The sequence below is a fragment of the Enterovibrio norvegicus FF-33 genome, from assembly GCF_000286835.2.
GTDB lineage: Bacteria > Pseudomonadota > Gammaproteobacteria > Enterobacterales > Vibrionaceae > Enterovibrio > Enterovibrio norvegicus_A.
Genome location: NZ_AJYD02000013.1, coordinates 115,344 through 156,100, shown reverse-complemented (window position 1 = coordinate 156,100; position 40,757 = coordinate 115,344). Strand labels below are relative to the sequence as shown.

32 protein-coding genes and 2 tRNA genes (1 of these 34 only partly in view) are annotated in these 40,757 nt (G+C 47.7%); 12 read left to right on the top strand and 22 right to left on the bottom strand.

Annotated elements, in window-relative coordinates:
* The 6 genes from A1OO_RS03025 to A1OO_RS03000 all read left to right on the top strand — a co-directional run.
* Positions 1-4,334, top strand: a 4,334-nt coding sequence (locus A1OO_RS03025) for an Ig-like domain-containing protein (RefSeq protein WP_017004602.1), incomplete at its 5' end; no start/stop codon positions are given.
* Positions 4,335-4,415: 81 nt separating this feature from the next.
* A complete protein-coding gene (locus tag A1OO_RS03020) occupies positions 4,416-6,596 on the top strand; it encodes a type I secretion system permease/ATPase (RefSeq protein ID WP_017004601.1) in 2,181 nt (726 codons plus the stop codon).
* Positions 6,589-7,971, top strand: a complete 1,383-nt coding sequence (locus A1OO_RS03015; RefSeq protein WP_017004600.1) for an HlyD family type I secretion periplasmic adaptor subunit — start codon at positions 6,589-6,591, stop codon at positions 7,969-7,971. The genes A1OO_RS03020 and A1OO_RS03015 overlap by 8 nt, the downstream gene beginning before the upstream one ends.
* A gap of 23 nt (positions 7,972-7,994) precedes the next feature.
* Complete coding sequence (locus tag A1OO_RS03010; protein WP_016961635.1) at positions 7,995-9,398, top strand: TolC family outer membrane protein; 1,404 nt, start codon at positions 7,995-7,997, stop codon at positions 9,396-9,398.
* Positions 9,398-9,991, top strand: coding sequence for an OmpA family protein (locus tag A1OO_RS03005; protein WP_017004599.1), 594 nt, complete (start codon positions 9,398-9,400; stop codon positions 9,989-9,991). Before A1OO_RS03010 ends, A1OO_RS03005 begins: the two co-directional genes overlap by 1 nt.
* A gap of 108 nt (positions 9,992-10,099) precedes the next feature.
* Positions 10,100-12,082: an EAL domain-containing protein gene (locus A1OO_RS03000; RefSeq protein ID WP_017004598.1), complete on the top strand. Its 1,983-nt coding sequence runs from the start codon at positions 10,100-10,102 to the stop codon at positions 12,080-12,082.
* 48 nt (positions 12,083-12,130) lie between these two features.
* Here A1OO_RS03000 and rimI read toward each other — a convergent pair whose 3' ends face one another.
* The 4 genes from rimI to ubiT all read right to left on the bottom strand — a co-directional run bounded on the left by rimI (position 12,131) and on the right by ubiT (position 14,191).
* Entirely contained in the window at positions 12,131-12,577 is a 447-nt protein-coding gene (gene rimI, locus A1OO_RS02995; protein WP_017004597.1) for a ribosomal protein S18-alanine N-acetyltransferase, read from the bottom strand.
* The gene (locus A1OO_RS02990; protein ID WP_017004596.1) at positions 12,567-12,962 is read right to left on the bottom strand and encodes a DNA polymerase III subunit psi; all 396 of its coding nucleotides are present in this window, start codon (positions 12,960-12,962) and stop codon (positions 12,567-12,569) included. The genes rimI and A1OO_RS02990 overlap by 11 nt, the downstream gene beginning before the upstream one ends.
* A 214-nt stretch (positions 12,963-13,176) precedes the next feature.
* Entirely contained in the window at positions 13,177-13,680 is a 504-nt protein-coding gene (locus A1OO_RS02985; protein WP_017004595.1) for a GNAT family N-acetyltransferase, read from the bottom strand.
* Positions 13,664-14,191 (bottom strand): ubiquinone anaerobic biosynthesis accessory factor UbiT, encoded by a 528-nt coding sequence (gene ubiT, locus A1OO_RS02980; protein WP_016961647.1) that lies wholly within the window; start codon positions 14,189-14,191, stop codon positions 13,664-13,666. Before ubiT ends, A1OO_RS02985 begins: the two co-directional genes overlap by 17 nt.
* A gap of 366 nt (positions 14,192-14,557) precedes the next feature.
* Between ubiT and A1OO_RS02975 the strand changes: the two genes are divergently transcribed.
* The 3 genes from A1OO_RS02975 (at position 14,558) to A1OO_RS02965 (ending at position 18,762) form a co-directional block, all read left to right on the top strand.
* Entirely contained in the window at positions 14,558-16,606 is a 2,049-nt protein-coding gene (locus tag A1OO_RS02975; protein WP_017004594.1) for a GGDEF and EAL domain-containing protein, read from the top strand.
* A 282-nt stretch (positions 16,607-16,888) separates the two neighbouring features.
* A complete protein-coding gene (gene ubiU / locus A1OO_RS02970; protein ID WP_016961651.1) occupies positions 16,889-17,884 on the top strand; it encodes a ubiquinone anaerobic biosynthesis protein UbiU in 996 nt (331 codons plus the stop codon).
* A gap of 11 nt (positions 17,885-17,895) precedes the next feature.
* Positions 17,896-18,762: a U32 family peptidase gene (locus tag A1OO_RS02965; RefSeq protein ID WP_017004593.1), complete on the top strand. Its 867-nt coding sequence runs from the start codon at positions 17,896-17,898 to the stop codon at positions 18,760-18,762.
* An 80-nt stretch (positions 18,763-18,842) separates the two neighbouring features.
* Here the strand turns inward: A1OO_RS02965 and nlpI are convergent, their stop codons facing one another.
* From nlpI to rlmE, 15 genes are all read right to left on the bottom strand, one after another.
* Complete coding sequence (gene nlpI / locus A1OO_RS02960) at positions 18,843-19,745, bottom strand: lipoprotein NlpI (RefSeq protein ID WP_016961655.1); 903 nt, start codon at positions 19,743-19,745, stop codon at positions 18,843-18,845.
* Between the two features lie 84 nt (positions 19,746-19,829).
* Positions 19,830-21,962, bottom strand: coding sequence for a polyribonucleotide nucleotidyltransferase (pnp, locus tag A1OO_RS02955; RefSeq protein ID WP_016961656.1), 2,133 nt, complete (start codon positions 21,960-21,962; stop codon positions 19,830-19,832).
* A 422-nt stretch (positions 21,963-22,384) separates the two neighbouring features.
* The gene (gene rpsO / locus A1OO_RS02950) at positions 22,385-22,654 is read right to left on the bottom strand and encodes a 30S ribosomal protein S15 (protein WP_016961657.1); all 270 of its coding nucleotides are present in this window, start codon (positions 22,652-22,654) and stop codon (positions 22,385-22,387) included.
* Positions 22,655-22,798: 144 nt separating this feature from the next.
* Positions 22,799-23,746 (bottom strand): tRNA pseudouridine(55) synthase TruB, encoded by a 948-nt coding sequence (truB, locus tag A1OO_RS02945; RefSeq protein ID WP_016961658.1) that lies wholly within the window; start codon positions 23,744-23,746, stop codon positions 22,799-22,801.
* The gene (rbfA, locus tag A1OO_RS02940; protein WP_016961659.1) at positions 23,746-24,138 is read right to left on the bottom strand and encodes a 30S ribosome-binding factor RbfA; all 393 of its coding nucleotides are present in this window, start codon (positions 24,136-24,138) and stop codon (positions 23,746-23,748) included. Before rbfA ends, truB begins: the two co-directional genes overlap by 1 nt.
* A gap of 84 nt (positions 24,139-24,222) precedes the next feature.
* Complete coding sequence (gene infB / locus A1OO_RS02935; protein ID WP_016961660.1) at positions 24,223-26,919, bottom strand: translation initiation factor IF-2; 2,697 nt, start codon at positions 26,917-26,919, stop codon at positions 24,223-24,225.
* A gap of 21 nt (positions 26,920-26,940) precedes the next feature.
* Positions 26,941-28,428, bottom strand: coding sequence for a transcription termination factor NusA (nusA, locus tag A1OO_RS02930; protein WP_016961661.1), 1,488 nt, complete (start codon positions 28,426-28,428; stop codon positions 26,941-26,943).
* Between the two features lie 21 nt (positions 28,429-28,449).
* Positions 28,450-28,905: a ribosome maturation factor RimP gene (gene rimP, locus A1OO_RS02925; protein WP_016961662.1), complete on the bottom strand. Its 456-nt coding sequence runs from the start codon at positions 28,903-28,905 to the stop codon at positions 28,450-28,452.
* Positions 28,906-29,073: 168 nt separating this feature from the next.
* Positions 29,074-29,150 (bottom strand) — tRNA-Met (locus A1OO_RS02920).
* Positions 29,151-29,222: 72 nt separating this feature from the next.
* A tRNA-Leu gene (locus A1OO_RS02915) sits at positions 29,223-29,309 on the bottom strand.
* A 10-nt stretch (positions 29,310-29,319) separates the two neighbouring features.
* A complete protein-coding gene (gene secG, locus A1OO_RS02910) occupies positions 29,320-29,658 on the bottom strand; it encodes a preprotein translocase subunit SecG (RefSeq protein WP_016961663.1) in 339 nt (112 codons plus the stop codon).
* Positions 29,659-29,871: 213 nt separating this feature from the next.
* Complete coding sequence (gene glmM / locus A1OO_RS02905) at positions 29,872-31,209, bottom strand: phosphoglucosamine mutase (protein WP_017004592.1); 1,338 nt, start codon at positions 31,207-31,209, stop codon at positions 29,872-29,874.
* Positions 31,206-32,057 carry a dihydropteroate synthase gene (gene folP, locus A1OO_RS02900; RefSeq protein ID WP_017004591.1) on the bottom strand — a complete coding sequence of 284 codons (852 nt, stop codon included), beginning with the start codon at positions 32,055-32,057 and terminating at the stop codon, positions 31,206-31,208. Before folP ends, glmM begins: the two co-directional genes overlap by 4 nt.
* Before the next feature lie 86 nt (positions 32,058-32,143).
* Positions 32,144-34,096: an ATP-dependent zinc metalloprotease FtsH gene (ftsH, locus tag A1OO_RS02895; protein WP_017004590.1), complete on the bottom strand. Its 1,953-nt coding sequence runs from the start codon at positions 34,094-34,096 to the stop codon at positions 32,144-32,146.
* Between the two features lie 50 nt (positions 34,097-34,146).
* Positions 34,147-34,776 (bottom strand): 23S rRNA (uridine(2552)-2'-O)-methyltransferase RlmE, encoded by a 630-nt coding sequence (gene rlmE, locus A1OO_RS02890; RefSeq protein ID WP_016961667.1) that lies wholly within the window; start codon positions 34,774-34,776, stop codon positions 34,147-34,149.
* A gap of 130 nt (positions 34,777-34,906) precedes the next feature.
* Between rlmE and yhbY the strand changes: the two genes are divergently transcribed.
* Positions 34,907-35,203 carry a ribosome assembly RNA-binding protein YhbY gene (gene yhbY, locus A1OO_RS02885; protein ID WP_016961668.1) on the top strand — a complete coding sequence of 99 codons (297 nt, stop codon included), beginning with the start codon at positions 34,907-34,909 and terminating at the stop codon, positions 35,201-35,203.
* A gap of 78 nt (positions 35,204-35,281) precedes the next feature.
* Here the strand turns inward: yhbY and greA are convergent, their stop codons facing one another.
* Positions 35,282-35,755, bottom strand: coding sequence for a transcription elongation factor GreA (gene greA / locus A1OO_RS02880; RefSeq protein ID WP_026024021.1), 474 nt, complete (start codon positions 35,753-35,755; stop codon positions 35,282-35,284).
* Between the two features lie 509 nt (positions 35,756-36,264).
* Here greA and A1OO_RS02875 point away from each other — a divergent pair.
* Both A1OO_RS02875 and dacB read left to right on the top strand, forming a co-directional pair.
* Positions 36,265-37,239: a porin gene (locus A1OO_RS02875; RefSeq protein ID WP_016961670.1), complete on the top strand. Its 975-nt coding sequence runs from the start codon at positions 36,265-36,267 to the stop codon at positions 37,237-37,239.
* Positions 37,240-37,340: 101 nt separating this feature from the next.
* On the top strand, positions 37,341-38,756 hold the full coding sequence (gene dacB, locus A1OO_RS02870; protein WP_017004589.1) for a serine-type D-Ala-D-Ala carboxypeptidase: 1,416 nt from the start codon (positions 37,341-37,343) through the stop codon (positions 38,754-38,756).
* Here the strand turns inward: dacB and A1OO_RS02865 are convergent.
* Positions 38,731-39,582, bottom strand: a complete 852-nt coding sequence (locus A1OO_RS02865) for a magnesium transporter (protein ID WP_017004588.1) — start codon at positions 39,580-39,582, stop codon at positions 38,731-38,733. The two genes, dacB and A1OO_RS02865, sit on opposite strands and share 26 nt — an antisense overlap.
* 578 nt (positions 39,583-40,160) lie before the next feature.
* Positions 40,161-40,757, bottom strand: the end of a protein-coding gene (gene carB / locus A1OO_RS02860) for a carbamoyl-phosphate synthase large subunit (RefSeq protein WP_016961673.1). The gene runs 2,640 nt beyond the window's last position; 597 of the gene's 3,237 nt are visible here — the last part of the coding sequence; its start codon lies off the right edge, out of view — the gene reads right to left on this strand; its stop codon occupies positions 40,161-40,163.

Below are 40,757 nucleotides of genomic sequence, written 5' to 3'. Positions count from 1 at the left end.
GTCCACAACTGAATGTTTCCGGTGGCGGCGAAGTCAGCGAAGGCGATAAAGCTTACTTTGTGGTGTCTTTGACCAAAGAGACCGAAAACGGGCCTGTTGACGTGAAAGTCGATGGCGACGTCACGTATACCCTGAGCTTTGGCAACACCGATGGCTTTACCGCCGACGACATTTCTTCGCTGTCCGTCAATGGGGTCAAACTCAACGGCGACCAAATTAAAGCCTTCTTCAATGGCGGCTTCGAGGCCACGCTGGAGGGCGATGTCTCTGACTTTAAGGTCAATGTCAAAACCCACGATGACAATGTCTTCGAGGGGGACGAGGGCCTAACCTTGGTCGTCACAGAAGGCCAATTCACCACCAACGGCACCGCGTCTGCGAACGCTGTTTTCTCTGACGATGGTGTCATTGATGGCAACCCTGGCGGTGATGATGACCGCCCACTGCTTAATGTCACTGGCGGCGGCGAAGTCAGCGAAGGCCAGGACATCACCTTTACTGTGGATCTGTCCAACAAGGTCGCGGGCCAGCTCACCTACAACTTCGGCATTGACCAGGGCGACGTGGAGCGCGGTGACATCACCGGCATGACCATCAATGGCAAAGCGTTGACCGCTGACGACATCGACGCGGTCTTTGCCGGCACCTACACCGTCGCGATCAGCGGCGGCAACACCAACTTTGACGTGGTGTTCAACACCCGTGATGACAAGCGCTTTGAGGGCGACGAAAGCTTCACCCTGAACGTCTCGGCCAATACCGGTATCACCGTTGATGGTGATAACAGATCCCTGGTACTGACCGGTAACCAAGACGCGACCATCTCCGATGACGGCGTGATCGGCGGCAAGCCAGGCGGTGACGATGATCGCCCTACTATATCAATCAGCGGCAAAACAGAAGTCAATGAAGGCGATTTTGCTTGTTATAACATTGCGATCGATGGAAAAACGGACAAGATCGCCAAATTTACGCTGGAGCTGGAGTTCGGACAAACAGACATCAATGACTTTAACAATACTCGCGATTTCAAAGTTGTCTTTTTGAATGACCGCAATATATTCGAAGAAATATCCCCGGATGCCGACGGAAACTACTCCGTCCCACCAGGCGTGACTCAGTTGCTAGCGTATGTCACAACGAGTGCCGACGAGCCAAACGCAGTCTTCGAAGACGATGAAACCTATTCATTGAAAGTAATCCCTGTAGATGGGATCAGCGGCATTACCGCCAACAAGTCTGACACCCAGGAAACCACCATTAAAGACGATGGTACCTATTCAGACGACGATCGTCCGACTCTGCAAGTTAATAGCTTGAACGACGCTGATGAAGGTAATCCTGCTAACTTTACCGTGTTCTTGGGCAATGCGGTGAAAGGAAAAGTGCTCTACACCCTGAACCTGTCTAGCCAAGATGGGTTTGATGCTGATGACATTACGTCGATTACAATTGGTGGCAGAACCATCACAGACGCCGACGTAATCAAAGCATTCTTTGACCCAGAAAAAGGCTATCCGCTTGAGCTTTCCGGTGACCGTCTCGATTTCACAGTCATTATCAACACCAAAGATGATGCCAAGTTCGAAGGCGATGAGAATGTTACCTTGAGTGTGAAAGCGGATATCGTGCTGGCTGAGGAAGGCAATCAACTGTCTGACAGTGCAAAAATCATCGACAACGACAACCCGCCAGTTGCTAAAGATGACTATAAAGACACAGGTTCTATTTTCTTCGAATCATTTGAAAGCCAACCAAGCAGCAATAACGTTGTTCTAGATAACGGCAAATGGGTGGTCGTCGATGGGTACAACGGCTGGGATATCACCAACGGTTTAGAAATCCAAACGGGTAATGTTGGTGGCAGCACGGCATCCGATGGAAACAGTCACGCTGAACTAGATAGCCATGGTTCTGTTGACACGTCAGTCACCATTAGTCGCACTTTGGATGCGGGTGATGGCGTTATTGAAGGTCAACTTTACACCTTGTCATTTGACTTCAAGCCACGTCCGAACCACGAAGATGACAGCGATATGCTCTTCAAATTCGGCGAGTTCACTTACAAAATCAACGTAGACAGCAACAAGAACGTAACGGTTACGCCTGAAGACTCAGAGGTCACCATTGAAGGTCCTGATAATAATGGCTGGCACACCGTTTCAACAGAATACACAGCGAATAGTAGCGCAGAAATCGAGCTTTCTTTTGCGAACAATGCCGACACCACCAGCACGAAAAACTTTGGTGCGTATATCGACAACATTGAAGTAGACGGTCCTCAACCATATTGGGTCAATAATGACAACGGCAACGAAATCATCATTCCGATTGAGCACATTTTAGGAAACGATAGTGACCTAGATGGCGATTTGTTGTCTGTTTGGCTAGAGAGTGGATTAGACAGTCTTAATCTAGTTCCAGAAAATGCGGGGACTATTTCTCTCGTTACCGAGAACGGAGAAGTGACCGGAATCAAGTTCACACCAGACAGTGAATTCAACGGCCCTGTCCAGATCGAATACAAAGCGACTGATGGCACAAACCTGTCCAACACCGCCAATATCCACATTTACGTCAATGAGGTGAATGCAAACGACGATGGCGATGGCATCCTGTTTTCCACATCAAAAGCTGATGGATGGGAAAACCTAGATGGAAATGGCTTCTTCACTGTCAAAGCGTTCAAAAAAGGCGAAGTTCTAAACGCAGATGGCTCATTAAATACTGCAGGAGAACTTATCACCGAGGACTCAGAGCACCTAGACAACAAATATGGTATGGGTGTCGCTGACAGTGCTCGTGGTGATGGTGCTGGAGACGTGCCGTATCAAGTGGAATACGATCATGAAACAGACCAATCCGAAGCATTGCGGATCGACTTAACAAATCCAATTAAGGCGTTAGAGTTTGGCGTTGCACGTCTGTTTGCCGAAGAAAATGGCACTGAAGTTGGTCAATACACGCTTTACGATGCAGATGGCAATTTCATCAAAGTGCAGGAATTTTCGCTTGATTCAGGGAATAGCGGAAAATTCACGATCATTTCAGACGTAGCGTTTGCTTACGTCGTGTTTGAAGCTCTACCTCGAACGAAAGATGGAGACAATCAAACAAGTGGTGACGCTTCAGATTTTGTCATTACTGAAATTACCATTTTGTCAGACAAGTTCATTGTTGAAGAGGGGTCAACTCCTGACAATTCAGACACTGACACAATAAGCGGTTCGTTGTTCGACAACGACAGCGATCCTGAAGGGCATGCTTTCTCCATCACTAAGGTGGATGGGAATGAGCTCATCTTTACCGATGGTATAGCGACTGTTGATTTCGATGAAGGTACGTTGACTATCTGGCAGAACGGTAAGTTCACTTTCGAGGCTGCAGATCAGGGCGATGACCTTAAAGCAGGCGAAAAGCAGGACTTTGACTTCACATACACCATTCAAGACGAAAAAGGCGACACTGATACTGCAACGGTTCATATCGATATTATTGGTAAAGACATCACACCAATTCCAGAACCTGAAACAATGGTGTCAGGCTTTGGTGGTGATGACTCAATCAACGCAAACATCGAGGCCATATTAAAAACAGGTGGATTGAATCGCGATGATGAAGCATATACGAAAGAGCTTTTTGAAGACGCAGGCTACGTCGTCGACTCGCACGACGAGAGACTTCTGAATCATGACTCAGGCAAGTACGGTAACTTTGAACTAGAGCTTGAAAATCCTTACGACCCTTCTACTGGAGCCTATCTATTTGGCGACTTAGGGAATGATAATATTATCGGTGGCGCGGGAGATGACATCATTCGAGGTGGCGCTAACGGTCACGGAACTTCCGGAACAAGTGCAAACGGTGGACAAGGGGACACTCTTGAAGGCGGAGCGGGGGCTGATACCTTCCTCTGGATGAAAGAAGACTTGGTTAATCTCGGCGCCGTAGATGGATATGACCATATCACTGACTTCATTGGTGATTTTAATGTCAATGAAGATAAATTGGATTTGTCCGATCTCGTTTCTGTCTCAAATGGTCAATTAGATAACCTGACTGTGGGTTACGATGACAAAGGGCAACTGAAAATATCTATTTCTGTTAATGACTTAGAGAATGATACAGATGGAAATGTCACCCAACATATTGTGCTGGAAAAAGTTAGCCAAGGTCAGGAAGGAAACGAAGGGCTAGATCCTTCCGCTGTTGGTGGTGTGGTGCTCAATACCATCATCAATGGCAAGGAGGCAACGTTGACTATCACCGATGAGGATGGCGCAGGAACAACGCATAACCCCATTGTTGAAATTAAGCTCGAAGAACATTCCTAATTAAAACCCTCAAGGCATCGGACAATCAGCCGATGCCCTTTTTGTATTTGTACATTTTTGATTTTTTATAGAGAGAACTAGGTGGCAGAAGCAGCTATCGCTGAACGTAAACCGTCGCAGTGGCGCATTTCAGCGTCTACGCAGGCGGTTGACGACCCGTTGTTAGATTGCTTGGTCTTATTGACTGAGCACTATGGTTCACCGTGCTCTGGCGACGCCTTAACGGCAGGATTACCCATGACTGATGCGTTGCTGACGGCGGATTTATTTCCTCAGGCTGCGGCGCGCGCAGGGTTAACTGCCAAGCTCTCGCGGCGCCAACTAAAAGCGCTACCGAAACTTTTGTTACCTTGCATACTTCTTTTGACCGACAAAAAAGCCTGCATTCTGCGTGAAATTGACGAGAAAGAAGGCACAGCGCTGATACAAACCTCAGAGAACGGCGGTGAGGAAGAAATGTCTCTGGCTGAACTTGAGTCCATGTATGTCGGCTATGCATTTTTGGTCAAACGTCAGTATCGCGGTGACAACAGTGTCGACCTGCATTTGCACGACACCAAAATCCATTGGTTCTGGCAAACCGTCAAAGACGCCTCCCCTATCTATCGCGATGCGTTAATCGCGTCGGTATTAGTGAACTTGTTCGCCTTGGTCTCGCCGCTGTTTGTCATGAATGTGTATGACAAAGTGGTACCTAACCTGGCGTTTGAATCTTTGTGGGTACTGGCATCGGGAGCACTGATCGCGTTTTTCTTTGATTTTCTCATGAAGAAAATGCGCTCTTACTTGATAGATATTGCAGGTAAGAAAGTCGACATCATCGTGTCATCTCGCTTGTTTGCGCGATTAATGGGGATCCCGTTAGAAAAACGCGCCAAAAGTGTCGGCGGTATGGCAAAACAACTCGGTGAGTTCGATGGTATTCGCGACATGTTAACGTCGGCGACTATCACTACCTTGGTGGATTTACCCTTTGCGGCCTTCTTCATTTTTGTGATTTACCTTGTCGCGGGCGATCTGGCGGTCGTGCCTGTTGTCGCGGGTATCGCCATTCTCGGTTACGCATTCATGGTGCAGCCGCGCCTGAAGGCCGCCATTGAAGAGTCCAATAAATACGCCAGCCAAAAGCACGGTCATTTGATTGAAAGCCTATCCGCCTTGGAAGGGATCAAAGCCAACGTGGCAGAAGGTATTGTGCAAAAAAGCTGGCAACAAATGACCGCACACACCGCTAACTGGAACATGAAAGTCAAACAAATCACCAACTCGGTGTCTTACTTTGCTTCTTTTATTGTGCAAGTTACCTCTGTTGCTGTGGTCGTGATGGGGGTTTACCGCGTCGCGGATGCTCAAATCAGTATGGGTGGCATTATTGCTGCGGTGATGCTATCTAGTCGCGCGGTGTCACCGATGGCACAGCTTGCAGGCCTGATGAGTCGCTGGAATCAGACCCAATCAGGTATGCGCCAGCTTAATGCCATGATGGATCAAGAAGACGAGTTCGCAGACAAAGGTCACCTGATCAGTCGTAAGCGCCTGAAAGGCGATATCTATGCCGACAACGTGGGCTTTAGCTACCCAGAAACGGAAAAACCGACACTTCACCCCACCAGCATGACTATCAAGGCCGGTGAAAAAATCGCGATTCTGGGTAAAAACGGGACAGGTAAAAGTACCTTAATTCGTATGCTGGCAGGCCTTTATCAACCAAGCGCCGGCAGCCTGCGTTTTGATGGCGTTGACGCCAAACAAATCCACCCTGCCGATCTGCGCCGCAATGTCGGTTATCTGGCACAAGATGTGACACTTTTCCACGGTACGATTCGTGAAAATATCATGTTCGGCACCCGCCAAGTGACAGAGCACCAGTTAATCCGTGCGACCCAGCTGTCGGGGGTCGGAATCTTCACCTTACAAGACAGCGAAGGGCTAGATAAACAAGTGGGTGAGCGCGGTGAAACACTTTCCCGTGGCCAACGTCAGTCTGTCGCATTAGCACGTGCGCTGCTTAACGACCCGCCGCTACTGATCATGGACGAACCAACAGCCAGCCTTGATGCTCATGCGGAAAACCAGTTTATCCATTCCATGAAGTTCGCCGCAAAAGATCGCACCTTAGTGATGATCACCCACAAAATGGCGCTACTCAACTTGGTAGATCGCGTCATTGTGATGGACAAAGGCCGCATTGTGATGGATGGGCCACGAGACAAAGTTCTTGAGCGTTTAAACAGCAATAACGCAGGAGGACAACATGACTAATCCATTGAAGCGCGATGACATCGAAATGACTGACGATGTCTATGGTGCCATGCTGACCGACGCGCCACTTCGCTACCGCATGGTAATTTGGGGGGTATTCATATTCTTCGCAGTGATGTTGGTTTGGTCTAACTTTGCCTCGTTAGATCGCATGACACGCGGCGAAGGTAAAGTGATCCCCTCTTCACAAGTGCAGCTGATCCAAAGTCTTGATGGCGGTATTTTGCAAGCAATGTATGTGCAAGAAGGCCAACTGGTTCAACAAGGTGAACCGCTTGCGCGTATTGATGACACGCGTTTTCGTTCCGACCTCGCTCAGCAAGAAGAGGAGGAGTTCAGCCTTCGTGCCAATATTTTGCGTATGCAAACCGAGCTAAAAAGCATCCAGTTAACCCCGACGGCCCCAAACTGGCGCGAGCAAATCCAGATAACCATGTTGCCATTGGAATTTCCCACACAACTTGAAAGTGCCGAGCCGGCACTTATTGCGCGTCAGCGCCAGGAATATGCAGGCCGATTGGTCGACTTGAAAAACAAAGTCGAAATTCTTGCTCGCCAGATCCAGCAAAAACAGCAAGAACGTCAAGAGATTGATTCAAAGCTACGCACCCTATCTAACAGCTATGGCCTGATCAATCGAGAACTAAAAATCACCATTCCGCTGGCCAAAAAAGGCATTGTTTCTGAAATTGACTTGCTCAAGCTTGAGCGCCAAGTCAACGACCTCAAAGGTGAACTGGAATCGCTTCGCTTAATGCAGCCAAAGATCAAATCCACTGTCGACGAAGCGATTTTAAAACGCCGTGAAGCGGTGCATTCGTTCAACAATGAAACCCGCTCAAAAATGAGTGAGTTGGAATCGCGCTTGTCTCGCTTAACGCAGGCACAAGTTGGCTCTCAAGACAAAGTGAACAAAGCGGTGATCACTGCCCCTGTCACTGGCACCATCAAAACCATTCATATCAATACATTAGGTGGCGTTGTTCAACCTGGCATTGATTTGATTGAGATCGTACCCGCTGAAGACAAATTGCTGATAGAGGCAAAAATCGCGCCCAAAGATATCGCCTTCTTGCATTCAGGATTGCCATCGGTCGTGAAAGTCACAGCTTATGATTTCACACGCTACGGCGGTCTAAATGGCACCTTAGAACATATCAGTGCTGATACCACCCAAGATGAAGAAGGAAACAGCTTCTACTTGGTGAGAGTCCGCACCGATAGATCCAGCTTAGAAAAAAAGGATGGCAGTGAATTGCCCATTATTCCGGGAATGCTGACGTCAGTGGACATCATTACCGGAAAACGGACGGTTCTAGAATATTTGCTTAATCCCATTTTAAGGGCAAAAGAATCTGCGCTAAGAGAGCGCTAATAATAAGAATCAAGGAGAGAGACATGACAAACAGTGTTAGCCAGTCGCTGAAAAAAAGCGTGGCAGCATTGGCAGTGGCTGCGGTATTGCTACCTACGTCAGTTGCCGCTCAATCACTCGAACAGGCAGTGGCAACCGCATTAGATACTCACCCGCAAATCCGCCAAGCATTCAACCGTTTTAAGGCGCGTGAAGAGCAAGTGAACCAAGCCTCTGCTGGCTACTACCCAACGATTGATTTCGATGCAGGTATTGGCCGCGAGTGGACAGAAAGCCCGTCAACCCGTCGAGACGGACTCAACGATAACTATGACGATAACAAAGAACTGACGCGCCGAGAAATTGGTGTCTCCCTTCGCCAAATGCTGTTTGATGGTTTCCAAACCTCCAGCGAAGTTGAGCGCACGGAATATGAAACCAGCGCTGAACAATGGATGTTGTTCGCCTCTGCGGAAAATGTGGCATTGGAAGTCTCTCGTGCCTATCTAGAATACCTGCGCGCAGGTCAAATTGTGGTTCTTGCCGAGCGAAATCTAGAAAGTCACCAGACTATTTTTGATGCAGTAAAACAAAAAACTGATTCAGGCTTAGGCTCAACGGCAGATTTGTCTCAAGTCACAGGTCGTCTTGCCCGTGCGCATTCGAACCTAATTTCATCGAAAAACAACCTTTCTGATGCCACCATCACCTACAAAAAACTGGTAAATGTTGCACCAGCAGACCTACGCATTCCAGCACCTGATGCCGTTTTGCTGCCAATTAGCTTAGATCAAGCCATTGATATGTCGACAGCCGATCACCCTACCCTTAAATCAGCTGGCAATGATATCAATGCAGCAACAGCACAACGTGAATCTGCCAAAGGCAATTACTACCCTCAGGTCACCTTTGATCTGTCTGCGGGTTGGGATGACAACTTAGACGGTTCCGATGGCCTAAGTCCTTTTGGTGCTGACGTAGGCGGTAACAGCGACGAAGTGCTCGCCATGGTGCGCGTCAGCTACAACCTGTTCTCCGGCGGCGCAGACAGTTCAAGAGAGCGCGAAGCGGCTTACAGCATTAATGAATCAAAAGCGGTTCAACAAGAAGCTTATCGTGACGTTGTTGAAGGTACGACCTTGGCTTGGAACGCGCGTGATTTTCTGAGCCAACAAATGACCTACCTTCGTCAACATGTTGAATCAGCTATCGAAACTCGCAATGCCTATGAAGATCAGTTCAAATTGGGTCAACGTACATTGATTGATGTATTGGACTCAGAAAATGAACTTTTCCAAGCACGCCGTGAGTATTTAACGGCTGAATATGATGATTTGATCGCTCAGTACCGCTTGCTTAACGCCACCGGGCAACTGCTGCAATCATTACGCATCACTACCCCAGAAGTCTGGTTGGGCGACGATAGCTACAAAGGAGGCGTTCAATAATGAACAAGCTCGTTCTCTTACTTCCTATTCTGCTTTTGGCTGGCTGTGCCAATCAAGAGATTGCCACCATGCAAGATGTCTCACCACAAGCCAATGACCTGCGTGATCTTGACTACGACGGCGTGATCAAAGCCCGTGAACTTTGTGGCGAAACGTTAAGTGGTGCGGCAGTCAACAACGACGGCTGTGCAAAAGACAAAACCGTTAAGCAAAGCTTTCGCCTAGACGTGAAATTCCCCAATGATTCCGCAAAACTCATACCGAGCAACTACGCAAAGCTCGAACAGCTCGCGGCATTTTTGGAAGAGCAAGATGGCGCAGTCGCGACGATTGAAGGCCACGCCAGTAAGGTGGGCAACCCCGCTTACAACTTGTCACTGTCTCAACGTCGCGCTGACGCAGTCGCAACGGCACTGATCGAGGATTTCGACATCCCGGCTTCACGTGTTGAAGCGATCGGTTATGGCGATACTGAGCCGTTGATTGATGAAGACTCCGAACTCGCCCACGAAACTAACCGTCGCGTGATGGCGTCGCTTTCAGGTGAATTCAGCGTCACAGACATGAGATGGACCATTTTTACGTCTGAATAACTTTATGTCGTATGACCTTATGCCTGCATAACTTACATATGCATAAGAGAGTGGGCCAGCGCATGCGCGTACTGGCCTATTCTATTCTACGCTACCTCGAGCTTTACTATGATAACGAAACGCCTTTCTCTGCTTCTGGTCTACGTGTCAGCTGCGTTGTTACTCGCGATATTTATAACCGGACAGTTGTTCATGAATACGCATGAACAACAAGCCAAGTTAGCGCAGCGCGCCGATAACGCGACACATCAACTCATGCAAACGCTACCGAAGTTCATCGCTTACTACGATACGGATTCGATCAAGCTTATCGTTAATGCCATGCTGTCCCCTGAACTGACATCTATAACGTTGACCGATCAAATTACGTCGGAAGCGGCCTCTTGGTCTTATGACAAGATGTCTGCTGATGACGTGTCTTCTGAGCGGATATTGACTGACAAAATGCCGACTTCTTCATATTGGTTTTCGTCACTCACGCAAGTTGCCCCCGTCGAGCGAGTTATTGAGCTAAAAAATGACGATGCCGTCGTCGCTTCACTGGCGTTAACGTTGTCGGCGGCTAAAGCGAACCAAAATGTCGCTACACGCATCGCCTCGCTGTTAGCGAGTGCTAGCCTGCTAACACTGGGTTTGTTATGCGTGTTCACACTGATCAGTGAAAAACACCGTCGCGCGCTCCGAAAAGCGACATCAACAATCCGTCAGTTGGCGGTTCAAGATTTCTCCTCTCAGGAATCTTCATCGCAACGCTCGGGTTTGGCACTCCTCGACAGCGCCATTGATAGCTTGGCTCTGCAAGTACAACGCCTGATTCAATCACTCAATAACGAGCTCAAAACACTGCACAACAGCATGATGTACGATGCGGTCTCGGGTCTTCCGAATCGTCAATACTTCTCACACCAGCTCAACAGTTGGATGGGGGAAGGTCATGACGCTCAAAGTGCTGTGTTCATCGCTAACATGGCATGGATGGATACGATATATCGTCGCTATGGTTACGCAGCGCGCGATGAAACATGGCGCTTGTTGTCGAACTCACTGCAGTCCGCCCTTGGTAATCAAACCAATATTTGTATTGCACGAATTAGCGAAACCGAAGTGGCACTACTGTTGCCAGAATACAGCGAAGAGCAAAGCCGACATTGCCTTCATACGTTGATTAGCACACTAAACAATGAAGTGACCATGGCAGGCTTTGATGCCAATGAAGGCTTCCATATTGGTGTGGTTCATGGTCATGCAGTGCCTAGCTCTCAGCTGATGTCTTTAGCCGACAACGCTATGCAGCGCGCGATTCAAATCAACGATGTGTTTGTGTTCAACCGTGGATCCGAAGAGCAAGTGATTGACCGAGAAACCTGGCGATCATTGCTTACTGATACCCTTCGCGAGAAAGCGATTCGCCTGCAATGGCAACCAGTGAATAGGTTGGATAGCGCCAATAGCAAACCCTTTCATTACGAAGTGTTCACGCAGGCATTGATTGAACATCAGTGGCAATCAGCAGGTCGGATCATGCCTTATATCCAGCTGTTTTCGAAAGGTATTGAGTTTGACAAAATCGTCATTGAGTCCTTAGTTGGCATGCACAAGTTACAGTCACTTGAAACGCCTATTGCGCTTAACCTCACCGACGAAAGCCTCTCCAGTGAGGCGTTTACCAATTGGTTGGTACAGACACTCAATACCGCGCTCCCTAGCGAAAAGATATTTTTTGAAATCAGTGAAGCAAGCGCGCGCAACAACCTGAAAGCCTGCATTTCATTTAGTGACAAAGTTCGCGATGCGGGGGCGTTTGTGGGCGTCGATCACTTTGGCCGCTACCTACAGGAAGTAGAGTACTTGGCGAAGCTTAAACCTAGCTATGTCAAACTGGATCAAGCATTTAGCCAAGAACAAAACAACCAAAATCGCCTATTTACTGAAACGCTAGCCAATATTGCTGACTCATTGGATATCACCGTGATTGCGACAGGGGTGAAAGATGAAGAAAATAAAACACGGCTAAACAGAGAATTTATCGATGCATACCAAGGCTTTATTCATCCTCCAGTGATGATTGTCTTAAAAGAGCAAGCCGTCTAAGTAGTATAAAAAAACCCGCTAAGTGCGGGTTTTTTTTATTCGAAATCATTATTCGAACCAGTAACTCATGATCAGCGCATCTTCCTTACCCGCTTTTGTCGGGTAATAACCGTAACGACGATCAAACTCGTTAAACTCTAACGCTTCATAGAGCTTAATGGCAGCTTGGTTGCTCTCCCTCACTTCAAGCCATGCTTCCTGCGCATCCATTTTACGCATACAGGCAAGAAAGCCGCTCAGTAGTTCCTTTCCAAACCCTTTGCCTTGATACATCGGCGCGATGGCAATGTTAAGCAGCGACGCTTCCCCCGCCACACATTGCGCGAAAAAATACCCAACCACATCATCATTCATCACCAACACGCGATTGCAGCCAAACTTTGTCGGTGGCTTGCGCAGTAGGCTTTCTGCCCATGGGTGACTATGCGCCGCGCGCTCAATGGAAACCACCGCATCGAGCCAGCAATCATCCATTGGAAGTAATTCAGTTTTCATAATTTTTTATTTGTTTCCACAGTGCTTTTTTCGCGTTTTGGTCGTCGTTCAACGCAGAGAGTGACGGTGAAGAGAGCGCTTTAACATTCGGCAAGGCGTGCGCAGACACTCCGGAAAACCAGCTCCATTCAAGCGAATGCTCGCCCAGCGCCGACAGTGCTCTCGGCGGCAAACGAAGCGCCTGCTCAGGGGTCAATTTCATGCTCGCGAGAATTTTCCCAAACAGCCAAGCTTCATGGTCATTCGGCGCACTCTCACTAACAAACAGCAGCTTGCAGGACGGAGGCAATGTAATGGCCGTTGTCATATTTTCAGGGAACACCACGGGATGCCTAATATCCCACACGGTAATCCCCATTTCTTTAAGACGCTGTAAATCGTTCATGGCACCACGAAAGTCAAAAACTCAACCGATAAATATGCACGCATCCTATCAAAGTTCGCGATGCATCGACATCAAAGCGCGAAGTGATATCCCCAGGCAGCTTCAAGATGCTCGCTCAGCGAGCACTTACTCAGCATAAAAACAAAAGGAGCAGCCACTGGCCGCCCCTCTTGTTTTGAACCAAACATAGCGGAACAATCACATCACTGCGACGTTAAAGCTCATCAAACTCTGGGCAGTAATCCACAATGCCTTGCAGGTTTTCAAACGCATTTTCAATGATCTCTGTTGCCATAAACGCCTCTTGCGGCACATCCCATTTGCAATGGAATCCGAAGGTGTTTGCGGCGGTAAAGCCAAACTGTTCGTAGTATGCAGGGTCGCCTAACACGACACAGGCTGGGTAGCTTAGCTCCCTCAGGATCTCCAAGCCTTCTTTGACTAATGAAACGGCAATACCCTGTTTGCGATAATCAGGATGAACACAAAGCGGTGCCAAGCCTTGGACGCCAGTGTCCATTCCACCGATAGTGACAGGGCTAAACATCACGTGGGCAACGATTTTGCCTTCGTCGTTACACGCCACCATCGACAAGGTGTTGTGACCATTTTCACGCAATGACATCACCAACTTGGCTTCCGCTTTTGTTGGGAAGGCTTTTTTTAGCAATCTGTCGATCGGTAAAAGATCGGCAGGCGCTTCAGATCTTATGAGCATAGTGCGCCTCATTGAGGGGAGCGGGAGCTTGCAGGCCTTTTTGAACAAAGGCTGCTAACGAAAATAGTCCTTGGCGAAGCATGGTCGGTAATGAATCCAAATCCACACTGTCCATCAAGTTCTTCACTTCCAGCCCGAGCTCAGTATCACCTTCAATCAAAAGGCGACGCTGGAAAAACAAAGTATCAGGATCTTCCTTGCGGGCTGCAATCAATATTAAATCGTTCAGATTACCGCTAAATCTAACATCCGGCGCTTCAATGTCTTGTTGCACCACCAGCTTGTCATTATCAAAACTAATATAGCTTTTAAATCCAATATCGCGCACATGCACTTCCAGCCAGCGATTCTCGAGAAACTCAAATTCGCCATCATCCAATGCTTCGCGGAACACGCGTTTTAAGGTTTCTAACATCAATGCTTTTTGCGCTGATGCTGGAACAAGTTTGATTGGCAGTCTAAATAAAGCTGGTGCTTGATGCACCAACGTTGAGTGAAGTTTGTCGAGCAAGGTAATGCTCCAATGCTAAGGGTGCCGAAGATATGACCCATTGTATGCCATTGTGTCGAGCAATGATCATGCCTTACATCAAAAAATAGGGTACACAAATGCCACGACTATATAAAACAGGGTTGAATTAAATATTAATGCTATTTGTAAGGGCATTAGCCGTCCCTACAACCCTTTATTTGAAATACATCACGATGTGACAATTTCAATACTCCCCCGAAAAGCGGTATGGGTTCAATAAGCCGATCCTTTAGAGATATAAGCTATATAAAGGTTTATCCGATCACATCACCGTTATATAGTGTTGTCTCAAATTTGAAGTTGAAGTAGGAATTAGCTTCGCAAGCTAGGATGTATGGTGCCTAAATGCCAATCGAGCAGTTAACCTATTGGTTTTCACGTCTGACTCAAAACAGCCCTTTTCTTTTTGCCGTTCTGGACAAAAGCCATCGTTATCTCTGGGTTAGCCAGCGTTATTGCGAAATCAGTGGCCTCGATCACAATGAATTAGTCGGAAAACAGGATAAAGACATTTTAGGCACAGCCTTCTACGATGCATTGTCGCCCCATTATAATCGCGCACTTAATGGCGAGAATACGGAAGGCGAGATAGTTCTCAATGATGGCATTCATGACTCAAGCTTTCACTTCAGTGTTTCCCCACTAACCAGCAGTGAGTGGCCAGAAGGCGCAGTGATTTTTCACGCTGCAGACACGTCTGAAAGGCAAGTACTGACCAGTGCATTAGAGTCGTCAGAAAGCCGGTTTACTAATCTGTGCCAACTGGTTGGTGAAGGGTGCTGCGTACTCGACGATGGCATAATCCTTAGTGCCAACAGCCATGCTGTTAACCTGTTAGGCTTCGATAACCTAAATGAAATTTTAGGTGAAGATATCGAAAACCTTCTGGCAAGTCCTATCAAAGGACAATCCCTCGTTGCCTCTTTAACGTCATTAGCATCTGGACAGCAACTGGTTTGCCAGGCGAGTAATGGTAACGCTGACAGCAAACCTCTGAATATCTCTTATGGCTCTGTGAGCTTACTCGGGGGCAGTGGCGCTCTCATTACGTTATCGCGAACCCTCGCAACAACCGACCATAAGCAGACTATCGAAAAGCTGGCTCAGTTCGATGCACTTACGGGCCTATATAATCGACACGGTTTCTCGCGCCGACTTGAACAGCTCATCAATGGCGAAACACCTCTGCTGATGCTGTATCTCGACATTGATAACTTTAAGAATATTAACGACTCTCTAGGACACCACATTGGCGATCGTGTGCTGCAGGAAATTGCTCAGCGTCTTCGTCGCCAATTACCCGCAGAAACCATATTGGGCCATCTTGGTGGTGATGAATTTGCGGTTTTATTGCCAGAGCAGACTGGTGAAGATGTTGCCGGTGAATTGACTAATAAAATCGTGGAAGTGATCAGCCAACCTTTCGACCTCTACCATTTCAGCAAGTATCTCGCCTGCTCAATTGGCTCGGTAAAATATCCTGGAGATGGTAAAGACGCACGTAGCCTGCTGCAAAATGCTGACACCGCAATGTACGAAGCTAAAGAACAAGGCCGCAACCGTGTTGTGACCTATAACCAACACATGAACAAAGAAGCACGCATGCGTCTTTGGTTGGAAATTGAACTGCAAAAAGCACTGCAAAACAATGGCCTAGAAGTTTGGTATCAACCTAAGGTGAATGCTCAAGATTACACCATCAACGGCGCGGAGGCACTGGTGCGGTGGAAGCACCCCGTTGAGGGCTACATCAGTCCTGCGCGTTTTATTCCGGTGGCAGAACGATCTGGCATGATTGAATTGCTCGGTCGCAATGTGATGCGCGAAGTGTTTCAAGCGGTGCGCCGCTGGCAAAGCCTAAAGGTGCTGCCCGGTCGTGTGGCCATAAACCTATCACCGCAGCAATTTAGTAACCCAAACCTCACTACGCACATGAAAAAACTGCAATCCGCCACGAAAGCTGATCCCTCACTCATCACCTTCGAGCTGACTGAAAGTGCCGTCATGAGCGACGGTGACCATGCGATCCAAATGCTAAATGCCATTAAGGATCTCGGGTTTGCACTCTCAATTGATGATTTCGGTACCGGTTATTCGTCGCTGTCTTATCTGGCCAAGTTTCCACTTGATGAATTGAAGATTGACCGCGCGTTTATCTCAGACATGGAAACCTTCCCAAAACAGGTCACATTGATAGAGAACATTATCAATCTTGGCCGTTCGTTAAACATGTCTGTGGTCGCCGAAGGGGTAGAAACGGGCAAACAGGCAAGCGTGCTCGCCAACCTAAAATGCGATACGATTCAAGGCTTTCATTTCTATAAACCGATGCCAAGAGCAGAATTTGAAGCGCTACTAATAAACAATCGTAAGGCGATTAAAGCCGCTTCCTGATGCCGATAGTTGGCGCACGAACTGCGCCAACTCTATTCGCCTCAAGCCCGTTCATTACAAACCGGTCACCCAAACTCACCTTCATCCGCCCCCCTGCCACCATATAGTCCACGGATCGAATCCGTTACATATCTTGCCCTGAATCATCGATTTCCCATCGGTTTCATTCTTTGTTTACCCAAACCTGCCTTACATCAATACCTTTTGAGCCAACTCTGCCTAAAATCCGGACTTTATGTTCAAACTCATAGCCAGATGCTGACCACGGATGTGGGGAAATTTATGGAATTGCTTTGTCCGGCAGGTAACCTTCCTGCCCTGAAAACGGCCATCGATAATGGCGCCGATGCGGTATATATCGGCTTCAAGGATGGCACCAATGCACGCCACTTTGCAGGCCTGAACTTTGACGGGAAAAAACTCGAAAAAGCGGTTTCCTATGTTCATGATCGAAATAAACATCTTCATGTCGCACTGAATACGTTTGCTCACCCAGATGGTTTCAAACGTTGGACTGACGCGGTTGATGCAGCGGTTGATTTGGGCGTAGATGCACTGATCATCGCCGATCTCGCCGTACTTGATTATGCAGCCACTAAGCACCCTGACATGGAAATTCACCTGTCGGTGCAAGCCTCCGCCACCAACAGTGCTGCCATTGATTTCTATCGTGATCACTTCAACGTTAAGCGCGTTGTATTGCCGCGAGTGCTATCTATGCATCAAGTGAAGCAGCTTTCTCGCACCACCGATGTTGATCTCGAAGTGTTTGCCTTTGGTAGTCTTTGCATCATGTCCGAAGGACGTTGCTACCTGTCTTCCTACCTGACAGGAGAGTCACCCAATACTGTAGGCGCTTGCTCACCTGCAAAATATGTTCGCTGGCAGGAAACGCCACAAGGATTGGAATCTCGTCTCAACGACATTTTGATCGACCGCTATAAAGCCGGTGAAAACGCAGGATATCCAACGCTATGTAAAGGACGCTTTGTCACCGACGGAGAGCCATTCCACGCTTTGGAAGAGCCAACCAGCCTGAATACACTTTCTATTTTGCCTGAATTGTTTGCCGCCAACATTGCCTCTGTCAAAATCGAAGGTCGCCAGCGTAGTCCTGCATATGTTGAACAAGTGACTCGCACGTGGCGACAAGCTATTGATAGCTATCTCAAAAAGCCAGATGACTATCATGTGCTTCCGCAGTGGGATCAGTGCTTGGACAGTGTCTCAGAGGGCGCTCAAACGACACTGGGTGCTTACCACCGTAAATGGCAGTAAGAGAGAAAACTATGAAATATTCACTTGGCCCACTTCTCTATTTCTGGCCAAAAAATGACGTTGAAAGCTTTTATCAAAAAGCCGTAAACAGCGACACTGATATCGTCTATCTTGGCGAAACTGTCTGCTCTAAACGCAGAGAAATGCGCACTGCCGATTGGATGGATTTAGGTCGAGAACTGGCACAACACGGCAAGCAAGTCGTGCTGTCGACCATGGCGCTACTTGAAGCGCCAAGCGAAGTCAAAGTGATGAAAAGTTACATCGACAATGGCGAGTTCATTATCGAAGCTAACGATGTCTCAGCGATTCAACTGGCACACGAGAAAAAGATCCCCTTTGTCGCAGGCCCTGCGCTGAACCTTTACAACGCACAAGCACTTCACGTGCTGCTGAAAAAAGGCATGATACGCTGGTGTATGCCGGTTGAGCTGTCTCGAGAATGGTTGCAAAAAGTCCTAGCTGAAGCTGAGATGCTGGGGATCCGCAACAGCTTTGAGGTTGAAGTGTTTTCCTATGGGCATTTACCATTAGCCTATTCAGCCCGTTGTTTTAGTGCACGCGCCGAAAACAGACCAAAAGACAAATGCGAAACCTGCTGTGTTAACTACCCACAAGGTCTCGAAGTCAAAAGTCAGGAGGGCCAAGCCGTGTTTACGTTGAATGGTATTCAGACCCAATCAGGTTACTGTTATGACCTGAGTGCTGACATCGCATCCATGCAGGGGTTAATCGACGTGGTACGCATCAGCCCTCAGCATTTAGACACCATTAATGTACTGGAAGGCTTCAAACGCGGTGATACTGGCTTTGCGCCTCGCACCCATCACTGCAATGGCTACTGGCACAGCATTGAAGGGATGGCGACACACGTTTAACCGCTCAAATGTGAAAAGAGCCACTGATAGCGGCTCTTTTTTGCATGACTTCAACGCTTATCTCACCCACGCCATCAATATTATGAAGATGGCGACTGGCTCAACTGTTGTGCAATACGGCTTAGTTCCAACATCGAGTAGCGATGCTCAACGAAGTCATAAACATTACCCGCCATAGCCAATTTATACAGTGCCACGGCTGAACCTAAATCACCCTGCGCCTGATAGCGTTTGGCAAGATAGAAATACCCTTCACACAATCGTTCGGCCAACTGTAAATTATCCATGCTGCTATTCATGACTTCATTAAAGAACGCTTGCTCACTAATATCGTTAAGATACAGCCTTGCTAACTGCCAGCCCCAATCCTGTTTATCAGAGGCTTGGTAACGATCCCTGAGAGCTTGCGTGGCCTGCTCACTGCCCTCTTTCTCTCGCTCTGCCAGATACAACCACAAGGCACGATAGGAATCGTTTTCATTATCACTATAGTGTTTGAGCAAATCGCGTACAGCTAAATCGTAGCGACCACCGTAGTAAAGCGCTATTCCACGGTTACGCTCTGCATACTGATGTGTCTCGTTTAATTCTAAGGTCGAATCGAACGCTTCGTACGCTGCGTCATACAGACCACTTTGGGTGAAATACACACCAAGGATATTAAACACATCTGGTTGTGCAGGATTATATGACAATGAACGGTTGAAATCTAAACGCGCGAGATCACGCAGCCCTAGGCTGTCATTAATTAATCCGCGCTCGTAGTAGATCTGCGCTCTGTCTTGCTCCGCGATATCATCACGAAGCAGAATTTGGTCAATTCGCGCTAGCTGGACTTCCTGTTGCGTGGTTGACTGCAATGGCACTGCCATTGGCAGGTAATGCCAAGGTTGCGTGTTTTTCACTGAGGTAGACGTAGCACAGCCAGAAAGCAGTAGCAACGACCCAACAATGGTCAACGGCAGCCATCTCATATTTCGCATTAGCGCATCTCTCCTGAAAAACAGAAAAACAAAAAGGGGGCAATAGCCCCCCTTTTTATACCGCGTTTATCGCAATAGTGTAACTTATTCCGCGTCAGCTTCTGGCTGAGCGTCAGTTTCAGCGGCAGCAGGCGCTTGCTCTACTGCTTCTTTCATGCTCAGGCGGATACGACCCTGACGGTCGATTTCCAGAACCTTAACTTGAACTTCCTGACCTTGCTCAACGAAATCAGACACTTTCTCAATGCGCTTGTCAGCAACTTGAGAGATGTGAACCAGACCTTCTTTGGTGCCGATAACAGACACAAAGCAACCGAAGTCTACGATGCGAGTAACTTTACCGGTGTAGATACGGCCCACTTCAACTTCAGCAGTCAGCGCTTCAATGCGTGCAATTGCCGCTTTCGCTTTATCGCCATCTGTTGCTGCGATCTTCACTGTACCGTCATCTTCGATTTCGATGGTGGTTTCAGTTTCTTCAGTCAGCGCACGAATAACTGCACCGCCTTTACCGATCACATCTTTGATCTTCTCTGGGTTGATCTTGATGGTGTGGATACGTGGTGCGAATTCAGAGATATCGTCACGAGCCGCAGAGATTGCTTGATCCATGACGCTAAGGATGTGCAGACGCGCGCCCTTCGCTTGGTTCAGTGCAATTTCCATGATCTCTTTAGTGATACCTTCGATTTTGATGTCCATCTGCAGCGCAGTGACACCGTCATCCGTACCCGCTACTTTGAAGTCCATGTCACCCAGGTGATCTTCGTCACCCAGAATGTCAGACAGTACAACAAAGTCGTTGTCTTCTTTCACAAGACCCATTGCGATACCCGCAACAGATTTCTTGATCGGAACACCAGCATCCATAAGAGCCAGAGACGTACCACATACAGACGCCATTGAAGACGAGCCGTTAGATTCAGTGATTTCAGAAACCACACGAATGGTGTACGGGAATTCGTCTTGTGAAGGCATTACTGCTGCAATACCGCGCTTCGCCAGTTTACCGTGGCCGATTTCACGACGCTTAGGTGAACCAACAAAGCCAGTTTCACCCACACAGTACGGAGGGAAGTTGTAATGCAGCAGGAAGTGATCCACACGCTCGCCAGTGATCGAGTCGATGATTTGAGCATCACGCTTCGTACCAAGGGTTGCAGTAACCAGAGCCTGAGTTTCACCACGGGTGAACAAAGAAGAACCGTGGGTACGTGGCAGAACACCAGTACGTACGTCTAGCGCACGAACCATGTCTTTTTCACGGCCATCGATACGTGGGTTACCCGCGATGATGCGACCACGTACAACGTTTTTCTCAAGGCTGCTCAGCATACCTTGGATTTCACGGACGTTCAGATCGTCATTCTCTTCGCTCATTTGAGCGATAACGCCTTGCTTGATTTCACCAACTTGCGCATAACGCGCCATTTTTTCGGTGATCTGGTACGCTTCTACGAAACGCGCTTCAGCCAGTTCAGCAACACGTGCTTTCAGGTCAGCGTCAACCGCTGGAGCAGCCCAATCCCAAGAAGGGGTAGCGACTTCAGCAGCAAATTCTTTGATTGCTTGAATAGCAACTTGTTGTTGGTCATGACCAAAAACAACGGCTTGCAGCATTTGCTCTTCGCTTAGACGGTCAGCTTCTGATTCAACCATCAGAACTGCGCCTTCAGTACCTGCAATAACCAGATCCAAACGGCTAGTTTCAAGCTCAGCGTTGCTTGGGTTCAATACCAACTGATCGTTGATGAAGCCAACACGTGCTGCACCAATAGGACCGTTGAATGGCAGACCTGAAATAGCCAGAGCTGCAGAGGTCGCAAGCAATGCAACGATATCAGGGCTTACATCTGGGTTTACAGAAACCACAGTTGCGATAACTTGAACTTCGTTTTTAAAACCGTCTGGGAACAGTGGACGGATTGGACGGTCGATCAGACGTGATGTCAGTGTTTCGCCTTCAGAAGGACGACCTTCACGCTTGAAGAAACCACCAGGGATTTTACCTGCAGCGTAAGTACGCTCTTGGTAGTTAACCGTCAACGGGAAGAAGTCTTGACCTTCTACTGCTGATTTCTTACCAACAACACTTACGAATACAGAAGTGTCGTCCATGCTTGCCATTACAGCAGCGGTTGCTTGGCGAGCCATAACGCCAGTTTCCAGAGTAACGGTATGGTTACCGTACTGGAATGTTTTTACGATTGGATTCACGTGAAATTCCTTGTTTTATTTGCACTTACTTAGTGCGAGTCACTTTATTTTCAAAGGCTTCACCAATCGCGACTAATGACAAAACTCAATATTTCCTTGCTGTAGGAAAACGGCAATAGAGTGTTCTCAATAGTCGCGACCTGATGGTCGACTTCGTAGACTGCGAAGCCAATGAAAGCGCCAATATTATATACCCAAACTGTCGCAAGTTGCATGTTTCGGCAAGAATTACTGGGGTTATGCTCAAGGGTTAACGCAACTCGATTCATTTGATCGAGTCAAAAAGCGGTCACGATAGGCACAAGCCCAAAAAATTCTCGAACGAATAATAGTTGAGGGATGAAAAAAGGCGGGAACAAAAACGAGAAAAGGAGTCACGAGGACTCCTTTTCGGCTTGCGGTGCTTAAAAGCCAAAGGCTTATTAGCGACGCAGACCTAGACGCTTGATTACTTCTAGGTAACGGTCAGCGTTTTTACGCTTCAGGTAATCCAGAAGCTTACGGCGACGTGAAACCATGCGCAGCAGACCGCGGCGGCTGTGGTGATCACCTTTGTGCTCAGCGAAGTGGCCTTGCAGGTGATTGATAGAAGCAGTAAGAAGCGCTACTTGAACTTCTGGAGAACCAGTGTCGTTAGTGCCTTGAGCGTAATCAGCAACGATTGCTGCTTTAGTTTCTGCATTCAGAGACATAGTCTATTCCTAAATGTAAAAGGTTGAATTTGTGTCAGCCAATCTCTGATTCAGCCAGACACCCGAGCGGCGGATTCTACAGCGCTTCCCTTAATAAGGCAATCGATATAGCGCCCACCAAATATTTTTTCATCGCTTGCGCGTTTACTCTGGGCGAGCGTTGACCAAACGGCGAGGTGCAACCATGCCATCAGCGTCAATCTCACCAACACCGATAAAGGTGCGCTCTTCGCCAACCGTCATGCGCACTTGGCCTTCAGTAGGCGCGTTTGACGCTTGTACTGCCTGACCTTGTAATGCATAACTTGCTACCGCAGGAAGCAAATTAACTTCTTCTAAATCTTGTACCGCTGAATCCAGAGGCAACAAAAGAGAATCAAGCAACTCGCGTGGCTGAACTTCTTGCTCGCGCGCTTGCTCAAGCAGTGCTTCCAGCTGTTCCAACGTTACCATCTTCTCGATAGGGTAACGTGACACACCAATGCGGCGAAGGGCAATGACATGTGCGCCACAGCCTAACATTTCGCCAAGATCATCAACGATGGTACGGATATACGTGCCCTTAGAGCAATGCACCTCCATCTCCACTTCATCGCCTTCAAAACGTAATAGGGAGATTTCGTACACATTGATCTTACGTGCTACGCGAGGCACTTCGATACCCGCACGCGCATATTCGTAAAGGGGTTTACCTTCGTATTTCAACGCAGAGAACATAGAAGGCACTTGCATCGTTTCACCACGGAAACCCGCAATAAAGCCTTCAAGCTGTTCTAGATTGACGTTGACATCACGAGTTTCAACCACTTCACCGTCTGAATCAGACGTGTTGGTACGCTCACCCAATTTCGCGACAACAACATAACGCTTGTCAGAGTCGAGCAAAAATTGGGAGAACTTGGTTGCTTCACCAAAACAGATTGGCAGCATACCTGTCGCCAATGGGTCTAGTGCGCCGGTATGACCCGCTTTTTCTGCAAAGAAAATGCGTTTCACTTCCTGCAAAGCACCATTGGAGGTAATACCGCTTGGTTTATCCAGCAGAACGATCCCGTCAACAGGACGTCCGCGACGACGTGGACGACGACCCATTACTCTTCTTCCCCATCAACATCTGCGCGGCGCGCTTCGTCTGATTTAACAGCACTGGTGACAAGGTTCGAGATACGCATACCTTCAGTGAGTGACTGGTCAAACACGAAGATAACTTCAGGTGTGATACGCAGACGAATGGCTTTACCTAACAAAGTACGAACATACCATGCTTGCTCGTTCAGTGCTTCCAAACCAGCTTCTGCCGTTTGATCGCCTGTCGTCAAAAAGGTCACATGAATTTTTGCATACGCAAGGTCACGTGAAACATCAACGCCTGACACGGTTACCATGCTAATGCGTGGGTCTTTAATTTCGCGTTGCAGGATAAGCGCGACTTCTTTTTGCACTTGTTGCGATACGCGTTGGGTACGGCTAAATTCTTTGGCCATAACTCTCTTCTCTGATAAAGAATAGGGGAAAGCGCTTAGCACTTCCCCCCATGGTGTTTATAAACAACCTGTTACAGGTAGCTATTATTCGATAGTACGCTTAACTTCAACGATTTCGAATACTTCGATTTGGTCGCCTGGGCGAACATCGTTGTAGTTCTTAACGCCGATACCACACTCGTAGCCTTTAGCGACTTCGTTAACGTCATCTTTAAAGCGACGCAGTGACTCTAGCTCACCTTCATAGATAACAACGTTATCACGCAGAACGCGGATTGGGTTGTTACGCTTGATGGTACCTTCAGAAACGATACAGCCTGCAATTGCACCAATCTTAGGTGACTTGAAGACTTCACGTACTTCAGCCAGACCCATGATTTCTTGTTTGAACTCAGGCGCAAGCATACCGCTCATCGCTTGTTTCACTTCATCAATCAGGGCGTAGATCACTGAGTAGTAACGTAGATCCAAGCTTTCTGCTTCGATAGTCTTACGCGCTGATGCATCTGCACGAACGTTAAAGCCTACCAAAATTGCATTTGACGCAGCGGCCAGCACAGCATCAGTTTCAGTGATTGCACCAACACCTGAACCAACGATCTTCACTTTCACTTCATCAGTTGAAAGTTTAACCAGTGAATCAGCAATCGCTTCAACAGAACCTTGTACATCAGCTTTCAGTACAATGTTCAGCTCAGACACTTCGCCTTCAGTCATGTTAGAGAACATGTTCTCCAACTTAGCTTTCTGCTGGCGAGCCAGTTTAACATCGCGGAATTTACCTTGACGATACAGGGCAACTTCACGTGCTTTACGCTCATCACGAACAACGGTCGCTTCGTCACCCGCTTGTGGTACACCTGATAGACCCAGGATTTCCACAGGGATAGACGGACCAGCTTCTTCAACGTCTTTACCGTTCTCATCGCGCATTGCACGAACACGGCCATATTCCAGACCACACAGAACGATATCGCCTTTCTTCAGCGTACCTTCTTGAACCAGAACAGTTGCAACTGGGCCACGGCCTTTGTCTAGACGTGATTCGATAACCACACCGCTTGCCATGCTGTCACGTACGGCTTGAAGTTCAAGAACTTCAGATTGAAGCAAGATAGCTTCCAACAGCTCATCGATATTAAGACCTTGCTTAGCTGAAACATGAACGAACATGTTTTCGCCGCCCCAATCTTCTGACATAACGTTGTGCTGAGACAGTTCGTTTTTCACTTGATCTGGGTTTGCTGCTTCTTTATCAATCTTGTTCACTGCAACGATAAGTGGCACATCGGCCGCTTTTGCGTGCTGGATAGCTTCGACAGTTTGTGGCATTACGCCATCATCTGCTGCAACAACCAGAACAACGATATCTGTTGCTTTCGCACCACGTGCACGCATTGATGTAAACGCTGCGTGTCCTGGAGTATCCAAGAAGGTGATCATGCCGTTTGGCGTTTCAACGTGGTATGCACCGATGTGCTGAGTAATACCACCCGCTTCGCCTGAAGCAACATGCGCTTTACGAATGTAGTCAAGTAGCGACGTTTTACCGTGGTCAACGTGACCCATGATAGTAACAACTGGTGCACGTGGTTCACGTTTTGCACTGTCATCACGATCCAGCATGACCGCTTCTTCAAGTTCGTTCTCTTTACGAAGAACAACTTTGTGACCCATTTCTTCTGCAACAAGTGCTGCAGTTTCTTGGTCGATAACTTGGTTGATGGTTGCCATAGCACCCATCTTCATCATGGTCTTGATAACTTCGGTAGCTTTAATAGCCATCTTGTTAGCCAGTTCAGCAACAGTTACCGTTTCACCGATCTCTACATCACGGTTAACTTTCTGTACTGGTTTCTGGAAACCATGCTGCATAGAAGTCGGCTTGGACATACGTCCTTTTAGCTTACCGCCTCTACCGCCACGACCGCGATTCGCAGATGAATCGTCTTTGTCTTGTGCTGACTTTTTCTTCTTACGGCGACGTGGAGCGGCTTCTTGGCGGCGATCCGCTTCGTCTTCTGCTTCACGTGCATGCTGGAAAGTTGTAACGTGATGATCGGTTGCTTCCATTACATCTGCTACCACTTCTTGCTTACTCCAACGCTCTTCATTCAATTCTGCCATTTTGCGTGCCTCTTCTAGCTGGCGCTGACTTTCTTCTTCAGCTCTACGCTTGGCTTCCTCTTCCTGGCGACGCTTGAGTTCATCAGCTTCATTTTTTGCTTGCGACTCTGCCGCTTCACGAGATGCTCTTTGTTCAGAGTTCTCATTCAACGCTTTAGATTTTTCAGTCGCAACGCGTGCTTTTTCTTCAGCGTCGCGCTTAGCTTTCTCTTCAGCTTCGCGTTTTGCTTTTTCTTCGGCTTCTCGCTTCGCTGTTTCTTCAGCGGCGCGACGGGCTTTTTCCTCAGCCTCTCGCTGTGCTGCTTCTTCAGCTTCACGTTGTGCTGCTTCCTGCACTACACGTTGTTCTTCGAGGTCGCTGCGCTTCACGTAGGTACGTTTCTTACGCACTTCTACCTGAACATCCTTACTCTTTCCGCCAGCACCTGAAACACTCAATGTGCTGCGTTTTTTGCGCTGTAACGTCAGTCGAGTTGGAGCGCTACCATCGTCGCCGTGCTCACGTTTCAGGTGAGAAAGCAAAGTTTGCTTCTCATCTTGGCTTACGCTGTCTTCTGCCGACTTTTGAATACCGGCATCTTGAAATTGCTTAAGCAAACGATCTACCGGCGTATCGATCTCGCTCGCCAGTGCTTTAACTGTAACCTCTGACATTCTGCTCCTCCTTTGCTGCGCTTAAGCTTCGTCGCTGAACCAGCAAATATTGCGCGCAGCCATAATAAGCTCGCCCGCTTTAACTTCATCCATTTCCTCGATATCAAGAAGATCATCAGTGCCTTGGTCAGCCAGATCTTCCAATGTACAGATGCCTTTTGCTGCTAGGCGGAACGCCATATCACGCTCCAAACCTTCCAGACCCAATAGGTCTTCAGCGGGCTCTGCACCGTCAAGGATTTCTTCTTTCGCCAGTGCGATAGTGGTCAGTGCTTCTTTTGCACGGCTACGTAGTTCTTCAACGGTATCTTCATCAAGACCGTTGACTTCCATCAGCTCTGCAGCTGGTACGTAAGCAACTTCTTCCAATGTGGTGAAACCTTCTTCAACCAACATTGCTGCGAAATCTTCGTCGATATCCAGGTGCTTACTGAACAGTTCAATAGACTGGCCAGCTTCTTCCTGGTGTTTCTTCTTCAGATCATCAACAGTCATGACGTTCAACACCCAACCCGTAAGTTGAGATGCTAGACGTACGTTTTGACCGTTACGACCGATAGCTTGCGCTAAGTTGTCCGCTTCGACAGCGATATCCATAGTATGGGTATCTTCGTCTACGATAATAGACGCAACTTCCGCTGGTGCCATCGCGTTGATAACAAGTTGTGCAGGGTTATCATCCCACAAAACGATATCGATACGCTCACCACCAAGTTCACCTGAAACAGCTTGAACACGCGCGCCACGCATACCAACACACGCACCAACAGGGTCAATACGCTTGTCATTCGTCTTCACGGCAATTTTTGCACGTGAGCCAGGATCACGGGCTGCGCCCATGATCTCAATCATTTCTTCGCCAACTTCTGGCACTTCAATGCGGAACAGTTCGATCAGCATTTCAGACTTAGAGCGAGTCATGAACAATTGGAAGCCACGGGCTTCAGGACGCACAGCATACAGCAAACCGCGCACGCGGTCGCCTGGACGGAAATTTTCACGTGGTAATTGATCGTCACGTTGGATTGCCGCTTCTGCGTTGTTGCCCAAATCAACGATGATCAAATCACGGTTGACCTTCTTGACAATACCAGTGATTAGCTCACCTTCATTGTCCATGAACTGCTCAACGACTTGCTCGCGCTCAGCTTCTCGTACCTTTTGTACGATAACTTGCTTCGCTGTTTGCGTCGTGATTCGGTCAAACGTAACAGATTCGATGTCGTCTTCAACATAACCACCAAGCTCAAGCGTTTCGTCATCGAATTGCGCTGCTTCCAAGGTGATTTCACGTGTTGGCATGGTAACTTCGTCAACCACTAACCAACGACGGAAAGTTTCGACCTCGCCAGTTTTGCGGTCGATAACAACGCGGACTTCAATTTCTGCTTCGTATTTCTTTTTCGTGGCCGTTGCCAAAGCTGTTTCCAACGCTTCAAAAATGCGCTCGCGGGGAACTGCTTTTTCATTGGATACCGCTTCTACGACAGCCAAGATTTCTTTGTTCATGAACTAATGCCTCATTTAAGCTTAAAATGAAGGAACCAGGTTTGCCTTGGCGATATTGCTCAGGGCGAACGCTTCTTCGTTGCCATCGACGCTGATGGTCACAGTCTCACCTTCCACGGAAAGAATATTACCTTTCCACTTGCGGCGGTTTTGCATAGCCATTTTAAGCACTACGTTGACTTCATGGCCGATAAAACGCTGATAATGTGCAGCGTTAAAAAGTGGTCGCTCCAAACCCGGAGATGAAACTTCGAGATTGTAAGCTACTGTAATTGGATCTTCGACGTCCATGACCGCACTAACCTGACGGCTCACTTCTGCACAGCTTTCAACCGTAATACCATTTTCATGATCAATAAAGACCCGAAGGGTTGAGTGCTGCCCAGCGCGAACAAATTCAAGCCCTACAAGCTCATAGTCCAACGCCGCTACAGGCGCTTCAAGCATAGCGAAAAGCTGTTTTTCTAGTCCTGTCATACAAACCCCAGAAATAAAAAAAGGGCTAAAAAGCCCAGTTATTTGTTCGAATGGTCATCTTCAGATAATAAAAAACCCCGAATCTCGGGGTTTAATGCAACTGGACCCTGTGCCATGGTTTCCCATAACCAGCGACTGTTTTGGTCTCACTAAACAATCGCCGTAAAGTGGTTGCGGGGGCCGGATTTGAACCGACGACCTTCGGGTTATGAGCCCGACGAGCTACCAAACTGCTCCACCCCGCGTCCGATGGCGACATTATATCGTCGCCTCACACACTAATACAAGCACTGTGAACCCTAATAGGGATTTTAAATTGGTGCCGAGAGCGGGACTTGAACCCGCATGCCTATACAGGCACTACCCCCTCAAGATAGCGTGTCTACCAATTTCACCACCTCGGCAAATCTTTTCTTAGTTAGGGATGTCGCTGTTGCCACTTGTCGTAGCGGGAACATCACCTGCCTGCGTCTGCTCAGTTAGCGGCACACTCAGGTCTTCATACTCACTACCCGTTTGGATCTGGTGAGATGTTAAGTTACCCAGCACAAGGCTAAGTATAAAAAATACAGTTGCGAATATCGCAGTCATTCGGGTCAGAAAGTTTCCAGAGCCGCCAGAGCCAAATACAGTACTTGATGCCCCAGCCCCGAAAGAGGCTCCCATATCTGCGCCTTTACCTTGTTGAACCAAAACCAGGCCAATAACACCGAGCGCGGCCAACAGATAAATCACAAGTAGAATTTCGTACATGGGTTCCACCTATGTTCCAAATTGTTGAGCCAGCTGACATTTAAGTTCACTAGCGCAACTCCCATCATTGGGAGCGAGAGAATACTAACGAATGCCAGCAGGTGAAACAAGAGAAAAATGCAAAAAAACAGCACTTTTCCTCGCGTTTGCACATCTTCTAACCAAACTGTCTCTCTCGCCCAATGTCGTTTTATGTATCAGCGGTATGTGCGATTAGCAGTTCGCTTTCACAGCGTCTGCAATCTCAAACGCATAGGCTTGGACATCTTCCGCATTTTCGCCTTCCACCATAACGCGTATGAGGGGCTCAGTACCCGACTTACGAAGCAATACGCGGCCTGTATCACCCAGTTTCGACTCGACAGATGCTTTTGCCGCTAACACGGCTTCGGATTCAAGCGGGTCGCTAGTGCCTTTGAAACGAACGTTCTCTAACACTTGTGGGAACATACTCATGCCTTCACACAGTGTTTTCAAACTCATTCCAGTGCCAACGACGCTCGCCAGCACTTGCAATGCTGCCACAATGGCGTCGCCAGTGGTGACCTTATCCAAAAGAATAACGTGACCTGAATTTTCAGCGCCAATTTTCCAGCCTTTTTCAAGTAGCTGTTCCATGACATAGCGGTCGCCTACTTTGGCACGGGTAAACGGAATACCAAGGTTTTTTAACGCCACTTCCATGCCCATATTGGTCATGAGTGTACCGACAACACCGCCCTTCAATTCGCCACGACGCAGAGATTCACGAGCAATAATATACGCAATCTGGTCGCCATCCACTTTGTTGCCTTCGTGGTCAACCATGATCACGCGATCGCCATCACCATCAAAAGCAATGCCAAGAAGGGCTTCTTCTTCAACTACGCGTTTTTGAAGGGCGCGTACGTCAGTTGCACCGACTTCGGCGTTAATGTTAATGCCGTTAGGTTCAACACCCATAGCGATGACATCGGCACCCAGCTCAGAAAATACGGAAGGGGCAATGTGATAGGTTGCGCCATGGGCGCAGTCAATCACAATTTTCATTCCCTTAAGGCTCATTTCTGAAGGAAAAGTCCCTTTACAAAACTCAATATAACGGCCCGCTGCATCGACAATTCGCTTAGCTTTACCCAACAAGGCTGACTCTACACAGGTCAGCGGCTTTTCCAATTCAGCTTCAATAGCCAGCTCAATCGCATCAGGTAGCTTGGTACCTTCTGATGAGAAGAATTTGATGCCGTTATCGTAATAAGGATTGTGAGACGCAGAAATCACGATCCCCGCTTCGGCGCGGAAGGTTTGAGTGAGGTAGGCAATCGCTGGCGTTGGCATTGGCCCTGTAAACGCAGCTTGAAGACCCGCAGCAGATAGGCCAGCTTCAAGTGCGGACTCCAGCATGTAACCAGAGATGCGCGTGTCTTTACCAATCAAGACCTTTTTCGTTCCCTGCTGGCTCAATACACGCCCTGCTGCCCAGCCAAGCTTCATAATGAAATCTGGCGTGATCGGGAATTCACCCACTTTGCCGCGCACACCGTCGGTGCCGAAATATTTACGTTCTGTCATTGTGTTTCTCCAAATAAAGCCGCTGCTTCGTTCATCATTTTGACGACATGAACAACGTCAGAGGTCTCTTTCACGTCATGTACGCGAATGATCTGAGCCCCTTTCATTGCAGCGATGGTGGCGCAAGCTAAACTGCCCCCGAGAACATCGGTAGGCGCTTTATCCAAAAGTTTAAAAATCATGGACTTTCTCGACATACCCGCCAGTATTGGCAGCCCATAACGATGAAAAACCTCCAGCTGTGAAAGCAGTTGGTAGTTATGTGTCAAGGTCTTACCAAACCCAAAACCAGGGTCTAGTATCAGCTTGTCTTTCGCTATTCCTGCGATTTCACAAGCCTCAATACGTTGTTCGAAAAACTGATGAATATCATCCAGTAAATTCGTATAGATTGGGTTAGATTGCATGGAACGTGGCTGACCTTGCATATGCATTAAACACACAGGCACGCCAGCATTTGCAGCTGCTTGAAGGGCTCCCTCTTCTTGCAGCGCTCTTACATCGTTAATCAGATCAGCCCCGACAGCCGTCGCCTCACGCATCACATTGGCTTTGCTGGTATCAATAGAAATCCAACAATTAAAACGTGTGCGGATCGCTTCAATAGCAGGTACAACCCGAGATAATTCTTCATCTTCTGACACGTCTGCTGCGCCAGGTCGCGTTGATTCCCCACCAATATCCAGAATAGACGCTCCAGCCGTTAACATGGCTTCTGCATGAAACAATGCAGCATCTAACTGGTTGAATCTCCCTCCATCAGAGAAAGAGTCAGGTGTTACGTTGAGGATCCCCATCACTTGAGGGGTAGAAAGATCTAGCACTTTGGATTTGCAGATGAGTTTCATGAATGGACTTTGTTCGGTTCGAGAATTTATAGCAGATAAAAGAAAAACCCCGAATTGATTCGGGGTTTTGCGATATTTCGATTCAATTACGCTTCCGACTTCTTATCTGGGTCTACGGGCTTATTGCCTGCATCCAAATTGTCAGAGGATGGCGGAACATCTGAGGCCACTTCTGCGTCTGGCGTCTTCGGTGTGTTATCTGAATTATCAGAATCCGAAGCGGTCCAGCCAGCAGGTTCACGAACAGGACGTCGTTCCATCAAATCATCGATTTGACCCGCATCAATCGTTTCATATTTCATCAATGCATCTTTCATTGCATGCATGATGTCCATGTTATCTTCGATGAGCTTGCGCGCACGCAGATAGTTACGGTCAATCAATTCGCGAATTTCACTGTCAATAAGACGCGCTGTTTCATCTGAGACGTGTTTGGATTTAGCCACAGAACGACCAAGGAAAACTTCGCCTTCATCATCAGCGTATAGCAATGGACCTAACTTCTCAGAGAAGCCCCATTGCGTCACCATCTTACGGGCAATATCCGTAGCGCGTTCAATGTCGTTCGACGCACCGGTTGAAACGTTGTCGAAACCGTAAACAATCTCTTCAGCCAAACGACCGCCATACAAACTTGAAATCATTGATTCAAGGTGTAAACGAGACATGCTCACACGGTCAGTCTCAGGCAGATACATGGTCACACCCAACGCACGACCGCGCGGAATGATTGAGACTTTGTAAACAGGATCGTGCTCTGGCACGAGGCGACCCACAACGGCGTGGCCTGCTTCATGGTAAGCCGTCGATTCTTTCGTCTCTTCAGTCAGTACCATGGACTTACGCTCAGCGCCCATCATGATTTTGTCTTTGGCCAGTTCGAATTCAGTCATCGACACAACACGCTTATTACCGCGGGCTGCAAACAATGCTGCTTCGTTAACCAGGTTTGCCAAATCTGCACCAGAGAATCCAGGTGTACCGCGAGCAATCAGTGATGCTTCTACGTCACTACCCAAAGGCACTTTGCGCATGTGAACTTTAAGAATCTGCTCACGACCACGGACATCGGGTAAACCAACAACAACCTGACGGTCAAAACGACCTGGACGCAGAAGCGCTGGGTCAAGAACGTCTGGACGGTTAGTCGCTGCGATAACGATGATACCTTCGTTACCTTCAAAGCCATCCATTTCAACCAGCATCTGGTTAAGGGTTTGCTCACGCTCGTCGTGACCACCACCTAAACCCGCACCACGTTGACGGCCAACGGCATCAATTTCATCGATAAAGATAATACATGGTGATGATTTCTTCGCTTGCTCGAACATGTCACGCACACGAGATGCACCCACACCCACGAACATTTCAACGAAATCAGAACCTGAAATAGTAAAGAATGGGACTTTGGCTTCACCCGCAATGGCTTTTGCCAGTAGCGTTTTACCTGTGCCTGGAGGACCCACCATTAGAACACCCGTCGGAATTTTACCGCCGAGTTTCTGGAAACGGCTTGGATCACGCAGGTAATCCACCAACTCTTTAACGTCTTCTTTTGCTTCATCACAGCCAGCAACATCTGCAAACGTCGTTTTGATTTGATCTTCACTCATCATGCGAGCTTTAGACTTACCAAAAGACATTGCACCTTTGCCGCCGCCGCCTTGCATCTGACGCATGAAGAAAATCCACACACCAATAAGCAGAAGCATTGGGAACCAAGAGATGAAAATAGACGCAAGAATGCTTGGTTCTTCAGGTGGCGTACCGCGAACCTGAACTTTAGAGTTAATCAGGTCGTCCAGCAATTTTGGATCTTGGAGAACAGGCATGTAAGTGACATAGCTCGTGCCATCACGACGTGTCACTTTCAGTTCGCGATTATCGAACTGTACATCCTGTAGTTTATCCTGTCCTATTTCTTGGACGAACGTTGTGTAGTCGACTTGACGGCCCGCGCTGTCGCCTGGTCCAAAACTCTGGAACACAGACATTAGAACAACAGCGATAACCAGCCATAAAATCAAGTTTTTTGCCATGTCACTCAAGGTGTTAGCCCCGCGGAAACTTTAGTAATAATAGTAGAGTACTACAGTTTATAACCTGTAGCCACAATGTAGACCTCACGCGAGCGCGCGCGGGAGGAATCTGGTTTGCGGATTTTCACCGCTTTAAACATTTTACGTACTTCAGCCAAATATTGATCAAAGCCTTCCCCTTGGAATACCTTAACAATAAATGCGCCATCACGAGCCAAAACTTCTTGGCACATACTCAGCGCCAACTCAACCAGATACATAGCACGAGGTTGATCTGACGCTTGGTTACCACTCATGTTTGGTGCCATATCTGACATCACCACATCCACCATATCTGGCTGGATACGATCTAGCAACGCGTTTAGCACCGCCTCTTCACGGAAATCCCCTTGCAGGAAACTGACACCTGGCAAGGAGTCCATAGGAAGAATGTCACAAGCAATGACCTGTCCATTATCTCCGACCTGTTCAACAGCATATTGAGACCACCCCCCAGGGGCTGCCCCCAAATCGACCACTGTCATACCGGGTTTCAATAACTTATCTTTACCTTGGATTTCATCAAGTTTAAAAATTGCTCGGGAACGAAAGCCTTTTTTCTGGGCTTCTTGAACATATTTATCATCAAAATGTTCTTTCAACCAACGACCAGAACTCGCTGAGTGTTTCTTTTTGCTCATGTTTTACCTAGCCCTTAATTCAGTCGTTAACTTCAAACAGACGGTTTAGAGGGATATTTGTTCAGTTTGATTAGAGATGGCGGTAGAATGTCACGTTTTCAACCCCGATAAAACAACAAATCGAGTCAACATGAATCTAAGCACAAAACAAAAGCAGTATCTAAAAGGTCTGGCACATAATCTTAAACCTGTCGTTCTGATGGGTGCCAATGGCCTAACAGAAGCCGTGCTTGCTGAGATTGAAATCGCTCTCGATCACCACGAACTGATCAAGGTTAAAGTTGCGTCTGAAGACCGCGACACTAAGAACCTGATTGTAGAAGCAATTGTTCGTGAAACTAAGGCAGAGAAAGTCCAAGTCATCGGTAAGGTACTTGTTCTATATCGTCAAAGCCAAGAGCGTAAAATCGAACTACCACGCAAATAAAAGAAGGCCGCTTAGCGGCCTTCTGTGTTTTCACGCCTGTAATACTCGCTAACAGTTTTCACTGTTAGACATTCCGCACTACACGTACTTAACACCACCAATTTCAAATTCTTTTACGCCACCAGGCGTGGTGATAGACACTTCATCACCTTCTTCTTTACCAATCAGCCCACGCGCGATCGGGGAATTTACAGAAATCAGATTTTTCTTAATATTAGCTTCGTCATCACCAACAATCTGATAAGTCAGTTCATTGTCAGTATTGATGTCTATCAGCGATACTGTTGAACCGAAAATAACCTTCCCGTTGTTAGGGATTTTTGAAATATCGATAACTTGAGCGACTGACAGCTTGTATTCAATGTCGCGAATTTGTGCTTCGCAGATGCCCTGCTCTTCACGTGCAGCGTGATACTCAGCATTCTCTTTAAGATCGCCAAGTTCTCTCGCTTCACCAATCGCCTGAGTAATAATTGGACGACGTTTCAGTAAGCGAGCTAGCTCTATACGAAGCTGCTGCTCGCCAAGAACAGTCATGGGTACCTTATCCATAAATGACATTACCTCTGTGTCCAAAACCTTGTGTTTTGGAATAACAAAACCCCGCCCAAGCAAAGGTATGAGCGCGGAAAACGAATATTTATACCCTCAGTGTAAACAAGTTAGTTGCTCTGGTCACCTACGATTTTGGTCGCGCAGGTGCTTGAGTGCTCATGAATGGCATAGATATAAACAAACACTTGCCACCTAAAAGCCCCTCTACATATCCCTCACGATATTTCCTCGATGCACATCACACAAACAAGAACAAAAACAAATGTTTAGGAAAAATAAAAAACAAAAAATATCTAAAAACACCGCCTAAAATGGAACTTATCAACAAAGCGGCAACATGTTGAAAAATAAGAAATTACAACAAAACATCCACATAAAAAACAATGTTTTCTATTTGTTTTTTGATCGTTTTACTAACGGTTGCAATTCGGGAGCGGTTACAAACAAGACATCGAGATGTTTGGAGATTACGTCTCGAAAATCATAATCTTATAAAGGACAACATAATGAACAAAACGTTGATCGCACTTGCTGTTGCTGCTGTAGCTTCTACCTCTGTTTCTGCTGCTGAAGTTTTTAACGACGGCACCTCTAGCCTTTCAATCGGTGGCCGTATCGAAGCACGTGCATTGCTTGTTGATGGTGACATGGATGACAAAAGTCGCGCACGTATGAACATCCTTGGTCAAACCGAGATTGCAGAAAATGTTTACGGTTTTGGCTTCTTCGAGCACGAATACACCACAACTGAAGATGAAGTTCGTTACGGCTTCGCAGGTATCAGCACTGAGTTTGGTAAAGTGGCTTACGGTAAAACTGACGGCTCTTTGGGCATGATCACCGATTTCACCGATATCATGTCTTACCACGGTGCTGGCGCGAGCGCTAAAATCGCCGTTGCTGACCGTATCCAAAACAACCTAGCGTACATGGGTGAGTTCGGTGGCCTGACGGTTAAAGCAAACTACGTAGGCGAAACCACCGATCTTAACGGTGGACTGGTTGTTGACGGTGGTTACTCTATGGGTGCGGTATACGCACTAGAGAACGGCCTAGCAATGGGTCTGGGTTATGCTGACCAAGGTAAAGATGCTGTTGTCGCAGGCAAGTCTTACGCAGCTGAAAGCCAAACTGAAGCAGCACTTTCTTACACCATCGGTGACATCTACGTTGCTGCGCTTTACAAAGATGGCGAAAACAAACAATCAGGCGTTAGCACTGACCTGACTGGTTACGAATTGGCTGCTGCTTACACCATGGGCAAAACTAAGTTCACAACCACTTACAACAACGCGGAATCAAAAACAGGTTCTGACAAGTCAAATACCTACGATGCAATCGCAATCGACGCGACGCATTACTTCAACGACAACTTCCGTGCTTACACTTCTTACAACTTCAACCTGCTTGATGCAAACGAAGTTGAAACTAAGAAAGATGCAGAAGACCAATTGGTATTCGGCCTACGTTACGATTTCTAATCTGACTTAAGTTCTTTACTTAAATCAGTATCAAAAACGCCTACCTCCGAGTAGGCGTTTTTTGTACCATACTGAATCTTCCTTCATTGCGGGAACTTCTTATGGCGCGCCTTTTATCTCTAATCGTTTGTTCTCTTTTCTCTGTCACCGCCTTTTCCATTCCCCTCAATAACATTGAGGCTATGCTTCCCGCTGGTAGCCAGCTTGCACTTTCGGTGTTTAACACCAACAGCGGCGAGCAAATCATTGGGCGTGATGATGACATCTTGCTGCCACCCGCCAGCACACAAAAAGTCGTGACCGCACTGGCCGCATCACTTTACCTCCCACAAGATTTCGCCTTTGAAACCAAAGTGCTTCAATCAGGCAAAGACATTGTTTTTAAGTTTGATGGCGACCCAACGCTGAAGCGCAAAGATCTTCAATTGCTCGTCAGTGCCCTAAAAGCCAAAGGCATTCGTCAAATTCGCGGTGATGTTTGGCTGGATGGTGAAATATTTACGGGATATGAACGCGCCGTTGGTTGGCCATGGGACATTTTGGGCGTTTGCTACAGCGCGCCATCTTCAGCAATAACGCTAGAACGAAACTGTGTTCAAGGCTCGATCTATAGCGAAAAAAGTAAGCGCCAAACTCGCGTCTTTGTGCCCGAGCACCAACCGATAGAGATAAGTACCAATGCATTGGCGCTGACCACCGATCAGCAAAAAGACCAACATTGCGATTTAGAACTTCACTATGACAACAACAACCACTATCAATTGAGTGGTTGCTTGGCTCACCGCACTAGCCCGCTTCCTCTAAAATTTGCCGTGCAAAATCCACAAAAATACATGAGTGATGTACTCGCCAGTGAGCTAAAGAAAGCCGCTATTTCCGTGAAAGGTAAAATTCGAATCGGCGCGCCAAGCGGCCAACGCAGTTTTATTGCCATGCATAAATCAGCGCCACGCGATGCACTGCTTAATACCATGCTCAAGCGCTCTGACAATCTAATTGCCGACAATATACTCAAAACATTGGGTCATCGTTACTTCGATCAAGCCGGCTCATTCAGCAATGGGGCGGCGGCGATCAAAGCCATATTGAAGCAACAAGCAAACATTGATCTTGATACTGCGGTGATGGTTGATGGGTCGGGATTGTCTCGTAACAATCGCATGACAGCCGCGCAATTGATGGATGTGGTGCAATACGTCTATACACACCCTCAAATTGGCCTGCTGGCCATGTTGCCCGTGTCAGGGGTGGATGGCACATTGAAGTATCGCAGCAGTGTTCGTAATGCACCGCTCAAAAATAAGCTGACAGCGAAAACAGGCTCTTTGTACGGTAGCTATAACCTTGCGGGCATACTGAGAAATGACAAAGGCCAAGATATCCTGGTGGTTCAGCTTGTGACTAACTACCACATTCCCGCATCGGATGATCGCCCCAGCAATGTTGCCAGCCCGATCACCCAATTTGAACGAGAGCTTTATCAAGCGCTGCTTACGTCAAGCCTAACCACGCGTTAATGGTCATAAAGTAAATCGCCATCCCGCTGATATCGACGACAGAGGCCAGCACTGGGCTCACAAGAACGGCGGGATCTAGCTTGAGTTTGCGAGCCACCAATGGCAGCACACCACCTAACGTGGTGGATAGTGTCACTTGGATCACCAATGCGGTACCAATGGCCATCGCAATGTCATTAAGGTGAAAGCCTGCAGGTAACGATGTGGCATCACTAAAAACCAGCACTCTCGTCATCATCACGGCCGCTAGCGCAAACGCGATAATAATCGCCACTCGTACTTCCTTCCACATCACAGCTAGCCATTGAGAAGGGCGAACTTCATTCATGGCCATTGCCCTCACCACTAATGTCGCCGCTTGAGAGCCCGCATTTCCTCCCGCTGCAGCGACCACTGGCATATAAATAGCGAGCAGAACCAACTGAGTGATCGTGTCTTCATAATGTGAAATGATAAGACCAGATAAGATCCCAAGTAACGCCAAACCAACAATCCAGCCAATACGCTGCCTGACATGGTTCATCACAGAATTAGTGAGATAATCTCCGTCGGGTTCAATTTCAGAACTAATCAATCCCAAATCTATCGCGATTTGTCTGCTCCTGACGGTATCCCCCGTTTCCGTTAATGCATCCAATAATTCTCTGACCAAAGCCAGTGGGCAGCAATTCAGCACACCAACAGCTTCAGATACGGGCATGACCGAGAGCAGGCGAACTCTCTCTTCCATGGTGTGAATGAGAAATGCATTTTTTGCGGCATCAATTTCATGAGCAGCAAGGTGTGTGTGTTGGCAATCCAACAGTGTTGTGTACATTACCGACATAGCGAATCTCCCGATTGGCAAGTTCCTGACGTAAACGCCTGGTTGAGGGTAACGACCAAAAAATACGAATTTGATGCTCAACAATAAACAGCTAACGCGCATGCTTATCATGAAACTCGTCACTAAAGACTCAACGTCCTTGGTCGTATTTTCACTCTGAATATCGGGGAAGCGCTGGGATTGATGCAGGAAATAGCAATCATTCCGACCGGGCGGTCGAAATGTGGATACACATGAACTTAACCGCTGGGTTTACTGGCCTCCCTGACAACTCGGAGGATGGTCGATAACGTTCATGGTGTTCTCCATAATTGCCGCAGTATTGCGACACGAGCATTTTACGCATCCCCTACCTCATCTCAAGCAAAAAATGTCATCAATCAACAATCAATGCCTAGCTTATTGATGCGCTAAATCACGCAAAAATAAACAATGAAACTCGGTGATGTTTCGCACTATCTGAAACAAATAAGAAATGCCAGAGACAAAAAAGCCCGCCTAAGTAAGGCGGGCAAGGAGGTTATCTAGGCCGGCTTGAGGCCGGCTCATTGGTTATATCTTTATATCGTGTATAAGGATTACGCTTTACCGTATTTCTCTGCCACGCGAGCGTGCAACTCTTGCACTGAGTTCACTTTAGACAGATCAGCTGCAGTGTGAGCCATACAGGTTGCGAATGCTGCATTTAGCGTGGTGGTGTAGTTCACTTTCTCAGCCAGTGCGCCACGACGAAGTACTTTTGAATCTTCAATCGCCTGACGACCTTCCGTGGTATTGATGATGTAGCTGTATTCACCATTCTTGATACGGTCAAGAATATGAGGACGACCTTCATGCACCTTGTTGACCAAGCGAGGGTTAATACCCGCTTCACCAAGCACAACTGCTGTACCGTGTGTTGCATCTAACTCAAAACCTAGCTTGATAAGCTTGGCTGCTAGGTCAACAACACGTTGCTTGTCGTTATTACGAACAGACAGCAGCGCGCGACCTTGGTCGGAATAGGATTTACCACAACCGAGATCCGCTTTCGCAAACGCTTCTGCGAAGGTATCACCCACACCCATCACTTCACCTGTTGAGCGCATTTCTGGGCCTAACAGTGGGTCAACGCCAGGGAACTTGTTAAATGGCAACACCACTTCTTTCACTGAGTAATACGGTGGAATGATTTC

Excerpts from the sequence above, each read along its gene's own strand:
- ubiU (WP_016961651.1), top strand. The coding sequence starts at position 16,889 with ATGGAATTGCTTTGTCCGGCAGGTAACCTTCCTGCCCTGAAAACGGCC.
- A1OO_RS02975 (WP_017004594.1), top strand. The coding sequence starts at position 14,558 with ATGCCAATCGAGCAGTTAACCTATTGGTTTTCACGTCTGACTCAAAAC.
- folP (WP_017004591.1), bottom strand. The coding sequence starts at position 32,057 with ATGAAACTCATCTGCAAATCCAAAGTGCTAGATCTTTCTACCCCTCAA.
- A1OO_RS02990 (WP_017004596.1), bottom strand. The coding sequence starts at position 12,962 with ATGAACGATTTACAGCGTCTTAAAGAAATGGGGATTACCGTGTGGGAT.
- secG (WP_016961663.1), bottom strand. The coding sequence starts at position 29,658 with ATGTACGAAATTCTACTTGTGATTTATCTGTTGGCCGCGCTCGGTGTT.
- A1OO_RS03010 (WP_016961635.1), top strand. The coding sequence starts at position 7,995 with ATGACAAACAGTGTTAGCCAGTCGCTGAAAAAAAGCGTGGCAGCATTG.
- A1OO_RS02865 (WP_017004588.1), bottom strand. The coding sequence starts at position 39,582 with ATGTCGGTAATGTACACAACACTGTTGGATTGCCAACACACACACCTT.
- greA (WP_026024021.1), bottom strand. The coding sequence starts at position 35,755 with ATGGATAAGGTACCCATGACTGTTCTTGGCGAGCAGCAGCTTCGTATA.
- rlmE (WP_016961667.1), bottom strand. The coding sequence starts at position 34,776 with ATGAGCAAAAAGAAACACTCAGCGAGTTCTGGTCGTTGGTTGAAAGAA.
- A1OO_RS03005 (WP_017004599.1), top strand. The coding sequence starts at position 9,398 with ATGAACAAGCTCGTTCTCTTACTTCCTATTCTGCTTTTGGCTGGCTGT.
- nusA (WP_016961661.1), bottom strand. The coding sequence starts at position 28,428 with ATGAACAAAGAAATCTTGGCTGTCGTAGAAGCGGTATCCAATGAAAAA.
- glmM (WP_017004592.1), bottom strand. The coding sequence starts at position 31,209 with ATGACAGAACGTAAATATTTCGGCACCGACGGTGTGCGCGGCAAAGTG.
- rimI (WP_017004597.1), bottom strand. The coding sequence starts at position 12,577 with ATGAAAACTGAATTACTTCCAATGGATGATTGCTGGCTCGATGCGGTG.
- truB (WP_016961658.1), bottom strand. The coding sequence starts at position 23,746 with ATGGGTCGTCGTCCACGTCGTCGCGGACGTCCTGTTGACGGGATCGTT.
- A1OO_RS02965 (WP_017004593.1), top strand. The coding sequence starts at position 17,896 with ATGAAATATTCACTTGGCCCACTTCTCTATTTCTGGCCAAAAAATGAC.
- rbfA (WP_016961659.1), bottom strand. The coding sequence starts at position 24,138 with ATGGCCAAAGAATTTAGCCGTACCCAACGCGTATCGCAACAAGTGCAA.
- A1OO_RS02985 (WP_017004595.1), bottom strand. The coding sequence starts at position 13,680 with ATGCTCATAAGATCTGAAGCGCCTGCCGATCTTTTACCGATCGACAGA.
- rimP (WP_016961662.1), bottom strand. The coding sequence starts at position 28,905 with ATGACAGGACTAGAAAAACAGCTTTTCGCTATGCTTGAAGCGCCTGTA.
- A1OO_RS03015 (WP_017004600.1), top strand. The coding sequence starts at position 6,589 with ATGACTAATCCATTGAAGCGCGATGACATCGAAATGACTGACGATGTC.
- A1OO_RS02875 (WP_016961670.1), top strand. The coding sequence starts at position 36,265 with ATGAACAAAACGTTGATCGCACTTGCTGTTGCTGCTGTAGCTTCTACC.
- ftsH (WP_017004590.1), bottom strand. The coding sequence starts at position 34,096 with ATGGCAAAAAACTTGATTTTATGGCTGGTTATCGCTGTTGTTCTAATG.
- dacB (WP_017004589.1), top strand. The coding sequence starts at position 37,341 with ATGGCGCGCCTTTTATCTCTAATCGTTTGTTCTCTTTTCTCTGTCACC.
- nlpI (WP_016961655.1), bottom strand. The coding sequence starts at position 19,745 with ATGCGAAATATGAGATGGCTGCCGTTGACCATTGTTGGGTCGTTGCTA.
- A1OO_RS03000 (WP_017004598.1), top strand. The coding sequence starts at position 10,100 with ATGATAACGAAACGCCTTTCTCTGCTTCTGGTCTACGTGTCAGCTGCG.
- rpsO (WP_016961657.1), bottom strand. The coding sequence starts at position 22,654 with ATGTCTCTGAATGCAGAAACTAAAGCAGCAATCGTTGCTGATTACGCT.
- yhbY (WP_016961668.1), top strand. The coding sequence starts at position 34,907 with ATGAATCTAAGCACAAAACAAAAGCAGTATCTAAAAGGTCTGGCACAT.
- infB (WP_016961660.1), bottom strand. The coding sequence starts at position 26,919 with ATGTCAGAGGTTACAGTTAAAGCACTGGCGAGCGAGATCGATACGCCG.